Annotated in this window: 59 protein-coding genes (2 of these 59 cut by a window edge); 27 read left to right on the top strand and 32 right to left on the bottom strand. The window is 68.0% G+C overall.

Annotated elements, in window-relative coordinates:
* Nucleotides 1–357, bottom strand: partial view of a sulfate ABC transporter permease subunit CysT gene (gene cysT, locus ACQZ13_RS00560; protein ID WP_431049356.1) — the 5' portion only. It extends 525 nt beyond the left edge of the window; the window shows 357 of its 882 coding nt (coding positions 1–357); the start codon lies at nt 355–357; its stop codon lies off the left edge, out of view.
* A gap of 42 nt (nt 358–399) precedes the next feature.
* Nucleotides 400–1,392 (bottom strand): sulfate ABC transporter substrate-binding protein, encoded by a 993-nt coding sequence (locus ACQZ13_RS00555; RefSeq protein WP_431053426.1) that lies wholly within the window; start codon nt 1,390–1,392, stop codon nt 400–402.
* 625 nt (nt 1,393–2,017) lie between these two features.
* On the opposite strand from ACQZ13_RS00555, the gene ACQZ13_RS00550 reads away from it, so the two are divergent.
* Nucleotides 2,018–2,521: a GAF domain-containing protein gene (locus tag ACQZ13_RS00550; protein ID WP_431049355.1), complete on the top strand. Its 504-nt coding sequence runs from the start codon at nt 2,018–2,020 to the stop codon at nt 2,519–2,521.
* The gene (locus ACQZ13_RS00545) at nt 2,521–2,928 is read left to right on the top strand and encodes a response regulator (protein WP_431049354.1); all 408 of its coding nucleotides are present in this window, start codon (nt 2,521–2,523) and stop codon (nt 2,926–2,928) included. Before ACQZ13_RS00550 ends, ACQZ13_RS00545 begins: the two co-directional genes overlap by 1 nt.
* Before the next feature lie 148 nt (nt 2,929–3,076).
* Here the strand turns inward: ACQZ13_RS00545 and ACQZ13_RS00540 are convergent, their stop codons facing one another.
* On the bottom strand, nt 3,077–3,889 hold the full coding sequence (locus ACQZ13_RS00540) for a glycosyl transferase (protein ID WP_431049353.1): 813 nt from the start codon (nt 3,887–3,889) through the stop codon (nt 3,077–3,079).
* Between the two features lie 251 nt (nt 3,890–4,140).
* Between ACQZ13_RS00540 and ACQZ13_RS00535 the strand changes: the two genes are divergently transcribed.
* From ACQZ13_RS00535 to ACQZ13_RS00520, 4 genes are read left to right on the top strand one after another with little or no spacing between them, the layout of a single operon-like run.
* Complete coding sequence (locus ACQZ13_RS00535) at nt 4,141–5,076, top strand: TauD/TfdA dioxygenase family protein (protein WP_431049352.1); 936 nt, start codon at nt 4,141–4,143, stop codon at nt 5,074–5,076.
* Complete coding sequence (locus ACQZ13_RS00530; protein WP_431049351.1) at nt 5,073–6,095, top strand: ABC transporter substrate-binding protein; 1,023 nt, start codon at nt 5,073–5,075, stop codon at nt 6,093–6,095. Before ACQZ13_RS00535 ends, ACQZ13_RS00530 begins: the two co-directional genes overlap by 4 nt.
* 2 nt (nt 6,096–6,097) lie before the next feature.
* Nucleotides 6,098–7,030 carry an ABC transporter ATP-binding protein gene (locus ACQZ13_RS00525; protein ID WP_431049350.1) on the top strand — a complete coding sequence of 311 codons (933 nt, stop codon included), beginning with the start codon at nt 6,098–6,100 and terminating at the stop codon, nt 7,028–7,030.
* Nucleotides 7,031–7,040: 10 nt separating this feature from the next.
* Nucleotides 7,041–7,931, top strand: coding sequence for an ABC transporter permease (locus ACQZ13_RS00520; protein ID WP_431049349.1), 891 nt, complete (start codon nt 7,041–7,043; stop codon nt 7,929–7,931).
* A gap of 2 nt (nt 7,932–7,933) precedes the next feature.
* Here ACQZ13_RS00520 and ACQZ13_RS00515 read toward each other — a convergent pair whose 3' ends face one another.
* The 4 genes from ACQZ13_RS00515 to ACQZ13_RS00500 form a co-directional block, all read right to left on the bottom strand.
* Complete coding sequence (locus ACQZ13_RS00515) at nt 7,934–8,185, bottom strand: type II toxin-antitoxin system VapB family antitoxin (RefSeq protein ID WP_431049348.1); 252 nt, start codon at nt 8,183–8,185, stop codon at nt 7,934–7,936.
* Nucleotides 8,186–8,233: 48 nt separating this feature from the next.
* Complete coding sequence (locus tag ACQZ13_RS00510; protein WP_088408075.1) at nt 8,234–9,028, bottom strand: amino acid ABC transporter permease; 795 nt, start codon at nt 9,026–9,028, stop codon at nt 8,234–8,236.
* Between the two features lie 39 nt (nt 9,029–9,067).
* Nucleotides 9,068–9,769, bottom strand: coding sequence for an amino acid ABC transporter permease (locus ACQZ13_RS00505; protein ID WP_431049347.1), 702 nt, complete (start codon nt 9,767–9,769; stop codon nt 9,068–9,070).
* A 94-nt stretch (nt 9,770–9,863) separates the two neighbouring features.
* Nucleotides 9,864–10,700 (bottom strand): ABC transporter substrate-binding protein, encoded by an 837-nt coding sequence (locus tag ACQZ13_RS00500; protein ID WP_431049346.1) that lies wholly within the window; start codon nt 10,698–10,700, stop codon nt 9,864–9,866.
* 185 nt (nt 10,701–10,885) lie between these two features.
* Between ACQZ13_RS00500 and ACQZ13_RS00495 the strand changes: the two genes are divergently transcribed.
* The 6 genes from ACQZ13_RS00495 to ACQZ13_RS00470 all read left to right on the top strand — a co-directional run bounded on the left by ACQZ13_RS00495 (nt 10,886) and on the right by ACQZ13_RS00470 (nt 17,210).
* Nucleotides 10,886–11,908 carry an isopenicillin N synthase family dioxygenase gene (locus ACQZ13_RS00495; protein WP_431049345.1) on the top strand — a complete coding sequence of 341 codons (1,023 nt, stop codon included), beginning with the start codon at nt 10,886–10,888 and terminating at the stop codon, nt 11,906–11,908.
* A gap of 159 nt (nt 11,909–12,067) precedes the next feature.
* Nucleotides 12,068–13,486, top strand: a complete 1,419-nt coding sequence (locus tag ACQZ13_RS00490; protein ID WP_431049344.1) for a pyridoxal-phosphate dependent enzyme — start codon at nt 12,068–12,070, stop codon at nt 13,484–13,486.
* On the top strand, nt 13,483–14,694 hold the full coding sequence (locus tag ACQZ13_RS00485; RefSeq protein WP_431049343.1) for a trans-sulfuration enzyme family protein: 1,212 nt from the start codon (nt 13,483–13,485) through the stop codon (nt 14,692–14,694). The genes ACQZ13_RS00490 and ACQZ13_RS00485 overlap by 4 nt, the downstream gene beginning before the upstream one ends.
* A 302-nt stretch (nt 14,695–14,996) precedes the next feature.
* Complete coding sequence (locus tag ACQZ13_RS00480) at nt 14,997–15,935, top strand: LysR family transcriptional regulator (RefSeq protein WP_067280298.1); 939 nt, start codon at nt 14,997–14,999, stop codon at nt 15,933–15,935.
* A gap of 117 nt (nt 15,936–16,052) precedes the next feature.
* Nucleotides 16,053–16,766, top strand: a complete 714-nt coding sequence (locus ACQZ13_RS00475) for a Bax inhibitor-1/YccA family protein (protein WP_431049342.1) — start codon at nt 16,053–16,055, stop codon at nt 16,764–16,766.
* Nucleotides 16,767–16,802: 36 nt separating this feature from the next.
* Complete coding sequence (locus tag ACQZ13_RS00470; protein WP_431049340.1) at nt 16,803–17,210, top strand: hypothetical protein; 408 nt, start codon at nt 16,803–16,805, stop codon at nt 17,208–17,210.
* A 50-nt stretch (nt 17,211–17,260) separates the two neighbouring features.
* Here the strand turns inward: ACQZ13_RS00470 and ACQZ13_RS00465 are convergent, their stop codons facing one another.
* Together ACQZ13_RS00465 and ACQZ13_RS00460 are read right to left on the bottom strand one after the other, a co-directional pair.
* Entirely contained in the window at nt 17,261–17,821 is a 561-nt protein-coding gene (locus ACQZ13_RS00465; protein WP_431049338.1) for a GNAT family N-acetyltransferase, read from the bottom strand.
* Nucleotides 17,822–17,856: 35 nt separating this feature from the next.
* Nucleotides 17,857–18,900, bottom strand: a complete 1,044-nt coding sequence (locus ACQZ13_RS00460; protein ID WP_431049337.1) for a Gfo/Idh/MocA family protein — start codon at nt 18,898–18,900, stop codon at nt 17,857–17,859.
* A gap of 194 nt (nt 18,901–19,094) precedes the next feature.
* Between ACQZ13_RS00460 and ACQZ13_RS00455 the strand changes: the two genes are divergently transcribed.
* Nucleotides 19,095–21,326, top strand: a complete 2,232-nt coding sequence (locus tag ACQZ13_RS00455) for a M3 family metallopeptidase (RefSeq protein ID WP_431049336.1) — start codon at nt 19,095–19,097, stop codon at nt 21,324–21,326.
* A gap of 81 nt (nt 21,327–21,407) precedes the next feature.
* Here the strand turns inward: ACQZ13_RS00455 and ACQZ13_RS00450 are convergent, their stop codons facing one another.
* Nucleotides 21,408–22,397: a tripartite tricarboxylate transporter substrate-binding protein gene (locus tag ACQZ13_RS00450; protein ID WP_431049335.1), complete on the bottom strand. Its 990-nt coding sequence runs from the start codon at nt 22,395–22,397 to the stop codon at nt 21,408–21,410.
* Nucleotides 22,398–22,583: 186 nt separating this feature from the next.
* Complete coding sequence (locus tag ACQZ13_RS00445; RefSeq protein ID WP_431049334.1) at nt 22,584–23,510, bottom strand: LysR substrate-binding domain-containing protein; 927 nt, start codon at nt 23,508–23,510, stop codon at nt 22,584–22,586.
* Nucleotides 23,511–23,669: 159 nt separating this feature from the next.
* On the opposite strand from ACQZ13_RS00445, the gene ACQZ13_RS00440 reads away from it, so the two are divergent.
* The 3 genes from ACQZ13_RS00440 to ACQZ13_RS00430 all read left to right on the top strand — a co-directional run bounded on the left by ACQZ13_RS00440 (nt 23,670) and on the right by ACQZ13_RS00430 (nt 26,408).
* A complete protein-coding gene (locus ACQZ13_RS00440; RefSeq protein WP_088408086.1) occupies nt 23,670–24,833 on the top strand; it encodes a mandelate racemase/muconate lactonizing enzyme family protein in 1,164 nt (387 codons plus the stop codon).
* A 143-nt stretch (nt 24,834–24,976) separates the two neighbouring features.
* The gene (locus ACQZ13_RS00435) at nt 24,977–25,306 is read left to right on the top strand and encodes a type II toxin-antitoxin system RelE/ParE family toxin (RefSeq protein ID WP_431049333.1); all 330 of its coding nucleotides are present in this window, start codon (nt 24,977–24,979) and stop codon (nt 25,304–25,306) included.
* Nucleotides 25,299–26,408, top strand: a complete 1,110-nt coding sequence (locus ACQZ13_RS00430; protein ID WP_431049332.1) for an ImmA/IrrE family metallo-endopeptidase — start codon at nt 25,299–25,301, stop codon at nt 26,406–26,408. Before ACQZ13_RS00435 ends, ACQZ13_RS00430 begins: the two co-directional genes overlap by 8 nt.
* A 20-nt stretch (nt 26,409–26,428) precedes the next feature.
* Here ACQZ13_RS00430 and ilvB read toward each other — a convergent pair whose 3' ends face one another.
* Complete coding sequence (gene ilvB, locus ACQZ13_RS00425) at nt 26,429–28,165, bottom strand: biosynthetic-type acetolactate synthase large subunit (protein ID WP_431049331.1); 1,737 nt, start codon at nt 28,163–28,165, stop codon at nt 26,429–26,431.
* Between the two features lie 90 nt (nt 28,166–28,255).
* On the opposite strand from ilvB, the gene ACQZ13_RS00420 reads away from it, so the two are divergent.
* Nucleotides 28,256–28,723, top strand: a complete 468-nt coding sequence (locus ACQZ13_RS00420) for an Lrp/AsnC family transcriptional regulator (RefSeq protein ID WP_431049330.1) — start codon at nt 28,256–28,258, stop codon at nt 28,721–28,723.
* A gap of 36 nt (nt 28,724–28,759) precedes the next feature.
* Here ACQZ13_RS00420 and ACQZ13_RS00415 read toward each other — a convergent pair whose 3' ends face one another.
* The gene (locus ACQZ13_RS00415; protein WP_431049329.1) at nt 28,760–29,443 is read right to left on the bottom strand and encodes a GntR family transcriptional regulator; all 684 of its coding nucleotides are present in this window, start codon (nt 29,441–29,443) and stop codon (nt 28,760–28,762) included.
* 400 nt (nt 29,444–29,843) lie between these two features.
* On the opposite strand from ACQZ13_RS00415, the gene ACQZ13_RS00410 reads away from it, so the two are divergent.
* Nucleotides 29,844–30,215, top strand: a complete 372-nt coding sequence (locus ACQZ13_RS00410; protein WP_431049328.1) for an H-NS family nucleoid-associated regulatory protein — start codon at nt 29,844–29,846, stop codon at nt 30,213–30,215.
* A 13-nt stretch (nt 30,216–30,228) separates the two neighbouring features.
* Here ACQZ13_RS00410 and ACQZ13_RS00405 read toward each other — a convergent pair whose 3' ends face one another.
* The 7 genes from ACQZ13_RS00405 to ACQZ13_RS00375 all read right to left on the bottom strand — a co-directional run bounded on the left by ACQZ13_RS00405 (nt 30,229) and on the right by ACQZ13_RS00375 (nt 39,265).
* Nucleotides 30,229–30,975, bottom strand: a complete 747-nt coding sequence (locus ACQZ13_RS00405; RefSeq protein ID WP_431049327.1) for a hypothetical protein — start codon at nt 30,973–30,975, stop codon at nt 30,229–30,231.
* A gap of 105 nt (nt 30,976–31,080) precedes the next feature.
* Nucleotides 31,081–33,165, bottom strand: coding sequence for a M13 family metallopeptidase (locus tag ACQZ13_RS00400; RefSeq protein ID WP_431049326.1), 2,085 nt, complete (start codon nt 33,163–33,165; stop codon nt 31,081–31,083).
* A 184-nt stretch (nt 33,166–33,349) separates the two neighbouring features.
* Nucleotides 33,350–33,805 (bottom strand): universal stress protein, encoded by a 456-nt coding sequence (locus tag ACQZ13_RS00395; RefSeq protein WP_431049325.1) that lies wholly within the window; start codon nt 33,803–33,805, stop codon nt 33,350–33,352.
* Between the two features lie 62 nt (nt 33,806–33,867).
* Nucleotides 33,868–34,656, bottom strand: coding sequence for a hypothetical protein (locus ACQZ13_RS00390; protein WP_431049324.1), 789 nt, complete (start codon nt 34,654–34,656; stop codon nt 33,868–33,870).
* Nucleotides 34,657–34,753: 97 nt separating this feature from the next.
* The gene (locus tag ACQZ13_RS00385; protein ID WP_431049323.1) at nt 34,754–36,895 is read right to left on the bottom strand and encodes an esterase-like activity of phytase family protein; all 2,142 of its coding nucleotides are present in this window, start codon (nt 36,893–36,895) and stop codon (nt 34,754–34,756) included.
* A 225-nt stretch (nt 36,896–37,120) separates the two neighbouring features.
* Nucleotides 37,121–37,567 carry a BON domain-containing protein gene (locus tag ACQZ13_RS00380; protein ID WP_431049322.1) on the bottom strand — a complete coding sequence of 149 codons (447 nt, stop codon included), beginning with the start codon at nt 37,565–37,567 and terminating at the stop codon, nt 37,121–37,123.
* A gap of 177 nt (nt 37,568–37,744) precedes the next feature.
* Nucleotides 37,745–39,265, bottom strand: coding sequence for a CHASE3 domain-containing protein (locus ACQZ13_RS00375; protein ID WP_431049321.1), 1,521 nt, complete (start codon nt 39,263–39,265; stop codon nt 37,745–37,747).
* 45 nt (nt 39,266–39,310) lie between these two features.
* On the opposite strand from ACQZ13_RS00375, the gene ACQZ13_RS00370 reads away from it, so the two are divergent.
* On the top strand, nt 39,311–39,943 hold the full coding sequence (locus tag ACQZ13_RS00370; protein ID WP_067283393.1) for a response regulator: 633 nt from the start codon (nt 39,311–39,313) through the stop codon (nt 39,941–39,943).
* Here the strand turns inward: ACQZ13_RS00370 and ACQZ13_RS00365 are convergent.
* The 3 genes from ACQZ13_RS00365 to ACQZ13_RS00355 all read right to left on the bottom strand — a co-directional run bounded on the left by ACQZ13_RS00365 (nt 39,921) and on the right by ACQZ13_RS00355 (nt 41,055).
* Entirely contained in the window at nt 39,921–40,361 is a 441-nt protein-coding gene (locus ACQZ13_RS00365) for a response regulator transcription factor (RefSeq protein ID WP_431049320.1), read from the bottom strand. The genes ACQZ13_RS00370 and ACQZ13_RS00365 overlap by 23 nt on opposite strands.
* A gap of 147 nt (nt 40,362–40,508) precedes the next feature.
* Complete coding sequence (locus ACQZ13_RS00360; protein ID WP_231993337.1) at nt 40,509–40,823, bottom strand: BON domain-containing protein; 315 nt, start codon at nt 40,821–40,823, stop codon at nt 40,509–40,511.
* A gap of 37 nt (nt 40,824–40,860) precedes the next feature.
* Nucleotides 40,861–41,055, bottom strand: a complete 195-nt coding sequence (locus tag ACQZ13_RS00355; protein WP_088408102.1) for a hypothetical protein — start codon at nt 41,053–41,055, stop codon at nt 40,861–40,863.
* Between the two features lie 205 nt (nt 41,056–41,260).
* Here ACQZ13_RS00355 and ACQZ13_RS00350 point away from each other — a divergent pair, with 205 nt between their 5' ends.
* Nucleotides 41,261–41,632, top strand: a complete 372-nt coding sequence (locus ACQZ13_RS00350; protein WP_431049319.1) for a hypothetical protein — start codon at nt 41,261–41,263, stop codon at nt 41,630–41,632.
* A 115-nt stretch (nt 41,633–41,747) separates the two neighbouring features.
* Nucleotides 41,748–42,368, top strand: coding sequence for a DUF2242 domain-containing protein (locus ACQZ13_RS00345; protein ID WP_431049318.1), 621 nt, complete (start codon nt 41,748–41,750; stop codon nt 42,366–42,368).
* A gap of 42 nt (nt 42,369–42,410) precedes the next feature.
* Here ACQZ13_RS00345 and ACQZ13_RS00340 read toward each other — a convergent pair whose 3' ends face one another.
* A complete protein-coding gene (locus ACQZ13_RS00340) occupies nt 42,411–43,070 on the bottom strand; it encodes a GntR family transcriptional regulator (protein WP_431049317.1) in 660 nt (219 codons plus the stop codon).
* Between the two features lie 222 nt (nt 43,071–43,292).
* Here ACQZ13_RS00340 and pcaC point away from each other — a divergent pair, with 222 nt between their 5' ends.
* From pcaC to ACQZ13_RS00315, 5 genes are all read left to right on the top strand, one after another.
* Entirely contained in the window at nt 43,293–43,691 is a 399-nt protein-coding gene (pcaC, locus tag ACQZ13_RS00335; protein ID WP_067280375.1) for a 4-carboxymuconolactone decarboxylase, read from the top strand.
* A 12-nt stretch (nt 43,692–43,703) separates the two neighbouring features.
* Nucleotides 43,704–44,567: an NAD(P)-dependent oxidoreductase gene (locus ACQZ13_RS00330; protein ID WP_431049316.1), complete on the top strand. Its 864-nt coding sequence runs from the start codon at nt 43,704–43,706 to the stop codon at nt 44,565–44,567.
* Nucleotides 44,568–44,571: 4 nt separating this feature from the next.
* Nucleotides 44,572–45,963: an NAD-dependent succinate-semialdehyde dehydrogenase gene (locus ACQZ13_RS00325; protein WP_431049314.1), complete on the top strand. Its 1,392-nt coding sequence runs from the start codon at nt 44,572–44,574 to the stop codon at nt 45,961–45,963.
* Between the two features lie 97 nt (nt 45,964–46,060).
* The gene (locus ACQZ13_RS00320) at nt 46,061–47,044 is read left to right on the top strand and encodes a tripartite tricarboxylate transporter substrate-binding protein (RefSeq protein WP_431049313.1); all 984 of its coding nucleotides are present in this window, start codon (nt 46,061–46,063) and stop codon (nt 47,042–47,044) included.
* 112 nt (nt 47,045–47,156) lie between these two features.
* Nucleotides 47,157–47,954 (top strand): GNAT family N-acetyltransferase, encoded by a 798-nt coding sequence (locus tag ACQZ13_RS00315; protein WP_431049311.1) that lies wholly within the window; start codon nt 47,157–47,159, stop codon nt 47,952–47,954.
* Here ACQZ13_RS00315 and ACQZ13_RS00310 read toward each other — a convergent pair.
* The 3 genes from ACQZ13_RS00310 to ACQZ13_RS00300 form a co-directional block, all read right to left on the bottom strand.
* The gene (locus ACQZ13_RS00310) at nt 47,899–48,606 is read right to left on the bottom strand and encodes an SDR family oxidoreductase (RefSeq protein WP_088408110.1); all 708 of its coding nucleotides are present in this window, start codon (nt 48,604–48,606) and stop codon (nt 47,899–47,901) included. The genes ACQZ13_RS00315 and ACQZ13_RS00310 overlap by 56 nt on opposite strands.
* A 99-nt stretch (nt 48,607–48,705) precedes the next feature.
* Entirely contained in the window at nt 48,706–49,347 is a 642-nt protein-coding gene (locus ACQZ13_RS00305; RefSeq protein WP_431049309.1) for a TetR/AcrR family transcriptional regulator, read from the bottom strand.
* An 83-nt stretch (nt 49,348–49,430) separates the two neighbouring features.
* Nucleotides 49,431–50,009, bottom strand: a complete 579-nt coding sequence (locus tag ACQZ13_RS00300; RefSeq protein WP_431049308.1) for a DUF3617 domain-containing protein — start codon at nt 50,007–50,009, stop codon at nt 49,431–49,433.
* A gap of 1,159 nt (nt 50,010–51,168) precedes the next feature.
* Here ACQZ13_RS00300 and ACQZ13_RS00295 point away from each other — a divergent pair.
* Entirely contained in the window at nt 51,169–51,522 is a 354-nt protein-coding gene (locus tag ACQZ13_RS00295; protein ID WP_431049307.1) for an H-NS family nucleoid-associated regulatory protein, read from the top strand.
* 15 nt (nt 51,523–51,537) lie between these two features.
* Here the strand turns inward: ACQZ13_RS00295 and ACQZ13_RS00290 are convergent, their stop codons facing one another.
* From ACQZ13_RS00290 to ACQZ13_RS00270, 5 genes are all read right to left on the bottom strand, one after another.
* On the bottom strand, nt 51,538–51,738 hold the full coding sequence (locus tag ACQZ13_RS00290; RefSeq protein ID WP_431049305.1) for a hypothetical protein: 201 nt from the start codon (nt 51,736–51,738) through the stop codon (nt 51,538–51,540).
* Between the two features lie 100 nt (nt 51,739–51,838).
* Nucleotides 51,839–52,183, bottom strand: a complete 345-nt coding sequence (locus ACQZ13_RS00285; protein ID WP_431049304.1) for a hypothetical protein — start codon at nt 52,181–52,183, stop codon at nt 51,839–51,841.
* Nucleotides 52,184–52,310: 127 nt separating this feature from the next.
* Nucleotides 52,311–52,898 carry a cysteine hydrolase family protein gene (locus ACQZ13_RS00280; RefSeq protein WP_431049303.1) on the bottom strand — a complete coding sequence of 196 codons (588 nt, stop codon included), beginning with the start codon at nt 52,896–52,898 and terminating at the stop codon, nt 52,311–52,313.
* 13 nt (nt 52,899–52,911) lie between these two features.
* Nucleotides 52,912–53,157, bottom strand: coding sequence for a hypothetical protein (locus tag ACQZ13_RS00275; RefSeq protein ID WP_431049302.1), 246 nt, complete (start codon nt 53,155–53,157; stop codon nt 52,912–52,914).
* 83 nt (nt 53,158–53,240) lie between these two features.
* Nucleotides 53,241–53,776, bottom strand: the 3' portion of a protein-coding gene (locus ACQZ13_RS00270; protein ID WP_431049301.1) for a glycosyltransferase. The gene runs 118 nt beyond the window's last position; only the last 536 of its 654 coding nucleotides appear in the window; its start codon lies off the right edge, out of view — the gene reads right to left on this strand; the stop codon is at nt 53,241–53,243.

Genomic DNA, 53,776 nt, shown 5'->3' with positions numbered 1-53,776 from the left:
CAGCGCGAAGGGCAGGTCGATCAGCGCGTCCACCAGCTTCTTGCCGAAGAAGTCGTAGCGCACCAGCGACCAGGCCAGAATGAAGCCGAAGATCACGTTGATGAACGCGCCCAGCAGCGCCGCGCCGAAGCTCAGCCGGTACGAGGCCAGCACGCGCGGCGAGGTCGCCGCGGCCCAGAAGGCCTCGGCGCCGTGGCCGGCGGACTTCAGGAAGACCGCGCACAGCGGGATCAGCACCAGCAGCGAGAGATAGAAGAGCGTGAAGCCCAGCGTCGGTGCGAAGCCGGGCAGCACGCGGCGTCGCTTGCGGGCGGGCGCGGGGGCGGCCTGCGTCGCGGGGAGCACGGCGGTGTTCATCGTCGGGTCGGGAGCTCGGGGATCAGGAACGGGAGCGGACGATCAGCGGCGCGCGGCCATGATCTGGTCGTAGGTGCCGCCGTCGGCGAAGTGCGTCTTGCCGACCTTGGCCCAGCCGCCCAGCGTCTGGTCGACGGTGAACAGCTTGATCGGCGCATAGCGCTTCTCGTGCTTCTTGAAGATGGCGGCGTCGCGCGGACGGAAGTTGTTCTGCGCGATGATTTCCTGGCCTTCCGGCGTCCACAGGAAATCGAGGTAGGCCTTGGCCAGCGCGGCGGATCCGCGCTTGGCGGCGACCTTGTCGACCACCGCGACCGGCGCGTCGGCTTCGATCGAGATGCTGGGCGCGACGACTTCGAAGTTGCCCTTGCCGAACTCGTTCTCGATCAGCTCGGCTTCCGACTCGAAGGTCAGCAGCACGTCGCCGATGCCGCGTTGCGTGAAGGTGGTGGTCGCGCCGCGACCGCCGCCGTCCAGCACCGGCACGTTGGCCAGCACCTTGGAGACGAAGTCCCTGGCCTGCGCGTCCGTGCCGCCCTTGGCGATGACGCTGCCCCACGCGGCCAGGTAGCCGTAGCGGCCGTTGCCGGTCACCTTGGGGTTGGGGATGATCACCGAGATGCCGGGACGCGCCAGGTCGGCCCAGTCCTTGATGCCCTTCGGGTTGCCCTTGCGGACCAGGAACAGCATCGTCGAGCTGTAGGGCGCGGCGGCGTTCGGGAACTTGCTGCGCCAGTCGGCGCCGGTCAGGCCCTTCTCGGCCAGCGTGTCGACGTCGGTGGCCTGGTTCATCGTGACCACGTCGGCTTCCAGGCCGCCGATCACCGAACCGATCTGCTTGGACGAGCCGCCGTGCGACTGGTTCACCGTGATCGTCTGGCCGGTCTTGGCCTTGTACGAGGCGACGAAGGCCGGATTGATCTGCTTGTAGAGCTCGCGCGCCACGTCGTAGGAGACGTTGAGCAGCGTGGTCGGCTGGTCGGCCGCGGTCGCCAGCATCGACGAACCCAGCAGCGGCACCGCCGCGGCCAGCATCAGCGCCTGGCGGCGCGAAGCGGAGAACAGGGAGCGGGCGTTCTGGTGGGCGTGGTTCTGGGTCATGGCGGACAGGGCAAGCAGGCGTGGGCCGGCGACGTTGAAGGTCGGGCTGCGAAGCTTGCCAAACAGTCCTTATTCCAGGAACGATTGTTTGGGCATTTGCTTATCTCGCATAACGCATATGCAAGCAGCGCAGAAGGCCGGGACGGATGAAAAGCGCCAGGACCGCGATCGGACACCGCCGGAAGCGCCTCCCCCAAGACCCCGAGGGCGGCCCCCGGTCGCGACCTGGGCTCTCACCATGCCTTCCCGGCGGCCGTACTGCCGCCGCCGGCGGGGGCGACATGGGCGCGCCCCGTGGAACGGAGTCTGGGCGCGCGCGGCGAGTCTCGCCAATGCGCATTGGGCGCAAGCTGCTGCGGGACCGTCATATGCCGGAGGAGGCAAGGCCTGACGCTATCGGCCGCCGTGTCGTTCCCCTGGGGAACTGCGGTCGTTCCCCCTCAAGGGCGACCCGGGTGGCGTCCTGTGGACAACTCGGATAGTCTGGTGCCTCGAAGGCGCGGCGGCAGTGTGGCCGCGCAGGGAGAGAACAACATCGGAAGAGCGAGGAACCGCCTCCATGATGAATGCCCCGATTCCCGACAACGAAGCCGACCGGATCCAGGCGCTGCGCGAGTTGCTGATCCTGGACACGCCGCCCGAGGAACGCTTCGATCGCATCGTCGAGTTCGCCGCCGAGGAATTCGGCGTGCCGATCGCGTTGATCAGCCTGGTGGACGACAACCGCCAGTGGTTCAAGGCGCGCTTCGGCCTGGCGGTCTGCGAGACCGACCGCAAGAGCAGCTTCTGCGGCCACGCGATCCACGTCTCCGAAGTGATGGTGGTGGAGGACGCGACGCTGGATCCGCGCTTCGCGGACAACCCCATGGTGCTGGGCGATCCGAAGATCCGCTTCTATGCGGGCGCGCCGCTGGAGATCCGCCCGGGGGTGCGCATCGGCACCTTGTGCCTGATCGACCGGCGACGACGCACGCTGGACCCGACCGACCTGGCCATCCTGATGAGCCTGCGGGATCTCGCGGTCTCGGAGCTGCAGGGCCAGACCGTCGAGGAGGGTCAGTGATGCCGGGCACGCAACGACACCTGCTGCTGGTCGATCCGCATTCGCTGTTCCGGCGCACCGTCGCGATGGTGGCGCGTCAGCTGAACATCGCGGAGGTCCATGAAGCGAGCAGCCTGGAAGCCGCCCACAAGCTGCTCGAAAGCCAGCCGATGGACGGTCTGCTGCTGGACATCGGTCAGGGACTGGATGCGCTGGCGCTGCTGCAGAGCGTGCGCGCCGGCGCGCTGCGCTGCGCGGCGGGCACGCCGGTCGCGCTGACCGCGGAAGCCTGCGACCTGTCCACCGCGCAGCTCTACAAGGAGCTCGATGTGCGGCGGATCATGCTCAAGCCGTTCAAGGTGAAGACGGCGCTGGAAGTGATCCAGGACCTGGCGAAGCCGGCTGCGCCTCCCGGCGCGCCGCATTAGCAGTACTTCCGCCGCCGCTGGCCCTCACCCCTGCCCTCTCCCGCAAGCGGGAGAGGGAGCAAGACGGTCAGCTCGGTGCATTCTCACTCCCTCTCCCGCTTGCGGGAGAGGGCGGGGGTGAGGGCCAGCAGACTCGGCAGTCAGCGGCTCACTCCACCCAATGCTGGGCCACCCACGGCGGCGGCAGCACGAAGCTGCGCAGGTGGCGCCAGCGGTGCTTGACGCCGCCGGCAAACGCGGCGCGGAAGTGATCCCACGGCTTCTCGTGCGGCGGGTCCTGCGTGTTCCAGCGACCCAGCAGCACGTCGGCCGGATTCGGTCCGCCCGGGAAGGTCACGATGCGCGCGCCCGCGGGCAGGCGGGCCGGCTTGAAGTAGCGCAGCGGGAACGGCGGCAGGCAGTGCAGGCGGAAGTGCCGCGTCCACAGGTGCGGCCAGAACTTGATGCCGCCCGGCACCGATGCCGTCACCCAGTGCTGCTCGAAGCCGTGCTTGTCCGCGACCGCCTGCGGGTTGGCGCGGAAGTTCTCGATGATGTGCGGGTACTTGCCGACCGGGAAGCGGAACACCGAGGTCTGACCCAGGCGCTGCATCGGCTTGGCCCAGTTGCGGGCCAGGATCACGTCGTCCGGGTGGCCGTGGCTGAAGTAGCCGTCGATGTTGTCGACGATCACCGAGTCCAGGTCGACGAACAGCACCGGGCCCTTCAGGCCGGTCTTCTCGCCCATGTCGGCGCTCCACATCACCAGCTTGCGCCACTTGCCCAGCGACTTCTTGGGCCATTCGCAGCCCAGCTCGGGCAGGTCGTAGGCGTCGACCTCGGGGCGCAGGCCTTCCGCGTTGTCGGTCAGGCAGACCAGGCGGAACTCGCCGGTGATGTGCCGGCGCAGCATGCCGTACAGGCGGTTGACGTACTCAGGGCCGTAGGCGGTTCCCCACTTGACGCAGATGACTTGTTTCATGGGGTTCCCCACCTCTGGTTGTTATCCCTCTTGTTCGGGGAAGAACATCACTATACGCATGCAGTTGTAAACGAATTGCAAACGGGTTATTGCGCGTGGTGACGCCTGGCATCTAGGGATTGCCTCGTCCTCGCCCATTGGGGTGGTCCCCGGACCACGCGCGTCCCGGGCATCCGATATTCGGTTTCCGCGCTTGGACATGCCGTCAGCTTCGTTCCGGCGAGGAAGACGGATGCCTAGAGTCGGCGACCATGACAGCCCTCGCCCCGCCCCTTCCCGCTGCTGTTCCGGCGCCCGCGTCCGCCGCCGCGGCCTTCGCCGATGCGCCGTCACAGCACTTCGAGATCAACGCCTTCGATGAGCCGCTAGGCGCCGAAGTCGTGGGGCTGGACCTGACGCAGCCGCTGAACGACGCCGACTTCGCCCGCCTTCACCGCGCGCATCTGGACCACCACGTGCTGGTGTTCCGCGACCAGCGCATCACGCCGGCGCAGCACATCGCCTTCAGCCGCCGCTGGGGACCGCTGCAGATCCACGTGCTGCGCAACTTCCAGCTGGCCGGCCATCCGGAGATCCTGCAGGTGTCCAACGTGCGCGATGCGCAGGGGCAACCCGTCGGGCTGGGCGATGCCGGGCAGTACTGGCACTCGGACCTGTCGTACAAGGAGCGCCCCAGCCTGGGGTCGCTGCTGCACGCGCAGGAGCTGCCGGCCGAAGGCGGCGACACGCTGTTCGCCAACCAGCATCACGCGTATGACGGGCTGCCGCTGGCGCTGAAGACGGCGATCGCCGGCAAGCGCGCCGAGCACAGCTACCTCGCGAAGTACGAAGAGCTGCGCGCACGCAACCCGTGGCGGCCGAAGCTCACGCCCGAGCAGATCGCCGAAGTGAAGCCGGCCTCGCAGCCGATCGTGCGCACGCATCCGGAGACGGGTCGTCGCGCGCTCTTCGTGAGCGAGCACTTCACGACGCGCGTCCTCGACGTGTCTGAGGACGAAAGCCGCGACCTGCTCGACCAGCTCTTCGAGCACAGCAGCCGCAAGAGCATCGTGTATCGCCATCAGTGGCTGCCTCATGACCTCGTGTTCTGGGACAACCGTTCGCTGCTGCATCTGGCGACGGGCTGCCCCGACCACCTGCGTCGACATCTCTACCGCACCACCATCGAAGGCGACATCCCCGCATGACACTCCACCGCCCCGCTCTCCTGAAATCCCTGCTCACGGGCGCGCTGGCGGCCGGGTTGACGATGTCGTCGCTCTCCGCGCATGCGGAAGGCAAGATCCGCATCGCCGAGCAGTTCGGCATCGTCTACCTGCTGTTGAACGTCGCGCAGGACCAGCAGCTGATCGAGAAACACGGCAAGGCCGCGGGCGTCGACATCCAGGTCGAGCGCGTGCAGCTCTCCGGCGGCCCGGCCATCAACGAGGCGCTGCTGTCCGGCAGCATCGACATCGCCGGCGCGGGCGTCGGTCCGCTGCTGACGCTGTGGGACAAGACGCAGGGCAGGCAGAACGTGCGCGGCATCGCGTCGCTGGGCAACTTCCCGTACTACCTGACCAGCAGCAACCCCGCCGTCAAGACCATCGACGACTTCGGCGACAAGGACCGCATCGCGCTGCCGGCGGTGGGCGTGTCGGTGCAGTCGCGCATCCTGCAGCTGGCCTCGGCCAAGCGCTGGGGCGATGCGCAGTTCAACAAGCTGGACCGGCTGCAGGTCGCGTTGCCGCATCCGGAAGCGACGGCCGCGCTGATCAAGGGCGGCACCGAGATCAACGCGCACTTCGGCAACCCGCCGTTCCAGGAGCAGGGCCTGGCGGGGAACCCGAACGTCCACATCGTGCTGAACAGCTACGAGGTGCTGGGCGGCCCGGCGTCGGCGACGGTGCTGTACACGACGGAGAAGTTCCGGCGCGACAACCCGAAGACCTACAAGGCCTTCATCGGCGCGCTGGCCGAGGCGGCGGACTTCATCTCGAAGAACCCGGAGCGCTCGGCCGACATCTACATCAAGAACGAGAACTCGAAGGTGCCGAAGGAGCTGCTGCTCAAGGTGATCAAGAACCCGGAAGTGCAGTTCAAGATCACGCCGCAGAACACCTTCGCGCTGGCGACCTTCATGCATCGCATCGGGGCGATCAAGAACAAGCCGGCGTCGGCGAAGGATTACTTCTTCGACGACCCGCACAACGCGGCCGGCAGCTGAGCATGAGCGCGGTGCTGGAGCAGCTCGACGCGGTGCCTGCCTTCGGGGCGTGCGACGCTTGCGACGCGGGCAGAGGCGAGGCGGGCGCGCTCCCGCAGGAGCGGCAAGCGCGCTTGCGGGTCGACGGCGTCAGCCTCGACTACAAGAGCGATCGCGGGGTGGTCCGCGCGACGCATCGCGTCGGCTTCGACGTGCTGCCGTCGGAGCGCTTCGTGCTGCTGGGCGCCTCGGGTTGCGGGAAGTCCTCGCTGCTGAAGGCGGTCGGCGGTTTCGTCACGCCGGCGGAAGGACACATTCTTGTCGACGGCCAGCCGGTGAACGGACCGGGACCGGACCGCATCGCGGTGTTCCAGGAATTCGACCAGCTGCCGCCGTGGAAGACGGTGCTGGAGAACGTGGCGTTCCCGCTGGTCGCGTCGGGCACCGCGTCGCGCAAGCAGGCGCTGGAGCGGGCGCGCGACTGGCTGTCGCGCGTGGGGCTGAGCGACTTCGCATCGGCGTATCCGCATCAGCTGTCCGGCGGGATGAAGCAGCGCGTCGCGATCGCGCGCGCGCTGGCGATGAAGCCGCGCGTGCTGCTGATGGACGAGCCGTTCGCGGCGCTCGACGCGCTGACGCGCCGGCGCATGCAGGACGAGCTGCTCGCGCTGTGGGAGCAGGAGCGCTTCACGCTGCTCTTCGTGACCCATTCGATCGAGGAAGCGCTGATCGTGGGGCATCGGGTGCTGGTGCTGTCGCCGCATCCGGGACGGGTGCGGGCAGAGCTGAACGCGCAAGGCCTGACACCGGCGCAGCGCGCCGCGCAGGCGCAGCGCATCGAGCACCTGCTCTTCGGCGATGAGCCGATCGCGGAGTCGACGGCTTCGGCTGCGGCGACTGCCGCCGCCACTGCGGCCACCCCGACGGCTGCCTCTGCCGCTGTGGCCCTGAACTGAGGATTCGCCGATGACCGTCACCGTGCTGCCGACGCAGCGGCCGCTCGATCCGCCCCTGCGCGCCGAGCGCGAGGAAACGCTCGCCGACTACGTGCCCGTGCCGGTGGCATCGACGCCGCTCTGGCGTCGTGCGCTGGATTCGAGCGCGTGGCGTCAGGCCGCGTTGCTGGCGCTGCTGGCCACGCTCTGGGAAGTCGCTGCGCGCGCGGCGGACAACGATCTGCTGTTCCCCTCGTTCATCTCCGCGGCGCGGGCGCTGTGGGAAGGCTTGTACGGCGGCGAACTGCTGGTGCGGGCGGGGATCTCGCTGAAGCTGCTGCTGCAGGGCTATGCCTTGGGTGTGGTGCTCGCGCTCGGACTGACCGCGCTGGCGACCTCGTCGCGCTGGGGTCGGGACTTGCTGTCCAGCCTGACGGCGATGTTCAACCCGCTGCCGGCGATCGCCTTGCTGCCGCTGGCGCTGCTGTGGTTCGGATTGGGTTCGGGGAGTCTGATCTTCGTGCTCGTGCACGCGGTGCTGTGGCCGCTGGCCTTGGCGGCATCGGCGGGTTTCTCGTCCGTGCCGGAGACGCTGCGCATGGCGGGCCGAAACTACGGACTCACGGGACCGCGCTACGTCGCGCAGATCCTGCTGCCGGCGGCGCTGCCGTCGATCCTGTCAGGGCTGCGCGTCGGTTGGGCCTTCGCATGGCGGACGCTGATCGCCGCCGAGCTGTTCTTCGGCGCTTCCTCCGGCCAGGGCGGTCTGGGCTGGTACATCTTCCAGAACCGCAACGAACTGCAGACTGACCGGGTCTTCGCAGGCCTGGCCTTGGTCATCCTGATCGGATGGCTCGTCGAACGCCTCGTCTTCAGCACCATCGAGAAGGCGACGGTCACGCGCTGGGGCATGCAGCGGTGAGTTCACGCTGATTCGTCCGGGCGACGGCGAGGAACATCGGGGAGATCGGGAGCGGTTCCCCCCATGCCGGCAAGCCTGAACTGAGCTTGGCGGGCGATGAATGCGCGGAGTGCCGCATTGATGAGATCGCGCTCCTCGACGGGCTGGTCGGCGACGGCGAGGGCGCGTTGGTAGAGAGCTTGATCGATCACGGTCTTCCTTTGCGGGATTTGCTTCGAGGTGTTGTCACCGAAACCGTTCCAGTGACTCGACACACACCTCGAATCGCGAAGTTGCTAGGTTGATCCCATCGCCCTCTTCCGTCACTGACTGGTTCTTGTGTTCCTTGCCAGCGTGCTCACTGGATTCCGTAGTACCCATCGCATGAATGCGTAGAAGCGGTCGACCGTCGAGGGTACGGTGACGGGTGTAGCGCGCTGGCGGCTGCTTCTCCGCTCCACCGCGTGCGCGAGGCGCGACAGCCCGAAGCACATCACGAAGTAGCACCCGGCCAAGGTGCCGTAGACCGCGACCGGCTGCACCAGCACCTGCGCGTTCACCTGGCCGGCAATGAAGGACAGCTCCGACAGCCCGATGATCGTGCCCAGCGAGGTCTCCTTGATCGTCGAGGCGAACTGGTTGACCAGCGAGGGCAGCATGTGGCGCAGCGCCTGCGGCAGCAGCACCAGCCGCAAGGACTGACCCCGCGACATGCCCAGCGCCTCGGCGGCCAGGCGCTGTCCCGAGGGCAACGACTGCAGGCCGGCGCGCACGATCTCGGCCAGGTAGGCGGCGTCGAAGATCACCAGCGCCGCCAGCATCGTGTTGAACTGGTCCGTCTTGTGGCCGGTCACCGCCGGCAGGAAGAAGTAGGCCCAGAACACCACCATCAGCAGCGGCGTGCCGCGCACGACGTAAACCAGCGCGGTCACCGGCCAGCGCAGCCAGGCGCGCCGGCTCACGCGCGCGACACCGAGCAGCACGCCCAGCGGCAAGGCCAGCAGCAGCCCCAGCGCCGCCAGCACGACCGTCAGCGCCAGTCCGCCCAGCGGTCCGTTCGGGTACTGCCCCACCAGCACGTAGAGCCAGTAGGTGTCGATCATTTCGGCGATGCTCATCGCGATGCGCTCCTGGTGCTCCTGGTCATCACGACCGCCTCAATGGCCGGACGGCCGCACCGGATACCGCCGCTGGTACAGCACGCCCGCGCCGGTGATCAGCATCGACACGCCCAGGTAGGTCGCCGTCGCCATCGCGAAGGTCTCGAAGCCGCGGAAGGTCGCGGACTCCACGCGCTGCGCCTGGTACATCAGCTCCGCGGCGCCGACCACCGTCGCGATGCTGGTGTTCTTCCAGAGATTCAAGGTCTGCGAGATCAAGGGCGGAACCGTCGCCCGCAGCGCCTGCGGCAGCACGACCCATCGCACCGAGCCGGCGAAGCGCAGGCCCATCGACTTCGCCGCTTCCCATTGCCCCGGCGGCACCGACCGCAGCCCGGAGCGCACGTCCTCCGCCATGAACGCCGCCGTGTAGACCACCAGCGCGGCCAGCGCCGCCGCCGCCTCGACGTTGCCGGCGTAGAGCCAGGCCTTGACGCCATCGGGCAGCAGCTCCGGCACTGCGAAATACCAGAACAGCATGTGCGCCAGCAGCGGCACGTTGCGCACCGCTTCGACGTAGGTCCACGCCAGTGCGCGCAGCGGCGGGAACGGTGCCAGCCGCGCCAGTGCGATCAGCGCGCCCAGCGGCAGCGCGATCACCAGCGCGAGCACCGTCAGCGTCAGCGACAGCCGCACGCCGGCCAGCAGCCAGTCGAGGAACTGCCCTTGCAGCAGTACCGAGAAATCGAGATGAGGCATGGAATCGACGCTTCCCGCAATAAACAACGCCCCGGACTAAGCCGGGGCGTGCTCGCATCGGATGACAAGGTAGATCAGTTCATCTGGGTCGTGCTCAGCCCTCCACTTGGTCGCTATCGATCTTGAAACTGCGCGTCTGGAACTTCAGACGCGTAGACGGTCCGTACCACTTGTTGAAGAGCTGCTCGGCGGTGCCGTCGGCCTCGAGCTCGCGCAGCGCGCCGTCCACCTGCGCCTTCAATTTGGTCTCGCCCTTGCGCAGGCCCAGCGCCAGCGGTTCCACGCTGAGGTTGGCCGACAGGATCTCGTACTGCGACGCGGCCGGACCGAGCTTGGCGTACTGGTCGAGCAGCGACACCTCGTCGTTGACGAACGCCACGCCCTTGCCCTGCTGCAGCGCCTGGAAGGCCTGCGGACCGGTGTCGAAGGTGACCACGTCCACCGACGGCACGGCCTTGCGGACGTTGGGCTCCTGCGTGCCGCCCTTGATGGTCACGACCTTCTTGCCGGCCAGCTGGTTCAGCGCCTTGATGCCGCTGTCCTTCTTGACCAGCACCTTCTGGCCTGTGACGAAGGTGGTCAGCGAGAAGTCGATCACCGCCTCGCGTTCCTTGTTGTGCGTGAGGCTCGCGGCCAGCACGTCCACGTGGCCCTGCTGCAGCTCGGGGATGCGCGCGGCGACCGCCAGCTGCTTCAGGCGCAGCTTCACGCCGAGCTTCTGCGCCACCGCCTTCGCCAGGTCGACCTCGTAGCCGACGATCTCGCGCGTCTTCGGATCGATGAAGCTGTTGGGCTCGTCGGTGCCGAGCACGCCCACCACGAGCTCGCCCTTCTTCCTGATGTCGTCCAGCTGGTCCGCGTGGGCGATGCCCAGCATGGCGGCCGAGGTGGCGATCACGAGCACGGCGCGGCGGGTCACGTTCAAGGTCATGGCGTCGGAGTCCTTCTTTTGAAGTCGGTGGAGCGCTGGGAGCGCTGCTTCACGATGGACATCAGCTTAGGAACGCCGGCCTTCACGCGGAACGAACGGTTGGGCATATGCATGCGCGGCTTTCGCACGTCCCGTTCTGCGTCCCCTTCGTCGACGCGGTCTCGCGCTTGCGGCATGCTCAGGCCATGAGCCTCCTCCACGACCGCGTGCCCGTCATCGACATCTCGGGCCTGCACGATCCGGCGAGTGCCGATCCGGCCTCGCCCGGCGGTCATCGCGCGGCCCTCCAGATCGGCGAGGCCTGTCGCGAGCACGGCTTCTTCTATGTGAGCCACCACGGCGTCGACCCCGCGTTGATCGACAGGCTCGACCGGCTGGCGCGCGTGTTCTTCGCGCTGCCCGAGGAACAGAAGCAACGCTGGCCGATGACCGACGGCGGTCGCGCCTGGCGCGGCTACTTCAGCGCCGGCGGCGAGCTGACCTCGGGACGGCCGGACTGGAAGGAAGGGCTGTACCTCGGCGCGGAGCTCCCGCCGGAAGATCCGCGCGTGCTGGCCGGCATGCCGCTGCACGGCGCCAACCTCTGGCCGGACGTGCCGGGATTGAGGGACACGGTGCTGGACTACCTCGCCGCCGTGACCGCCGTCGGCCAGCGCGTGCTGGGCGGCATCGCGCTCAGCCTCGATCTGCCGCCGGCCTACTTCCTGACGCACGCCACCGCGGATCCGCTGGTGCTGCTGCGGCTTTTCAACTATCCCGTCGTGCCGGACGAGGCCGCCGTCGACGCGCCCTGGGGTGTCGGCGAGCACACCGACTACGGCCTGCTCACGCTGCTCTACCAGGACGACAGCGGCGGCCTCGAAGTCCACGGCCGTCGCGGCTGGATCGAGGCGCCGCCTATGCCCGGCACCTTCGTCAGCAACATCGGCGACATGCTGGACCGCATGACCGCCGGGCTCTACCGCAGCACGCCGCATCGCGTGAAGCTCAACCGCGGCACGCACGACCGGCTGTCGGTGCCGCTCTTCCTCGATCCGTCCTTCACCAGCCGCGTCCAGCCGATCCCCGGCCTGCCGCCGGCCGAGGACGACAGCGCGTCGCGCTGGGACGCCAGCAACCTCCACGTCTTCGCCGGCACCTACGGCGAGTACCTGATGGGCAAGGTCGGCAAGGTGTTCCCGGAACTCGGCGCGTCGGTGCTGCCGTGAGGACGGTGGTCGCTCATGCCATCCGCGGATAAGCTGCTGCGACAACCGCGCTTGGAGGCCATTGCTTCCAGCGGATAACCTACGCGGTTTGCCCGCGCCCGGTACCACCCCCGCCGGACGCGTCGCCCGACCATCCCACCAGGATCACAAGGAGCGCCCATGAGTGCCAAGGAGACCTCTTCCACCCCCGAGCAGCAACGCGCCGGACGTCCCGTCGAGCGCCCCGCCGTGCTGGACCTCATCGGCAACACGCCGCTGGTGCCCGTGCACCGGCTCGACACCGGCCCCTGCCAGCTCTTCCTGAAGCTTGAATCGCAGAACCCCGGCGGCTCGATCAAGGACCGCATCGGCCTGTCGATGATCGAGGCCGCCGAACGCGACGGCCTGCTGCCGCCCGGCGGCACGGTCGTCGAGGCGACCGCCGGCAACACCGGGCTGGGGCTCGCGCTGGTCGCGCGGGCCAAGGGCTACCGCGTCGTGCTGGTCGTGCCGGACAAGATGTCCGCCGAGAAGGTGCTGCAGCTGAAGGCGCTGGGCGCCGAGGTCCACATCACGCGCTCCGACGTGGGCAAGGGCCATCCCGACTACTATCAGGACCGCGCCGCGCGCCTGGTCCAGGACATCCCCGGCGCCTGGTACGCCGACCAGTTCAACAACCCCAACAACCCGCTGGCCCACGAGACCACCACCGGTCCGGAGATCTGGCAGCAGGTCGGCCACCGCATCGACGCGTTGGTCTGCGGCGTGGGCTCCGGCGGCACCATCACCGGCCTGTCGCGTTTCTTCGCCAAGGTGCGTCCGGGGCTGGACGTGGTGCTCGCCGATCCGGCGGGCTCCATCCTCAAGGACTTCATCGAGACCGGCAGCTTCGGCGAGGCCGGCTCCTGGGCCGTCGAAGGCATCGGCGAGGACTTCATCCCGCCCATCGCCGACCTGAGCGGCGTGCGCCACGCCTACTCGATCACCGACGAGGAAAGCTTCGCCACCGCGCGCGACCTGTACCGCGCCGAAGGCATCCTGGCCGGCTCCTCGACCGGCACGCTGCTGGCCGCGGCGCTGAAGTACTGCCGCGCGCAGACCACGCCCAAGCGCGTCGTCACGCTGGTCTGCGACACCGGCACCCGCTATCTGTCCAAGGTCTACAACGACCCGTGGATGTTCGACCAGGGCCTGCTCAAGCGCGCCACCAAGGGCGACCTGCGCGACCTGATCGCGCGCCTGCCCGAGGACGGCGCCGTCATCAGCGTCAGCCCCGAGGACACCCTCGCCACGGCCTTCTCGCGCATGCGCCAGGCCGAGGTCTCGCAGCTGCCGGTGCTCAAGGACGGCAAGCTCGTCGGCCTGCTCGACGAGTCCGACCTGCTCGCCCAGATGCACATGGACGCGCGCCACTTCAAGGACAGCGTGGACAGCGCGATGAGTCATGATGTGCAGACCCTGCCTCCCGGCGCGCCGCTGTCCGACCTGATCGCGCAGCTGCGCAAGGGCCTGGTGGCCGTGATCGCGGACGATCACGCCTTCCACGGCCTCGTCACCCGTTTCGATCTCTTGAACCACCTGCGAAAGGGCTTGTCATGAGCCACAACGACAAAGACAACCAGGGCCACGCGCCTTTGCACGGCGCCGACCTGCGCTTCGACACGCGCGCCATCCACGGCGGCCAGCATCCCGATCCGACGACCGGCGCGGTGATGCCGCCGATCTACGCCACCTCGACCTACCGCCAGCAGAGCCCCGGCGTGCACCAGGGCTACGAGTACGGCCGCACGCACAACCCGACCCGCCAGGCCTACGAGCGCGCGATCGCCAGCCTGGAAGGCGGCGTGCAGGGCTACGCCTTCTCGTCGGGCCTGGCCGCGATGGCCACGATCCTGGACACGCTGGACGCCGGCTCGCACATCGTCGCGGGCGACGACCTCTACGGCGGCAGCTACCGCCTGTTCGAGCGCGTGCGCAAGCGCAGCGCCGGCCTGCAGGTCACCTACGTCGACAGCAGCAAGCCGGAGAACGTCCGCGCCGCGCTGCGTCCCGAGACCAAGATGATCTGGATCGAGACGCCCAGCAACCCGCTGCTCACGCTGACCGACCTGGCCGCCGTCGCGAAGATCGCGCGCGAGCACGGCGCGCTGGCCATCGCGGACAACACCTTCGCCAGCCCCTGGTCGCAGCGTCCGCTGGAACTGGGCTTCGACGCGGTGATGCACTCCGCCACCAAGTACCTGAACGGCCACAGCGACGTGATCTCGGGCGTGGTGGTGGTCGGCGGCGAGCAGCGCCAGGCCGCGCTGCGCGAGCAGCTCGAGTTCCTGCACAACGCCGTCGGCTCGGTCGCCGGCCCGTTCGACAGCTTCCTCGCGTTGCGCGGGCTGAAGACGCTGGCGCTGCGCATGGCGCGCCACAACGAGAGCGCGCTGGAACTCGCCGGCTGGCTGGAAGCCCAGCCCAAGGTGCGCCGCGTCTACTACCCGGGCCTGGAGAGCCATCCGCAGCTCGCGCTGGCCAAGCGCCAGATGCGCGGCGGCGGCGGGATGATCAGCATCCAGCTCGACACCGACCTGGCCGGCGCCCGCCGCTTCCTGGAACGCGTCCAGATCTTCTCGCTGGCGGAAAGCCTGGGCGGCGTCGAGAGCCTGATCTCGCTGCCCGCGCTGATGACGCACGCGTCGATCCCGGTCGAGACGCGCAACCGGCTCGGCATCACCGATTCGCTGGTGCGGATCTCCGCCGGCATCGAGGACATCGAAGACCTGCGGGACGACCTGAAGGCGGGTCTCGCCGCCATCTGAGGACGCCGCTCCGACGCGTCGTCCGCGACGCCCCCCCGAGCGATGCCTTGAACGCGCCCAGGCCGGGAGGCCTGAGGCGCGTTCTGCTTTTCCGAACTGCAATCCGCACAAGAAACGAAGTGCGGCGTGAAGAATGCGTGAAGATATGCGCGTCAAACGCGCGCTGAACCGACCCGGCAGGGGCATGGACTCCACCTGACCGGATCGACACGCTGTCGGAAAAACCTTCGCTTAGATTGTCTTAACTTCCGTTTAAGCGAAGTTCGTTATCATCCCGGTTCGTCTTTTTCGGAGGCCCCGCCATGTCCACCCTCAACTACCGTCACCTCCACTACTTCTGGGTCGTCGCCAAGGAGGGCGGCTTCGCCCGGGCGGCCGACCGCCTGGGCATGGCGGTGCAGACGATCAGCGCGCAGGTGCGGGAGCTGGAACGTTCGCTGGGCCACCAGCTGCTCAAGCCCGAAGGCCGCGGCCTGGTGCTGACCGAGGCCGGCCAGGCCGCGTTCGCGCGGGCGGAGGAGATCTTCCAGATCGGCCAGATGGTGCCCAACGAGGTTCACGAGGCCGCCACGCAGCGCGTCCAGCGCCTGTCGGTGGGCCTGTCCGACGGGCTGTCGAAGCTGGCCGCGCACGCGCTGCTCGCCCCGGTGCTGGACACCCCGCAGCTGCGCCTGGTCTGCCATGAGGGCGAGGTCGACCAGCTGATCGGCGAACTCGCGCTGCATCACCTGGACCTGGTGCTCACCGACCAGCCCGCCCCGGTCAATCCGACGCTGCGCATCACCAGCCAGCTGCTGGCGAGCACCACCGTCGACTGGTACGGCCCGGCCGAGCTGATCGAGCGTGCCCGTCGCGCGCCGAACAAGGGCTTCCCGTACGTGCTGGAGACTTTGCCGGTGCTGCTGCCGACCCGCCACGCCTCGCTGCGCTCGGGCCTGGAGCGCTGGTTCGAACAGCACCACATCCGCCCGCAGATCGTCGGCGAGTTCGAGGACAGCGCGCTGATGAGCGTCTTCGCCGCCCGCGGCCTGGGCGTGTTCCCGGTCAGCCGCCTGGGCGCGGACGACCTGTCGCTGATGGCCGGGCTGCACCTGCTGGGCCAGACCGAAGTGGTCGAAGACGTGCACGCGATCTACTCGCGCCGCGGTCAGAACCACCCCCTGGTCGCCAAGCTGCTGGAGCGCCGCGGCACCCCGATCAACCTGAACGAACTGGAGACGGAAATTGCTTCAGCAAAATGAGTTTTAAGCAGGTTTATTCGATGTGATGGTGGCGTTAAGGTCAGCCCCTCATGCGCGCGCGAGCGCGTTCCCCGTCCAACGGGTTCCACGACTTCCCCAGCTCCAGGAGAACTTCTCATGAGCGACTTCCAACGACAACCGGCGTCCCCCCAGAGCTGGACGCCCGCCACCGCCCACGGCGGCGATTCGGTCTTCACCCAGCGCGCCGACGTGGCGCGCGTGCTGCGCAACACCTACGCGCTGCTGTCGATGACGCTGCTGTTCAGCGCCGCCGTCGCGGCCGCCGCGGTGGCGTACCGGCTGCCCGCGCCGGGCATGATCATCACGCTGATCGGCTACTTCGGCCTGCTGTTCGCGATCCACAAGACGCAGAACAGCGCCGCCTCGGTGCCGCTGGTGTTCGCGCTGACCGGCTTCATGGGCTACACGCTGGGCCCCTTGCTCGGCGCGATCCTGAAGATGGCCGGCGGCGCCAGCATCATCGCCATGGCGATGGGCACCACCGGCGCGACCTTCCTGGTGCTGTCGGCCTACGTGCTGGCGACCAAGAAGGACTTCAGCTTCATGGGTGGCTTCCTGTTCGCCGGCATGATCATCGCGATCCTGGCGTCCCTGGCCAACCTGTTCTTCCAGCTGCCGATGCTGTCGGTGGTGGTCTCGGGCGTGGTGGCGCTGCTGTCGGCCGGCATGATCCTGTTCCACACCAGCATGATCGTGAACGGCGGCGAGCGGAACTACGTGATGGCCACGGTCAGCCTGTTCGTGTCGCTGTTCAACCTGTTCACCAGCCTGCTGAGCATCTTCGGCTTCGCCGGCTCCAGCGACGACTGAACGGACAGGTCCTGAACGATTGAGGCGAGACACGCGATGAAGACCTTCCTGTGGTCCGTGACCGGGCTGTTCGCGCTGATCTGGAGCGGACTGGCCTGGGCCACGGCGGGCCTGGTGCGCTGGACGGTGGAGGCCCTCTCCACCGGCCGCGCGGCCGAGCTCGGCAAGAGCGCGGTGGAGTTCAAGTTCCCCGCCTGGGTCGAGCCCTTCCTCGACACCGGCCTGCTCGAGGCTGTCCAAGGCACCGTGCAATGGCTGCTGGAGATGGCCGGCACCGGCGCCCCGATGGCGGGCACGGCGATCGGCTGGCTCGTGCCAGTGGTCTGGGTGACCTGGGCGTTCGGGTTGACGGTGCTGCTCGTGATCGCGCTGGTGCTCAATCACCTGATCAAGCGGCTGCCGAGCGCCGGGACGACCGGACCTCGCGCGGCGGCATTGCGCTGAATCAGGCCTTCGACACGAATGAAGAGGCGCCCCAGGGCGCCTCTTCTGTTTCAGGCGCCTGCGGGCAGTGCAACGACGAAGCGGTAGAGGCAGCACTCGTCCTCGTGGAGGGTGCGCACCTCGCGGACGATCTCCCCGGCCGCCCGGCTGCGGATCACCCCCGGCCAGAACTGCGCCGCCGGCGTGTTCGCCATCAGGTGGTAGACCTCCCAGCGCCCGGGGAAACGGGCCAGCACTTCCCCCGCCGCGAGCGCCGCCAGGCCGTGGCCGCGGTAGCCCCGCGCAAGGAAGAAGTAGCCCATGTTGTGGTCGGAGTCGGGCTGCTCGCACTCCCTGTCGACCACCGCGAAACCGGCGAGCTCGTCGCCGACCCAGATCAGGAACGGATGCACGTCGTCCTGCGCCCAGTAGGGCGCCTTGGGCCGCAGCTGGTATCGGCCCTCGTGCGCGAACGCCACCGGCGTCCACTCGCTCAGGTCGTAGTTGTAGAACTGCATGAGGTTCTCGATGCGCGGCAGATCGTCGGGCGCGGCGCGTTCGATCCTCAGGGCCGGACTGTCCGGCAGCGGGACCGGGATCGAGTCGTCGAAGTCGGAAGGTCTTGTCTCCATCGTCGCTTTCTTCTGTCGCTGTCTTGCGGCGCTCTTCAGGCGCTTGGGGGGAACGCGTCGTCGAACGGCGATCTCACGCCGGCGAGCGCGCGGATGCGGTCCATCCAGCCCAGCACCGCCAGCGTCTCCGCATGCGGCACCACGGGGCTCTCGATCTCGCCGGCGCGCGCGCAGCGCATGGCTTCGCGGATCTCGTTCTCGAAGCCGTTGATCTCGAACGGACGCTCGATCGTCTCGGGCGTGCCGCGCGCCGGCAGCCACTGGGCGCGTCGCGCTTCCCAGAAGGTCTCCGGCAGCACGATCGCGCCCGCGTCGCCGAGGATGTGCATCGTGTTCGGCGCGAAGGTGTCGATGGCGCACTGGAACTGCGAGGTCAGTCCGTCGCCGAAGTCCAGCGTCACCGCGAGACCCGCATCCACGCCGGTCGGCGCGAGCCGCGCCTTCACCGCCAGGTCCACCAGCGGCGGCACCTCGCCGAGCGCGTGCTGCAGCACCCAGCGCGTCGAGGTCAGGTTGTAGATGCCGACGTCCAGCAGCGCGCCGCCCGCCAGCGCGGGGCTGAAGATGCGGCTGTCGGGGTCGTAGGGCGCGGGGAAGCAGAAGCTCGACTGCATGCCGCGCAGCGTGCCGAGACGGCCCTCGCGCAGCCAGGCCGCGAGGTCCTGGTAGAGCGGCAGGAAGCGCGTCCACACGGCCTCCATCAGGAAGCTGCGATGGGTGCGCGAGGCCTCGACCAGGCGGCGACCCATCTCCTGGTTGGGCACCAGCGATTTCTCGCACAGCACGGCCTTGCCGGCCTGGAGCGCGGCGAGCACGTACTCGTAATGCTGGCCGTGCGGCGTCGCGACGTAGACGCCGTCGACGGCTGGATCGTCCATCACCGCGGCGGGGTCGGTGTGCGCGCGCACGACGGGTTCTCCGGGCCGGGACCAACGTTCGGCGAACGCGGACGCGCGCTGCGCATCGCGGCCGCAGACCGCGTGCAGGCGGCAGCCGTCGAGTTGCGAGACGGCTTCGGCGAAACGGTGCGCGATCGAGCCGGGGCCGATCACGGCCCAGTGGAAGGTGCGTTCAGACATGTGCGGCGATGCTAATCCGGCGGACCGGTCGCGGACCGGCGTCGACGCCGGATCGCGGGGCTCTCAGGGTTGTCCCGGGGCGGGTTCTCCACGGGGCGGACGGCGCCCATGGCCTTCGGTTTCGACGGGGCCATCGGCTAAGGTGGCGGCCTCGCACAACACGAACGCCCGTCCACAAGACGGGCCCGTCCCCCATGAGGATTCCTTTCGTCCTGGCCGCCACCGTGGCCTTCACCGCTACCGCGATCGCTCCTGTGACCGCACCCGTGATGGCGCAGACAGCCGCGCCCGCCGCGGAAGCGACCGCGGCCAGCGCGGCCGCCGTGTCGAACCCGCTGCTCGCCCCGAGCACGCTGCCGCTGCAGTACCCGCCCTTCGACAAGATCCGCGACGCCGACATCGGTCCCGCGATCGACCAGGGCATGGCCGAGCAGCTGGCCGAGGTCGCCGCGATCGCCGACAACCCGTCCGCGCCGACCTTCGACAACACCATCGTCGCGCTCGAACGCGGCGGCCGCACGCTGGGCAGAGCGACCACGCTGCTGATGAGCCTGACCGGCGCGGATGCCAACCCCGCGCGCCTGAAGCTGCAGGCCGACTACGCGACGAAGCTGGCCGCGCACCGCGACGCGATCCAGCTGAACCCGGTGCTGTTCGCGCGCATCGAGTCGCTGTACCAGCGCCGTGCGTCGCTCGGCCTGGGCGCGCAGGAGCAGCGCCTGATCGAGCGCCAGTACAACCAGTTCCTGCGCGCCGGCGCGAAGCTGGACGAGGACGGCAAGGCCCGCATGAAGGCCATCAACGCCGAGATGGCGCAGCTGGGCGCGCGCTTCAACCAGAACGTGCTGGCGGAAGTGAACGACTCGGCGGTGACCGTCGACAGCGTCGACGAGCTGAAGGGCCTGAGCGAAGAACAGATCTCCGCCGCCGCGGCCTCCGCGAAGGAACGCGGCCTGGACGGCAAGTACCTGATCGCGCTGCTGAACACGACCGGCCAGCCGGTGCTGTCGCAGCTGGAGAACCGTGCGCTGCGTCAGCGCATCTATGAAGCCTCGGTGGTGCGCGGCTCGCGCGGCAACGCCTACGACAACACCGCGCTGGTGTCGCGCGTGGTCACGTTGCGCGCCGAGCGGGCGAAGCTGCTCGGCTTCGCGACGCATGCCGACTTCGTGCTGAAGGACGAGACCGCCCGCAACCAGCAGGCGGTCAACGGCATGCTGCGCCAGCTGGCGCCGGCGGCCGTCGGCGCCGCGCGCCGCGAAGGCGCGGAGCTGCAGGCCATCATCGACCGCGAGCAGAAGGCGAAGAAGGCCCCGACCTTCCAGCTGGCGGCCTGGGACTGGAGCTTCTACAGCGAGAAGCTGCGGGCCGAGAAGTACGGCTTCGACGAGTCGCAGCTCAAGCCCTACCTCGAGATGAAGAACGTGCTGGAGAACGGCGTGTTCTACGCGGCCGGGCAGCTGTACGGCCTGAAGTTCAAGCAGCGCCACGACCTGCCGGTCTACCACCCGGACGTGCTGGTCTACGACGTGTTCAACGCCGACGGCTCGCAGCTGGCCATCTTCATCGCCGACATGTACGCGCGGCCGTCCAAGCGCGGTGGCGCGTGGATGAACGCCTACGTCGACCAGAGCGGGCTGATGAACCAGAAGCCGGTGGTGGCGAATCACCTCAACATCCCCAAGCCGGCGGACGGCAAGCCGACGCTGCTGACCTGGGACGAGGTGACGACGATGTTCCACGAGTTCGGACATGCGCTGCACGGCATGTTCTCGAACGTGAAGTACCCCAGCATGGCCGGCACCAAGGTGCCGCGCGACTTCGTCGAGTACCCCTCGCAGGTCAACGAGATGTGGGCGGACTGGCCGAGCGTGCTGGCGAACTACGCGAAGCACTACAAGACGGGCGAGCCGATGCCGCGCGCGCTGCTGGACAAGGTGCTGGCGGCCAAGCAGTTCAACCAGGGCTTCGCGACGACGGAGTACCTCAGCGCGGCGAGCCTGGACCAGCGCTGGCACCAGCTGCCGCTGGACCAGGTGCCCGCGGCCGACGGCGTGATGGCCTTCGAGGCCAAGGCGCTGCGCGAGGAAGGCTACGACTACGACGCGGTGCCGCCGCGCTACCGCACGCCCTACTTCAGCCACATCATGGGCGGCTACGCGGCGGGCTACTACGCGTACATCTGGTCTGAGGTGCTGGACGCCAACACGGTGCAGTGGTTCAAGGCCAACGGCGGTCTGAAGCGCGAGCTGGGCGATGCGTTCCGCGCGAAGCTGCTGTCGCAGGGCGGCAGCCAGGACGCGCTGACGCTGTTCCGCGGCGTCGTCGGCCATGAGCCGCAGATCCAGCCGCTGCTGGAGCGCCGCGGCCTGGTCATCGAGAAGACCCGCACGGCCGGCAAGCCGCAGGCCTCGACGCCCCAGTGACCGGAAAGAGACGACCCACCGGGAGGTGGGTCGTCGCTCATCGCATCGATCGACGCCTCGGTTGAAGCGTCGGTTGGCGCCTCAATCGGCGTACTGCCCCGACGCCTCGATCACCTTCTTCCAGCGCGCGACTTCGGTCTCGACGAAGTGCTTGTGGCCGGCCGGCTCCAGGCGTCCGTCGTTGACGACGCTGATGCCCAGCGCTTCCGAGCGCTTGATCAGGTCCGGGTCCTTCAACGCCGCCTTGAGCGCGTCGTTGAGCTTCTTCAGCACCGGCGCGGGCGTGTCCTTGGGCGCGTAGAGCCCGTGCCAGACGGTCACGCTGAAGTCCTTCAGACCGGCTTCCGACAGCGTCGGCAGCGCCGCGAGCGCAGGCAGCGTCATGCGCTGCGTGCTGGTCACGGCATAGGCCTTGACCTTGCCGCCCTCGATCTGCGGCACGGCGTTGGTGGCCTGCTCGCACATGATGTCGACCTGGCCGCCCATCAGGTCGGTCATCGCCGGGCCGGTGCCCTTGTACGGGACCGAGGTCAGGTTGGTCTTCATCGCCGCCTGCAGCATCAGGCCGCACAGCTGGGACGCGGAGCCCACGCCGGCATGGGCGAGGTTGATCTTCGTCGGATCGGCGGAGATGAACTTGCGCAGCTCGTCGAAGGTCCTGGCCGGCATCGTCGGCTTGGCGATCAGCGTGGACGGCGCCTCGTTGATCAGGCCGAGGAAGGCGAAGTCGTTGATGCCCTGGTAGGGCAGCTTGCGGTAGAGCGACGGCGCGGTGGCGAAGCCGATGTGGTGCACCAGCAGCGTGTAGCCGTCGGGCGGCGCCTTGGCCACGCGCGAGGTGCCCAGCGTGCCGCCGGCGCCGCCGACGTTCTCGACGATCACAGTCTGGCCGAGCTTTTTGCGCAGCGCCTCGGCCAGGTCGCGGGCGATCTTGTCCGACGGCCCGCCGGCCGCGAACGGCACGATCAGCGTCACCGGCTTGTCCGGGAACTCGGCCCGCGCCAGCGTCGTCACGACGCCCAGCGCCACCGCGATGCCGGTCAACGCCAGCCGCCTGCGGATCTTCTCCATGCGTGTCTCCTCGATGTCCTCTGATGGGATCTGTGGCTCTGCCCGAGGCGACCGCCCCGGCCAGCACCCATCATCGAGACCCGCGCCGCTTCACACCAATGCCGGATTTGTTGGCTTTGATGCCGCGCCGGCACCGCGGGGGCGCTGCGCGACATCCGCGTTCATGGCAGGTTCATGCCGGATCCGTCACTGCCGGCTGCCGTTCCCGGCGACCGCGTTCCAGAACGTCTCCGCCGCCGCGCCCATCGCGCCGCGGTCGCGGTGCAGGCGGATGTCGAGGTCCAGGTGCCAGTCCTCGCCCCCCGCGACCACCAATCGCCCGGCGGCCAGGTCGTCGCCGATCAGGATCTTCGGCAGCCAGGCCACGCCGCGGCCGTCCAGCGCCATCGTCCGAAGCACCGACGCCAGGTGCGCCGTGAACACCGGCTGCACGTGGAGCCGGTCCAGCGCCGCGCCCTTGACCTCGCGCAGGACGCGCCCCAGCCCCGATTCCGAGCTGTACGCCAGCAGCGGCACAGAGGCGCCCTTGCCTCCCTTGCCGGCCGACAGCGGATGGGCCGGCTCGCCGGTCGCGTCGGGGGCACAGACCGGCAACAGCTGATCCCGGCCGACGACGACGCAGGCGAACGCCGCTTCGTCCAGTGGCCCCGGCACCTGCCGGTGGCCGTGCGCGAGCACGAACTGCACCTGACTCTGCAGCAGCAGCGCCTCGCACTTCTGCTGGGTGTCGGAAACGAGGTTCACCGGACCGACGTGGGTCCGCGCCTCCAACGCACGCAGCCAGCGCGGCATGAACGAGAACGACAGCGCATGCGTCGCCGCGAAACGCAGCGTCTGCGAGCTGGCTTCCGCGATGGCGCGGGCTTCGCCCGGCACGCGGGCGACCTGCGCCTGGAGCTCCTGCGCGGTCTTGCGGAACCACAGGCCGGCGTCGGTCAGCCGCGCGGGCTGCGAGCTGCGGTCGAAGAGGTCGGTGCCCAGCCACTCCTCCAGCGCGCGGATGCGCCGGCTGAAGGCGGGCTGGGTCATGTGGCGCTCTTCCGCGGCGCGCGAGAAGTTGCCGCTGGCGGCCAGCACCATGAAGTCATCGATCCAGCTCAGGTTCAGCGTCATGGCGAGGGTGCGGCGGTCGTGGCGGGGGATTGGCGGGAGAGCGGCGGCGCGGGGCGGTGCCCGCAAAGCATCAAAAGCTGCGAAAACTGAATTGGCCTGGCGAGGGGGCCCGGCGGGATCATGCGACCCGTTCGAAGCCAACCCGAAGTGGAGTTCCCCGTGAAGATCGTCGAGATCCGAGAAAAGACGCTGCCGATCAGCAGCCCCATCCGCAACGCCTACATCGACTTTAGCAAGATGACCCTGAGCCTCGTGGCGGTCATCACGGATGTGATCCGCGACGGCAAGCCGGTGGTGGGCTACGGCTTCAACTCCAACGGCCGCTACGGCCAGGGCACGCTGATGCGCGAGCGCTTCATCCCGCGCATCCTCGAGGCCGACCCCGATTCGCTGCTCGACAGCCGAGGCATCCTGGACGCGCACAAGGTCTGGGACGCGATGTTCACCAACGAGAAGCCGGGCGGCCACGGCGAGCGCTCGGTGGCCATCGGCACCATCGACATGGCGGTGTGGGACGCGGTCGCGAAGATCGAAGGCAAGCCGCTGTTCCAGCTGCTGGCCGAGCGCTACGGCACCGGCACGCCCGACCGCAAGGTCTTCGTCTACGCCGCGGGCGGCTATTACTACCCGGGCCAGGACCACGGCAAGCTCAAGGACGAGATGCGCAGCTACATCGACCGCGGCTACACGGTGGTGAAGAAGAAGATCGGCGGCGCGTCGCTGGACGAGGACCTGCGCCGCATCGACTCGATCCTGAGCGTGCTGGGCGACGGGCAGAAGCTGTGCGTGGACGCCAACGGCCGCTTCGACCTGGACACGGCGATCGCGTATGCGAAGGCGCTGTCGAAGTACGACCTGTTCTGGTACGAGGAGGCCGGCGATCCGCTGGACTTCGAGCTGCAGGCGACGCTGCGCAACTACTACGCCAACCCGATGGCGACGGGCGAGAACCTGTTCTCCATGCAGGATGCGCGCAATCTGATCCGCCACGGCGGCATGCGGCCGGACCGCGACTGGCTGCAGTTCGACTGCGCGCTGAGCTACGGGTTGGTGGAGTACCTGCGCACGCTGGACATGCTCAAGGAACACGGCTGGTCCGCGAGCCGCTGCGTGCCGCACGGCGGGCACCAGATGTCGCTGAACATCGCGGCCGGCCTGGGCCTGGGCGGCAACGAGTCGTACCCCGACCTGTTCCAGCCCTTCGGCGGCTTCCCGGACGGCGTGAAGGTGGAGAACTCCTACGTCACGCTGCCGGACCTGCCGGGCATCGGCTTCGAAGGCAAGTCGGATCTGTATGCGGTGATGCGGGCGTTGTCGGACTGAGTTCGTTCCCTTTGCCCGGGCCCCACTCGGCGCACTGTCGGGTGGGGCATTCTTGTTTGGTCAAACAATTCGGACCCTATTCACCTCACTTTTACCTATCTGGTAAAGTCATCTGTCTCTTGTTTGACGCGAGGAGCGTCCTCTTGGAGATCCGTTTTAAGGACAAACAGCTGCGCGAACTCTGCGAAAAAGCGCAGGTCGCGAAGAAGAAGCTGGGGGACATCGCGGCTCGGAAGCTTCGCACTCGCCTGTCGGACCTCGAAGGCGCAACCCATGTCGGCGACCTCGTTGCCGGCAACCCACATCCACTCAAGGGGAGCAGGACCGGTCAGTTCGCACTCGATCTGTTCGGCGGATGGCGCCTGGTGTTCGCTCCTGCCAACGATCCCATCCCTCGACGTGGCGACATGTCGATCGACTGGACCGCAGTCACCATCGTCTGTATCGAATTCATTGGGGACTACCATGACTGACACCGTCTTCGCGCCCGACTGGGTGTCGCCGCCCGGGGACACGATCCTGGATGTACTCGAAGAGCGCGGCTGGACGCAACAGCAGCTTGCCGATCGGCTTGGCTTTTCGCTCAAGCACGTGAATCAGTTGATCAAGGCCAAGGTTCCGCTCTCGGAAGATGCTGCTGTCCGGCTGCACAACGTGGTCGGAGGATCTATCGGCTTCTGGCTGACCCGTGAAGCACAGTACCGCGAGAGGGTTGCGCTGCAGGAAGCCGCGCAACGCAACGCGGACATGGCCCCATGGCTGGAAAAGTTCCCCATCAGGGAGCTCATGACTTTGGGGGCGCTGAGCAAGCGTCGGGTGGATGCCAAGTCAAAGCCGGCGATCGTCGGTGAGCTGCTGTCCTTCTTCGGCGTGGCAAGTCCTGCCCAGTGGGAGAGCCAATACGGTGAAATGCAACTGGCTTTTCGACGCAGCCGTGAGGATCAGGCAGACGTCGGTGCGATCTCGGCTTGGCTCCGAATGGGTGAGCGACTTGCAGAGCGGGCGGACGGTCCGCGCTTTGATGACGTCCGTTTCCGCGAGGCGCTGGCGCAGATCCGGGCGCTCACACTGCTCCCTCCGAAGAAGTTCGAACCTGAACTGACCCGCCTCCTGCATGAGGCCGGCGTTGTGTTTGTTCTGGTGCCGGCGCTGCCGAGGACACATGTCTCCGGCGTTGCCCGATGGCTCAACCCCCATCGCCCCTTGATTCAGCTGTCGCTCTACGGGAAGTCGAACGACAAGTTCTGGTTCAGCTTCTTCCATGAAGCCGCTCACATCCTCCTGCATGGGCAGCAGAAGTCCACGGTCTTCCTGGATGACCCCACCAAGGCGGGAAGCAACTCCCTTGAGGAACGCGAGGCGGATGCGTTCGCCTGCGATGCATTGATCCCGTCAGCCCTGGCGCGGGAGCTTCCCAATGTCGCGCCTTCTCGGGCCGCTGTGACGGCATTTGCAAAACGAGCCGGGATTCATGCCGGCATCGTGGTGGGTCGAATGCAGCACGAGGGGCTGCTGGATGTCGCCTGGCTGAACGACCTCAAAGTCAGCTTCCGTTTCGCCCCCGAGACGGCCTGATGTCGATCCAAGTCTGACGACTAGCCTCCCAGCATCACCTCCTGATGCCCCTTCCCTGCGGGAATCATCGGGAAGCAGTTCTCCGCCGGCGCGACGGCGACGTCGAGGAAGTACGGTCCGTCGCTCGCCAGGCATTCGGCGAGCGCGGCGTCGAGATCCGCGCGCCGCTCGACGCGGCTCGCCTTCCATCCGAATCCCTTCGCCACTGCGACGAAGTCCGGCATGCACGCGTTGTAGCTGTGGCTGTAGCGCTCGCCGTGATGCAACTCCTGCCACTGCCGCACCATGCCCATGTGGCCGTTGTTGCAGAGCACGACCTTCACGCCCGCGCGGTGCTGCCGCGCCGTCGCCATCTCCTGCAGGTTCATCAGGATGGACGCATCCCCGCTGACGCAGACGACCAGCCGGTCCGGATGCGCCACCTGCGCGCCGATCGCCGCAGGCAATCCGTAGCCCATCGTGCCGGCGCCGCCCGAGGTGAGCCACCGACGCGGCCGCTCGAAGGCCAGGTGTTGCGCCGCCCACATCTGATGCTGGCCGACATCGGTCGAGACGATCGCGTCGCGGCCGGCCAGTTGCGCCTGCAGCCGCGTCATCAGCGCCTGCGGCGCGATGACTTCCGGCGTGTCCTCGAAATCCAGCGAGCGCTGCGCCCGCCACGCGTCGATGCGCGTCCACCAGTCCGCGAGTCGCTCGGGCGGCATGGCGCGGCGCGCCAGCGCGTGGCGCAGCCGGGGCAGGAGCACCCGCGCATCGCCGCACAGCGCGAGGTCGGCCCGGCGGACCTTGTCGATGGACGCCGGATCGACGTCCAGGTGGATCACCCGTGCGCCCGGCGCAAAGCTGTCCAGCCGACCCGTCACCCGGTCGTCGAAGCGCGCGCCCGCGCACACGATGAGGTCGGCGTGATGCATCGCGAGATTGGCCTCCAGCGTGCCGTGCATGCCGAGCATGCCCAACCACTGGCGGGATGACGCCGGCAGCGCGCCCAGACCCATCAGGGTCAAGGTGCAGGGCGCACCGCTCAGCGCCACCGCGCTGGCGAACTCGGCGCAGGCAGTCTCGCCCGCGTTGATCAAACCGCCGCCGCCGTAAAACACGGGCCGATTCGCGCTCGCGATCCAGTCCGCAGCCTGGTCGATGGCGTGGGCGTCCACGGCCGGCATCTCCCTGAGCGTCTTGATCGGCAAGCCCGCGGTCGCTCGAACCGGCGCCAGCTGCACATCCTTCGGTACGTCCAGCAGCACGGGGCCCGGACGCCCGCCGCGCGCGATGTCCACGGCCTGGCGCACGCGCGCCGCCACGTCGTCCCCGGGACGCAGCTGCGCGTTCCACTTCGTCACCGGCCGCGAGATGCCCAGCGCATCGCATTCCTGGAAGGCGTCCGTCCCGATCACCGCGCTGTTCACCTGCCCGCTGATGCACAGCACCGGGATCGAATCGCACAGGGCATCCAGCAGCCCCGTCGTCGTGTTGCTCATCCCCGGCCCCGAGGTCACCAGCACCACGCCCAGCCGCCCGGTGCTGCGCGCATAGCCCTCGGCTGCGTGCACCGCCGCCTGCTCGTGGCGGACCAGGATGTGGCGCAGCCGCGGCTCGCCGTGCAGCGCGTCGTACAGCGGCAGCACGGCGCCGCCGGGATAACCGAAGACGGTGTCGACGCCGCAGGCCACCAGCGTGTCGAGCAGCGTCTGCGCGCCGTTGCGCGTCGTCGCTTCGGGGGCGCCCAGCACGGCGCGATCGATCAGTGCGTTCATGCGGGTCAGTATCCCGGGGCTCCCTCGGGAAGCGTTGCCGTTCTTGCCTCCTAGAATCGCCATCGCAGCAAATCCTTCTTCAGAATCGACATGGAACAGGAAATCAAGCTCGACAAGTTCGACCGCGCCATCCTGCGGGCCCTGCAGCGCAATGCGCGCGCCAGCCTCCAGGAAGTGAGCGAGGAGGTCGGCCTGACCACCTCCCCGTGCTGGACCCGCATCAAGCGGCTCGAGGAATCGGGCGTGATCGAGGGCTACACCGTCAAGGTCAACGCCGAGAAGGTCGGCCGCCCGGAGCAGCTGATCGTTCAGCTCACGCTGAACAAGCACACCGACGCCGCGATGGCGGAGTTCGCCCGTCACCTCGAAGCCATCCCCGAGGTGATCGACGCCTATCTGGTCTCCGGCGACTACGACTACGTCCTGCGCCTGTCCGTCCGCGACACGCGCGACTACGAACGGCTGCTGCGCGAGAAGCTCTACAAGATCCCGGGCGTCCGGCACAGCAAGTCCAGCTTCGTGCTGCGCTGCCTGAAGGCGAGCTCGCTGCCGCTCTGACTCGCGCTCCGGCGGCTGCACCGGCCCTGTCCGGGCTCAAGTCGGGATCGGCAGCTCGGGCACCTTCAGCAGCCGCATCATGTAGGTGCGCGAGGCCGCCACGTGGCGGCGCACCGCCTCGGCGGCGAGGGCGGGATCGGCGTGCGTCAGCGCCTGCAGCATCGCGCCGCCCTGGATGGCGAGCGTCTCGAGTTCCGGCGCCCAGACTTCCATCCGTGCGCGTCGGAGAGCCTCCAGCAGCCGGCCGCGCGAGGCCTGCATGCCCAGCGCCTGGTCGTTGCCGCCCAGCCGCGCCAGGTGATCCTGCAGGGCGTCGTCCGCCGCCATCAGGTCCTGCACACGGGCGAGGCGGGTGGCTTCCTCCAAGGGCTTCAGCAGCGCCCTCACGCCGGCCAGCGTGTGCGCCGACCCCGCCCAGGCCGAGCGGCAGGCCCGCGCCAGCAGCATGGACTGCAGCGCCTCGCGGACGTCGAAATACTCGTCGATGAAGCGCGCGTCGACCGCCAGCACCACCGCGCCCTTGTTCATCCGCATGTCCACCATGCCGTCGCCCTGCAGCTGCAGCAGCGCCTCCCGCACGGGCACGTTGCTGACGCTGTAATGCGCGCTGAGTTCGTGCAGGGTCAGATGCTGACCGAGCCGCCAGCAGCCGGCCTCGATGTCGGTGCGGATCTGGTCGCGCAGCCGCAGGTAGGTCGGCGTATTGATGGCCTGCGCCATTGCATGAGAGCCTGCATGAGAGCCCGCAGGGGAGAGGGCAGGCGGACCCGGGCGTGCGCCCGGCTGAGAGGAACGAACCATCGCGGCACTCCGTCCGGTGAATGGAGATGAATCACGGCTCACTCTACGGAGCGGCGACCGGCGCCGGCGGGGTCCTGACGCCCAGATGTCTGCGTTTTTGCTCAAGCGCAATGAATGCGCAATCGGAGGGCGAGTCGACTCCTCAAACGACGTATTTGTCGCGTCGCGCCCTACTGGAATCGGTCGAATCGATCCTGCATCGAGGGCAGACACTGTGTCGTTTCCGCATCGGCGCCCACCAAGCGCTACAGTCGCGGCCGGGAGGTCTGCGACGCAGAGGCGAATGCCCGATGTCAAACACCCGAATGGAGCCCGTTGAATGGCCAAGTCGTTGAAGCAAGTCCTGTCCCAGATCGAGAAGCTGAAGAAGGAAGCCGAGGGATTGCGCGCGAAGGAGATCTCCGGCGTCGTCGCCCGCATCCGCGAGGCCATCGATCATTACGGGCTGACGCCCGAGGAACTGTTCGGCGCCGGCGCGACGAAGTCGGCGGGCCGCGGCAGAGCGGCGAAGGCCGCCAAGCCCGGCAAGGCGGCCGCGGGACCGCGCAAGGCCAAGGCCCCGCGCAGCGCGGGTGCGCCGAAGTACCACGACGGCAGCGGCCGCACCTGGACCGGCGTGGGCAAGCGTCCGAACTGGTTCAAGGATGCGCTGGCCGCCGGGAAGACGGCCGAGGAGCTGTTGATCAGCTGAGCCGCGCCGCGCTTCAGACCTCGACGGCCAGCAGGCCCCGCGCCACCGCAGTGCGGGCCAGCATGCTGGCCGTCGATGCCATCAACGGCTCTGCCTCGTCCAACGCCCCCTTGACCGCCTCGCGTTTCTTGAGATGCCTGGCAAACACCTGCCGCTGGCCCTTGTTGAGGCCGGCGACGACCCCCTCCGCCAGTTCTTGCACGTTCGCTTCGAACTTTTCTTTCGCCTCCTTGGGCTCTCGTGGGTGATTGGCAGCCCAGGCGGCATACAGGCGCTCGGCACATTTGCCGAAATCGTCCGATCCCAGATCGCGCGCCAGCTTGGCACTCACCGCGCCGGAGCCATAGGTGCTCGGGTCTTTATGCCTACCAAAAAGTCCCTTGGCATTGGCAGTCGCGAACCCCGCCGCCAGTCCCTTGATGATCTGGACCATCTCGCCTTGCGCCTGGGTCAGTTCCTCCGCCTTCTTGGCTTGGATCTCCTTGGCAGCCTCCTTGGTCTCGTCCTCGGCCTGCGCCTGGGTCGCCGGATGGCCCACCTTTGCAAAAGTCGGATCGGGCGTCGCTTGGGGTGCCTTCGACTGAGCGCAACGCGCGTCGGTATGGGGCTTCGCGAATAAGCGGGTGGTGTAGTTCCGCGGGTCGGCTCGCCCGTCGTCGGACGCCGTCCGGGTGACGTCTTGATATCCGGCTTGGGCATCGGAAGACGCGTCGGCTGACGTTGCCGCTTGATAGGTACGGGGTGGAATGGGTGGGATCATGGTGGCAGGGATGAAGTTGAAGGCACAGGGGCCCGGCGCTCTCAGCGACCGGACCCCCGTGTCAGTGCCTCATCCCATTTCCCGAAGTTCAGCGGAGAACCCGTCTCACCACACCCGGCAGCGCTCCGCGTCGGGCTTCACCATCTTCTGTCCGGGCTTGCAGCGGAAGGCCTGCTCGAACTCCGGCATGTTCACCGCGACCCCGTTGATCCGGTAGCGCCCCGGCGAATGCGGGTCGGTCAGCGCATGCACCCGCGCGTATTCAGGTCGGGCGTGGCTGCAGTCCCATTGCGCGAAGCCGACGAAGAAGCGCTGCTCAGGCGTCAGCCCGTCGCGGTCCGCTGGCTTCGGGGACATGTCGGCGATCTGCGCCTTCCACGCCGCGTGGGCCAGTACCAGGCCGCCCAGGTCGGCGAGGTCCTCGCCCAGCGTGAGCTTGCTGTTGATGCGGATGTCGTCCACGACCACGTACTGCGCGTACTGCTTCGTCACGCAGGCGGCACGCTGTTCGAAGGCCTGGCCGTCCTTCTTCGTCCACCAGTCGCGCAGGTTGCCCTTGGCGTCGAACTGCCGGCCCTCGTCGTCGAAGCCGTGGATCAGCTCATGTCCGATCGTGCCACCGGTGTTGCCGTAGTTCGGCGCGTCGTCCAGCTTCGGATCGAACAACGGCGCCTGCAGGACGCCGGCCGGGAAGTTGATGTCGTTCATCTGCGCGTCGTAGTACGCATTGACCGTCTGCGGCGTCATGCCCCATTCGCCGCGATCCAGCGGCTTACCGATCTTGGCGAGCTGACGCTTCAGTTCGAAGCCGTTGCCGCGCATCACGTTGCCGGCGAAGTCGTCGCGCGCCACCGTCAGCGCGCCGTAGTCGCGCCAGCGGTCCGGGTAGCCGACCTTGTTGACGATCGCGTGCAGCTTCTCGACCGCGCGCTGCTTGGTCGTCTCGCTCATCCAGTCGAGCGACTGGATGCGTGCGGCCATCGCGTCCTCGATCTGCTTCGTCATCGTCAGCGTCTTGTCCTTCAGGTCCGGGCTGAAATTGCGCGCGACGAACTCCTGGCCCAGCGCCTCGCCGAGCTGCGCGTCGACCAGTTCGACGCAGCGCTTCCAGCGCGCCTTCAGCTGTGGCACGCCTTGCAGCGTCTGACCGAAGAACTCGAAGTTGGACTGCACCGCGGCGCCGGACAGCGTCGGTGCCTGGCTGCTGACCAGTTGCCAGCGCAGGTAGTTCCGCAGCTGCGCGAGATCGCGCTGGCGCAGTTCCTTCGACAACGCCTTGAAGAACGCCGGCTCGGTGACGTTGTAGGCCGCCTGCGGGTCCAGCCCCAGTCCGCGCTGGTACGCGGCCCAGTCGAAGCCGGGCGTCAACGCCTGCAGCCCCGCGGCCTTCATCGGATGGAAGCCCTTGTAGGGATCGCGCTTGTCGACGCGGCTCAGCGAGGCGCGCGCCAGCGCCGTCTCCATCGCCATCACCTGCTTCGCCTGGGCGCGCGCCGCATCGGGCGAATCGCCGAGCAGCTCGAAGCTGCGCGCGACATGGGCGATGAACTGTTCGCGCAGGGCGCGCGACTTGTCGTCGGTCTTGAAGTAGTACTCGCGGTCCGGCAGGCTCAGGCCGCCGGCGGAAGCGAAGGCGATCACCCGCGTCGAGTCGGCCATGTCCTGGCCCGACGTGAAGTGGAAGAACAGGCGCTCGTTGTTGGTCGCCAGGTGCAGCGAGGCCAGCAGCGAAGGCAGCTCACGGCGGTCCTTCAGCGCCTCGATGCGCGACAGCAGCGGACGCAGCGGCGCGAGCGCGTGGCGATCGGCGGCGGACTCGTCCATGCAGGCGGCGAAGTAGTCGCCCATGCGGGCCTGGTTGGCGCTGCGCTGCGGGTCGGCGGCCGAGAGCTTGTCCAGGATGCCCCAGAGGTAGCGCTGGTTCTCGTTGGCCATCTTGGCGTAGACCGACCAGCGCGCCTGGTCGGGCGGGATCGGATTGGCGGCCATCCAGCCGCCGCAGGCGTACTGGTAGAGGTCTTCGCACGGATCGGCGCTGCGATCCATCGCGGCGGTGTCCAGGCTCGGCGTGTAGGGCAACTGGTCGAGCGGCCCTTCGCGCGTGGCGCCGGCCGTCTGCGCGGCGGTGCCAAAGGAAACGGCCGCGACAAGCGCGGCCGCGGCGGTGCGGGCGAGGAGGTGAGAGGTCATGCTCGACAGCGGTGAGTGAATGCTGGCGGGCATTCTCCGCCAGGCCGCTGTCGCCGCAGGGTGCCGGACGACACGTCGGGTTGACCCGTCTTGGCGTCGGGTCGATCTGGCGGCGCCGGGTGCGCCGCCAATGCATCGTCAAAGCGTCGTCAATGCATTGTCAGTGGGTCGTCAATGCGTCGCGTCAGCTTTCCTTCGGACCGCGGACCAGCAGCACCGGCACTTCCGCGTAGCGGACGATCAGTTCGGCGTCGCTGCCGAGCAGCGCCCGCGACAGGCCGCGGCGACCGTGCGTGCCCAGCACGATGACCTCGCCGCCCCAGGTCTTGCACTCCTCGGCGACCAGGTCGCTGACGCGCGACGAGAGGCTCTCGCTGAGCTTGGTCGTGACGCGCAGGCCCGCGGCGCTCACCGTGGCCGACGCGTCGGCGAGCACCTTCTGCCCGCCGGCGCGGATCTGCTCGAAGTTGTCCGGCGTGATGCCGAGCCCCGCGCTGGACATCATCGCGAAGGCTTGCAGGTCCAGCGCGTGCAGCAGGCGGATCTCGCCGCCGCTCAGCTTGGCCAGCCGGACCGCTTCCGCCAGGCCGGCGTTGGAGGTGGGGCTGCCGTCGACAGGAACCAGGATCTTGGCGTACATGGTCGTCGCTCCATCGGATGGGATGAACCGATGCTAGCCCACGTCCCCAGCGCCTCGTGTCATCACCTCGCGCCGTCGGCGACCGACACGAGCCCCTTCAGGATGGCCGGGCCAGGATGGGAGGCACGGTATCGGCTCAGTTTCAAGGTGTCACTGCACGCCTGCGCATTCTCATTCGTCACCCGCTTCGTCCATTTGTCTTTCCTGTCCTGCGGCAGCCGCTGGAAGGCTTGGCTAAGGGCCTGGCTGAGCACTTCCTCCAGCGCACGTTCAGGCGCGATACCGAACAGCCGATTGGCCTCCGCGGCATCTCCCGCCAGGGTCTTCAGCATGTCCGGATACTTCTTGTGGTGGATGCACTGGACAGCCAGATGAAGCCCTTTGCCGGCACCATAGGAAAACTTGGGGGCCACCAGCCGCCCGAGGCCGGCCGGGTGCTCGTCGGTGATCGCCTTCGCCACGTCGCTCGCAAACTGCGTCATGGGCACGCCGCGCCTTCCGTCCAACGGGTTCAGCCAGGATTTGCAGACCGACGATGCGAGGAACTCTGAGCGCGCCTCAGCGATCACATCGATCGAGATCGAGGCAAAGTCCCCCTCGACGACATCCCCGCCGGAAAGCTGTAATCGCTCTTGGTCCGAACCGCGAACGCAAACCTGCTTGTAGTCCGAAGAGGGCGCGGCGATGGCGCTTGCCGAAGCCATACCGTAGACGTTCTGGTCCACGGGTCGAGAGGCATGCAGCCGGTCGTAGGGTGCGTCGACGTGGGCGTGGGCGCGGGGTTTGTCGACGTGGGCGTAGATGGACTCACCGACTTGATAGTGGGTCGGGGATGTGAGGCCAATGGTCATGGGATTCCTCCAAAGAAAATGCGCGCGACCCGTCAGGACCGCGCGCTTGTCAGTGGAGATGGGATCGGGAACGTTCCCGCCTTGACGGGTCAGCCGATCACTGCACGCTGAAGCTGTTGAGCGCCTTCGGGAACTTGAACAGCCACAGGTGCGTCAGGCGATCCACCTCGTTGCCGCGCGTCACGCGCGACAGGACCGCGCCGCTGGCGCAGGTGCCGTCCTGGACGATCACGCCGTTGACGTCGACCGTGCACTCGGTCGGATCGCCGGCGACGACCTTGCCCTTCGCGTCCACCAGCACCGACTTCAGGCCGAAGTCGTTGTCGTTGATCAGCGCCAGCGTGTTGCCGTCGACGATCGCCAGGCCTTCGGCCTTCTCGGCCTTCCAGCCGGCGGCGTTCAGGTCCAGCAGCACCGTCTTCTTCAGCTTCACGACGTTCGCCCAGCTCACCGCCGAGGCGGTCACGCCGTCGATGCTGTTCTTCTCCAGCTCGATGCCGATCGACGCGATGTCCGTTGCCGTCGCCGGCAGCTCGACGAGCATCAGGAAGTTGCGCACCGCGCCGGCCGAGTCCGCGCCCTGCTCGACGACGATGAACTTGCCGTTGCCCAGCGCCACCAGGTCGCCCAGCTTGGCGCTGCCGGTGCGGTTGCGGTCCCACTTCTCGCCCTTGGCGGCGAGCGGGTAGCTCAGCGGGTAGGCGTAGAGCTTCGAGGTCTCGGTCTTCGGGTCGAACTCGATCCAGCGCGCGAACTGCGCGAAGTCGCGGACCTTGACCTTGTCGTCCCTCTTGCCGTCCTGGTCCAGGTCGGCGCTGTCCACGGCCTCGATGCTCTTGCCGGCGTTGTCGACCGGATCGACCGGGCTCTGCAGGAAGCCGTGCAGCTTGCCGCTGCCGGTGTCCATCGCCAGGCCTTCCATGCCGCGGTTGGCGCGGCGGTTCTTCAGCACGTCGGGCAGGCTGCCGGCGGTCGTGCCCGGGGCGTAGCGCTTGACGATCTGGAAGGTCGCCGCATCGATCTTGACGATGAAGGGGCCGTATTCGTCCGAGGTCCAGAAGGCCTTGTTCGCGTCGTCGTAGACCAGCGTCTCGCTGTCCAGGCCGTTCGCGTCGAAGTTGCCCTTGGTCTGGTCGAACTTCAGCGTGTCGGCGAGCGGCACCTCGGCGCTGCTGCCCACGGCGCCGAAAGGCAGCGGGCGGCCCGTGACCTTGGAGCCGTTCGGGTTCTTCAGCGGATTCAGGCTGGAGATGACCGCGCCCTCGCTGCCCAGCGTGATCACGCCGATCGACGGCGCGAAGCTCGGCGCCGGGAACATCTTGGTCGTGACGACGGCGCCGTTGTCCGGACGCGGCGCGTTCGGGCTGTCGCCGTTGGGGCCGCGGTCGGTGATGCCCCAGAACTCCATCGCGCCCGCGGCGTTCTTGCCCTTGTAGACCAGACCCGACCCGACGGCCGGATAGAAGCCCTTGGGGAAGTCCTTCTTCGCGTCCGCGTTGCCGCCCTCGTAGGGCACGTACTGGCTGTCGGCCGCGCGGATCTGGAACTTGGTGATCGCGACCGCGCCGCCGGCCGTGTCCTGCGTGGCGCTGCTGGTCTCGGTCTTGCCGAGCAGCGTGGCCATCGTCGATTCGTAGTGTTCGACCGCCGCGGCGCGGCGGTTGGCGCTCATGGCGCGGCCCGAATACGGCTGACCGTAGACGTCATTCTGGCCGGCCGGCAGCAGCGCGGCGAAGGCCTTGTCGAAGTCGGCCGCGGCCAGGGTGAAGTCCAGCGTCTTGGTCAGCGTGTCGTGCACGGCCGCCGTGATCCTGATGCCGTTGGTGGGATCGTCGTCCTCGTCCAGCGCCTGCAGGAACACCAGGCGGTTCTGCAGCTTGGCGTCGGTCAGCACGGCGGTGCCGGCCAGGTCGGCGGCGGCGACCGTCGCCGTGCAGGACGCGCTGCCCACGACCACGCTGCCGACGCTGAAGGTCACCGTGTCACCGGTCTTGCAGGTGAACACGCCGTTCGCGCCGGTCTTGCCGGTGATGCCCGACGGCGCCGCGGCGTACGAGACGCCTTCCACCGGCGCGTCCACGAGCCGGGCCTGCAGCGCCTGGCTGTTCCCGGGGATCTCGTACGGATCGTTGTCCTTGGTGTTGCACGCGGTCAGCGCCGCGGCGGCGGTCAGCGTCATCAGGGTCAGGCCGATGCGGCGCGATGCGATGAGCGTGGAGCGTTCGTTCGTCTTCTTCATGTCGATCTTTCGTGGCTCGAGGACTGCCGCGTCCAGCCTCCCTCGACAGGGCCGTGACGCGACAGGGCGGCACGCTAGGGGCCGGCGATGACAGCCCCGTGAAGAAGGTTTACGAATCGACACGAATACGACAAGAAGCCGGGAATGCCCCGACCTCAAACAGAAAGCCCCGGGTCGCGGAAACGCGATCCGGGGCCCCGGTCAGACGGCTTGCAGAGGAGGGAATCAGCCGTTGACCTTGATCCGGTTGTTGACCGACTGGACGCCCTTGGCGGCCAGCGCCATCGAGCCCGCGCGGTCGCGCGAGGCGAGGTCAGGCGCCGTGCCGTCCAGCGTCACGTGGCCCTTCTCGGTCTCGACCTTGACGTCGATCGCGCTCAGCTTCGGATCGCCGGCCAGCGAGGTCTTGATGGACGTCGTGATCTGCGCGTCGTCGATGGCGGCGCCGGCCTTGTCGGCGGCGCGCTCCATCTTGGCGCCGGCGTTGTCCATGGCCTGCTGGGTCTCCTGCTTGGCAGCTTCGGACTTCTGCTCCATCTTGGAGATGCCGTCGTCCAGACGCTGGCCGGCGGTACGGCCGTCATCTTCACGACCGCAGGCGGTCAGGGCGACGGCGGCCACCACGGCGGGCAGCAGCAGGGACAGGGCGGAGGGGCGGGAAGAGTGCTTCATGGCGAGGTTCCTTTCGCGGGTGCGGAACTTCCGCAAACATTCCGCGGGTGGCCGCGGATCCATGACTCCACTCTAGGCAGACACCCGTCGCCCACGGGTCGGCTGCCGCCGGAAGCGCCGGTCGCCCGGCGTCCCGGCGCACCGTAGGAACGCGCCTACAGGCCGCTCATCGGCTGCTCACAGGCCGCCGCCGGCCGGCGGCTGGCCGCCCTCGCCCGCCGGGCCCGGTCCTTGGGTCGGGGCCGGAGCCGGGATGGGCGCCGGCATCGGCGCTGGCATCGGCGTCATGCCGGGAATCGGGAAATCGATCCGCGGGATGTCCGGCTCGTCGCGCGCATCGGGCTTGATCGGCAGCCAGGCGCACACCTCGGTGCCCTGCCCCGGCGCGCTGCGCAGCCGCAGCTGTCCGCGTTCGGCCTCGACGCGGAAACGCATGCCCAGCAGCCCGTGCGAACCCAGCGACAGGCGGCCCGGCTCGAAGCCCTGTCCGTTGTCGGTGACGGTGACCAGCGCCTGCGCGTACTCGCGCTTGAGCGAGACGGTGACCTCGGTCGCGTGCGCGTACTTCGCGGTGTTGGTCAGGGCCTCCTGCACGAGGCGGAAGGCGGTCAGCTGGGCGCTCGGTGCCAGGTCGACCGCGGTATCGAGTTCCACCGTGATCGGCACGCCCAGCCGCTCCGAGGTCTCGCGGCACAGGATCTCCAGGGCGGGCACCAGGCCGAGCTGGTCGAGCGTGGAGGGACGCAGGTCCTCGATGATCCGGCGCTTGAGCGCGATGCCGCTGTTGAGCGTCTCGGTCAGGTGGTTGAGGCGCTGCATCAGCTCGGGCGCCCCGGCCTGCAGCTTGGGCCGCAGCCGGGCGACGTCCAGCTTGGCGGCCGTCAGCAGCGCGCCGAGCTCGTCGTGGAGGTCGCGGGCCAGACGCGCGCGTTCGTCTTCGCGCGCGGTCTGCAGGTGGCGGGCCAGCTGCGTCAGCTCGGCGGTGCGGCGCGACACCTCGACCTCCAGCCGGTCTCGCTCGGCGCGGACCTCCTGCGCCTGCTCGGCGCGCTGGACGTCGAGCGCCCGGCTCTTGCGCACGAACAGCACGAACACGATCAGGCTCAGCAGCGTCATGCCGGCCACACCGATGCGGCTCAGCATCAGCGTGTCGTAGACCTGGCCGGTCCCGAGCGCGATGCGGCGGTTCTCGTCGGCCAGCAGCTCGGCGGACCGGCGCCGGATCTGCTCCATCTGGTCGCGTCCGATGTCGGTCATCATGAGCTCGCGGCCGGCCGATTCGCGGCCGGTCTCGTAGAGCTTGAGCACCTCCTGCAGCTCGCTCAGCTTGGCGCTGACGGCCCCGGCGATCTCCTTGCTGCGGCGCTCCGCGTCCTCGGCGCCGACCTGCGCGTACATGCGCTGCAGGGAGCTCAGGCCCTGCGAGGCGTCCTCGGCGGCGAAGCGGTAGGGGTCCAGGTATTCGGGCCGGCGGGTGATCAGGTATCCCCGTTGCCCTGACTCCGCGTCGGTCACGCGGGCCATCAGCCGGAGCAGTTCCATCCGGGCCCGGCCCAGCGTGTCCAGACGGTCCATCTGCGAGACGGCGCCGAAGTAGGCCAGCTCGCTGATCAGGATCATCAGCAGGGCCACGAACACGCCCAGCGGCATGGCCCAGGTCTTGCGACCCAGGTTCGTGACGGTGTCCTTCAGGCTCATCCTCTACACTCCCTGAGCGATTTCGCTCACTTGACCATCGCCACCATGATCCGAATCGCCATCGTCGACGACCACGCGATTGTCCGCGCCGGGCTGCGGCAATTCCTCTCCGAACAAGTCGACCTGCGCGTCACCGGCGAAGCCGGATCGGGCCGCGAGGCGCTGGACCTCGTGCGCGCCGGCGAGCTCGACGTGATGCTGATGGACCTCTCGCTGCCCGACCAGAGCGGCGTCGAGACCCTGGCCGCCATCAAGGCCCGCAAGCCGGAACTGCCGGTGCTGATCCTCAGCGGCTTCCCGGAGACGCACTACGCGACCACGCTGCTGCGCCAGGGCGCCAGCGGCTACCTCAACAAGGAATGCGACCCCGAGGAGATCGCCACGGCGATCCGCACCGTCTTCCGCGGCCGCAAGTACATCACGCCGGCCGTGGCCGAACTGCTGGCCGAGGGCCTCGGCTCGCCGGCCGACCAGGCCGCGCACGACACGCTGTCGGAACGCGAGCTGCAGGTCTTCCTGCGCCTGGCGCGCGGCGAAACCGTGGGCCACATCGCCGACGGCATGTCGCTGAGCGTGAAGACGGTGTCGACCTACCGCTCGCGCGTGCTGGAGAAGCTCTCCCTCAACACGAACAGCGAACTGACGTATTACGCCCTCAAGAACGGGCTGATCGAGTAGCGGCATCGCCGGCTTCGCGGTTGGCCGCGTCGACCAGGCCGCCGCAGTAGGCGAGCAGGTCTTCCAGCTCGGCCGATTTGTCGAACACCTTGTCGGCGCCCAGCGCGAAGCAGCGCTGGCGCATGTCGGGCGTGGCGTAGTTGCTGAGCACGACCCGGCGTGCACCGGGCATGCGTTCGCCGGCGGCGCGCAGCACGTTCAGGCCGGTGCCCTGGGCCAGGAAGATGTCGATGATCAGCAGGTCGCAGCCGGGATGGTCCTGCGACAGCCAGCTCAACGCGCCGTTCTCGTCGACCGCATGGCCGAGGACGCGCAGGTCCACCATCTCCTCGAGCGTCGCCACCAGGTTCTCCCGGATGACGGCGTTGTCCTCGACGAGGAAGCAGGTGAGGGCGGCGCTGGCGGGCTGGGCATCCATGGGAAGGCTCGTGAACGACTCGGAACCACAAGCGGGTACGCGCGAACGGACGGGATGCGCAAGCAGGCCGTCCATTCGCGCGGTGTCTCCGCTGGCGGTTGGTCAGGCCGCCGACGGACACACGATCAGGTCAATCGCATCAGCGCATCAGTTGCGGATCGCGATCTCGTTCTTGACGCGCTTCACGCCCTTGACTTCACGGGCCAGGCGTTCGGCGTCGGCCTTCTCGTTGGCGTTCTTGGCGAAGCCCGAGAGCATCACCTCGCCTTGCAGCGTCTCCACGTGGATGGAGGAGGCGTCGACCGACTTGGCCTCGACGAACTTGGACTTCACCGCGGTGGTGACCGCGGCGTCGTCGACGTATTCGCCGACGGAGGATTGACCGCGGGTCACGGCGCAACCGGGCAGCAGGGTCAGGGCGCCCACAGCGGTGGCCAGGGCGAGAACGGTGGCTCGAATCATCATGTTGATCTCCTTCGATTGATGAAAAGGCTCGGACTCACGCGGCGTGGCGGTCTGACGACACGACAGCAGGGGCCGGCTCGGCGAACGTCGCGGGGGCGTGGTCCAGCAGATAGGGAAGCGCCGCTTCCAGACCCAGCACCGGTTCGTGGTCGCTGACCGCGGTCCATTGGACCTGGCAGGCGAATTCATGAACGTGGAGGGCGAGGGAATGGTGGTCGGCGATGGCCATCTGTCAGCTCCTTGTGCACCCCGTGGTGCGCTGGAATTGACTCTACGTATCCCGAACAGCCGGCCCTGTCGTCCGCGTCCGCGATGTCTTGTAGGACAAGCGGAAACGGCAACGCCCACGGGTCGAATGGGGCGTTGTCCTACAAGCCGTCGCGCAGGGGCCCCACAGGGTTCGGAAGAGGTGCTTCATAGGATGCAGGCATCGAATGAAGACCCGAGACGAGAACAAGATGAACACCTTCTCCGCCGCCGTTGGAAGCGCCGCCCAGGCACCGGCCCCCGCCCATCCCGACTTCCGCCCTTCCCATTGCGTGAACGCCGAGCTGCTGCTCTCCACGCCGCTGACGGTGGTGGTCAAGGCGCAGCTGTCCTACATCGACGCCGACGGCCGGGCGGAAGTCCAGGAACTCGCCCTCGTGATCCCGCGCAGCCGCTGCGCCGGCGACCATCCGTACTGGCCGGCGCTGCTGTCGGCCGCGACCGAACACTGGCAACGTTGCCCGGGCGGTGCCCGTCATCTGTCGGCCTGCGTCGACGGCCAATGGCAGACGCTGCTGACGGCGCAGACCACGCATTGAGGTCGTGTGCGCCTCGCGCGCTGAAGGCGCGGCGCAGGCACCGGGCGGCTTCCTCAAGCTGCTCTAAGACAGGGCGCGGATAATCCGTCACTGGCCGATCACCGGCCCGACGACGATGATCCGACGCCCTGCTTCCTTTTTCTCCACTGCTTTCCACCCGCTGGCGACGGCCGCTCTGGCCCTGCTGGCCGCGGCGGCGATGACCGGCTGCGGCACCTTCGGCACCAGCACCGCCGAGCGCAAGAACGCCGTGTACCTGAACGAGCGCTTCGCGTCGGACGAGACCTTCTCGCGCCTGTTCGATTCGAGCGTGCAGGACACCTGCGAGGCGGCGCGTCGCGCGCTGCTGAGCCAGGGTTACGTGATCGGGCTGGCGCTGCCGGATTCGATCTCGGGCACCAAGCGCTTCCAGCCCGAGGGCGAGGTGCACGTCGAGATCAGCTTCACGGTGGTGTGCGTGCCGGAAGGCGGCAGCGGCAAGCTCGCGACCGCCTATGTCTCGGCGCTGCAGGACCGCTACAACGTCAAGCGCAGCGCGAACTCCACCAGCCTGGGCGTCAGCGCGATCGGCTCGATCTCGGTGCCGCTCTCGTCGTCGACGGAGTCGCTGGTGAAGGTCGCCTCCGAAACCATCCCTGCCGGGCAGTTCTACGACCGGTTCTTCGCGTTGATGCAGCGCCTGATCACGCAGCAGGGGACCGAGGACACCAGCGACCTGGACAAGACCGGCGGTTGATTCCGCGCCCGTCGCCGCTCCTCCGGGGCGCGGCGGCTGCCTTCAGCCCATGCTGCGGAGCACGTTCTCTGCCGCCTGCTTCACATGCTCGCCGCACAGCCGCGCGGCGAGTTCGCCGTCGCGTTGCTCGATCGCCGTGACGATCGCATCGAGCTCCCGCAGCGTCTCGGGCAGGCGTCCCGGCTGCGCCATCGAGATCCGGCGCAGCACCGTCACGCGGTTGTTCAGCTGCTTGAGCATCTGTCCCGCGACCGTGTTGCCGCAGCCTTCCACCAGCACGTCGTAGAACTGGTTCTTGATCGTCAGGATCCGGGCCCGGTCGCCGGCGGCGTGCGCCTGGGCCAGTTCGGTCAGCTTGGCGCGCAGCGCCGCGCGCTGCCCCTCCGAGGCGTTCACCGCGAAGCCGCGTCCGGCCAGGCTCTCCAGGCTGGCGCGCACCTCGTAGATCTCGCGCACCTCGTCGCGGGAGATGCTGGTCACCTCCGGCCCGCGGTGCGGAATGATGGTGATCAGCCCTTCCGCCTGCAGGTGCTGCAGCGACTCGCGCACGCAGGACCGGCTGACGTCCAGGCTCTCGCAGAGCTCCCGCTCGGACAGCTTCTGGCCCGGGGCCAGCACGCCGTCCAGGATGGCGGTGCGCAGCGCCTGCGTGGCGCGCTGGCGCAAGGACGTCTCTTCCCGGGCTACTTTCACGAGGCTCATGGGCCGGATCCTACCTGTGGGCGGGCGATGTCCGGACGTCCGGATCACCCGATGTTCATACAGACGGATTGTCATACAACACGACGCTGCCGCTTTCAATCCGCGTATTCCCAATGTCGGATTGTCAGACAATCCGACTACATTGGGCCATCGACGGATCGCCGCGGTTCGTCCCGTCCCACCCCCATTCCCATCCACGTCCCCATTCACCAGGAGTTTCCGATGACCCGTGCGTACGCCCCGAAGAACCAGGCCCTGTTCGACCAAGGGCTCTCGACCCGGCGCGAGGTGCTGGGCGCCGAGTACGTCGACAACTCGATCAAGAACGCGACCGACTTCAACATCGACATGCAGGAACTGGTCACGCAGTACTGCTGGGGCGACGTCTGGAACCGTCCGGGCCTGGACCGCCGCACGCGCTCCTTCCTGAATCTGGCCATGATCACCGCGCTGAACCGCCCGCACGAGCTGAAGCTCCATGTGCGCGGCGCCATCAACAACGGCCTGACGCGCGACGAGATCAAGGAAGTCTTCCTGCAGACGGCGATCTACTGCGGCGTCCCGGCGGCGATCGACTCGTTCCGGGTCGCCGCCGAGGTGTTCAAAGAGATGGACGCCTGAGGAGTCGCGGCCATGACGACCATCGGATTCATCGGCCTGGGCATGATGGGCACGCCCATGGCCCACCTGCTGCACGCCGCCGGCCATGCGCTGGTGGTGCAGGACGCCCGGCCTGAGATCACCGCCCGCTTCGCCGAGGCGCATCCCGGCGCCCGTGTCGCCAGCGGCGCCGGCGACTACGCGGCCTGCGATGTCCTCATCACCATGCTGCCGAACTCGGACATCGTCGACGCCGTCGTCGCGCCGCTGGCGTCGCAGCTCAAGCGCGGCGCGGTGGTCGTGGAGATGAGCTCTGCCGATCCCAACCGGACACGCGCCCTCGCCCAGCGCCTGGCCGAGTCCGGCATCACGCTGATCGACGCGCCGGTCTCGGGCGGCGTGAAGAAGGCCGTGGCGGGCACGCTCGCCATCATGGTGGGCGGCGACGTCCCCGCCTTCGAGCGCGTCCGTCCGGTGCTGGAGACGCTGGGCAAGGCCATCACGCACGTCGGGCCGGTCGGCGCCGGTCATGCGCTGAAGGCGCTCAACAACTACGTCTCGGCGGCGGCGCTGATCGCGACCGCGGAAGCGATCCACGTCGGCGAGGCCTTCGGCATCGATCCGGCCACCATCGTCGACGTGATCCAGGCCTCGACCGGTCGGAACAACACGACCGAGAACAAGGCCCACCAGTTCATGCTGAATGGCGCGTTCAACTCGGGCTTCTCGCTGGCGCTGCAGGCGAAGGACGTCGGCATCGCCGCGTCGCTGGGCCGGGCGATGGGGCTGCCGATGGCGCTCGCGCAGGACGTGTACGCGATGACCGCCGAGGCGTCGGAGTCGCTGGGCGTCGGCGCGGATCACACCGAGCTCTACCGCTTCGTGGGCAGGAGCTGACGCGATGAGCGCTTCCTTCGACGTCGTCAATCCAGCGACCGGCGAACGCGTCGGGCAGGTGCGCAAGGACTCGGCGCAGGACGCGCTGGCGGCGGTCGAGGCGGCGCGCATCGCGCAGGTCGACTGGCGCCGGCGTGGCGGCCACGCGCGGGCCGATGTGCTGCAGCGCTGGTTCGACCTCGTCATCGCCGAGACCGAGGACCTGGCGCGCATCATGGTCTCGGAGCAGGGCAAGCCGCTGGCGGAAGCGCGCGCCGAGATCGTCTACGCCGCGAGCTACATCCGCTTCTACGCCGAGGAGGCGCGGCGGCTGCACGGCGAGACGATCCCGGCGGCGTCGCCGGATCGACGCCAGCTCGTGGTGCGCGAGCCGGTCGGCGTCTGCGCCGCGATCACGCCCTGGAACTTCCCCGCGGCGATGGTCACGCGCAAGGTCGCGCCGGCGCTGGCCGCCGGCTGCACCATGGTGCTGAAGCCGTCCGAGCTGACGCCGCTGACCGCGCTGCGGCTCGCGGAACTGGCGCTCGAAGCGGGACTGCCGACGGGCGTGCTGAATGTCGTCGTCGGCGATGCGGTCGAGATCGGCGCGGTGCTCACGGCGTCGCCGACGGTGCGCATGCTCAGCTTCACCGGCTCCACGCCGGTCGGCCGTCTGCTGATGGCGCAATGCGCGCCGACGGTGAAGAAGCTGGGACTGGAGCTCGGCGGCAACGCGCCGTTCATCGTCTTCGACGATGCGGACCTGGACGCTGCGGTGGAGGGCGCCATCGCCTCCAAGTTCCGCAACGCGGGCCAGACCTGCGTCTGCGCCAACCGGCTGTTCGTGCAGCGCGGCGTCTACGAGGACTTCGCGGCGCGGCTGATCGAACGCGTCCGGACCCTGCGGACCGGCAACGGCCTGGATGACGGCGTCACGCAAGGCCCGCTGATCAACGAGGCGGCGCGGCGCAAGGCGCTGTCGCACGTCAAGGATGCGCTGGACCACGGCGCGCGCCTGGGCATAGGCGGCGACGCGGTCGACGGTCCCGGCTGGTTCATGCAGCCGACCGTGCTGCTCGACGTGAAGGCCGGCATGCGCTGCCTGGACGAGGAAACCTTCGGCCCGGTCGCACCGCTGGTGGCCTTCGACACCGAAGCGGAGGCGATCGCCTGGGCGAACGCCAGCGAGTTCGGCCTGGCGAGCTACTTCTACTCGCGCGACGTCGCGCGCTGCTTCCGCGTCGCGGAGGCGATCGAGTCCGGGATGGTCGGCATCAACACCGGTGCGATCTCGAGCGAGACGGTGCCCTTCGGCGGCATCAAGCAGTCCGGACTGGGGCGCGAAGGCTCCCGGCACGGCCTGGACGAATACACCGAACTGAAGCTGATGAGCTTCGGCGGTGTCGGCGCGGCCTGACGGGGCGCGTCGGGAGGCTTTTCTTTCCTGCAGCGACAGACATGCAGCAACCGGCGATGGACCGGCGGCGCACTTCCTTATCCCCTTGGAGCGAGACATGCGAAAGATTGCGAAGAAGGTCCTGGCCGTCACGGTGACGACGGCGGCGATGGCGTTGGCCACGGCGGCGTCCGCCGCGTATCCGGACAAGCCGATCACGATGGTGATCCCCTATGCGACGGGCGGTTCGACCGACGTGATCGGCCGGCTGATCGCGGAAGCGATGACGCGCGACCTCGGTCAGCAGGTGATCGTGGAAAACGCGGGCGGCGCCGGCGGCACGATCGGCACGGCGAAGGTGGCGCGCGCCGCGCCGGACGGCTACACGGTGCTGCTGCACAACATGGGCATCGCGACGGCGCCCGCGCTCTATCCGAAGCTGACCTTCGACGCCAACAAGGATCTGGTGCCGATCAGCCTGGCCGGCGACGTGCCGATGATCCTGGTGGGGAACAAGAACTTCGCGCCGGCGACGGTCGCCGAGGTCATCAAGCAGATGAAGGCCAAGCCGGGCGAGGTGCGCTTCGCACATGCGGGCGTCGGCGCGACCTCGCACCTGTGCGCGATGCTGTTCAGCCAGACCACGAACACGACGGTGACCATGGTGCCGTACCGCGGCACGGGTCCGGCGCTGCAGGACGTGATCGCCGGCAACGTCGATCTGATCTGCGACCAGCCGGTGGCCACGGGTCCGCACGTGGCGGCGGGAGCGCTGAAGGCCTACGCGATGGCGACCAAGGCCCGCGTGCCGCAGCTGCCGAACGTCCCCACCTTCGCCGAAAGCGGCCTGCCGGGCTTCGAGCTCGCCGTCTGGCACGGCGTGTACGCGCCCAAGGGCACGCCGGCGGCGGTGATCACGCGTCTGAACACGGCGCTTCGCAACGCCCTGGCGGATGCGAACGTCGCGAAGCGTTTCCAGGAGATGGGTGTCGTCCCGCCGCAGGGCGACCGGCTCAAGCCGGAAGCGCTCGGCGCGCAGACGGCGGCGGAGATCAAGAAGTGGGATCCCGTCATCAAGGCCGCGGGCGCGAAGGCGGAGTGATCGCGCGCGAGCGCGCCCTGAGCGAAGCGGCCGCCGGCGTGTCGCGAATGACCGCCGGCATGTCGCGGATGACCGTGGCGTCCGGCGCGCCGACCGCCTAGAGTCCAGGCGCATGAACATCGCGCCGACCTCTCCTGTCCCGACGCCGTCCGACGATTCACTGCTCGATCACGTGGTCTGGCATGCAGTCACGGGACGGCAAGCCGCGCTCGCCGCCGGGGAGGACAACGCCTGGCGCTTCGCGCCGGACGTCGGTCCCTTCGGTGCCGTGAAGCCCAGCACGACCGGCACCTCCGCGCAGCTCGTTGAACTGCTTCGCATCGGATCGCCCGTCGTGCTCGTGGTGGCGGAAGAGGAGCGTCCGTTCGGCGGGCTCGTGCCGTTCAAACGGGCGCCGGTCGATCAGATGGTGCTGGTGGATCCGTCGGCGATGGCGTCCGTACCTGACGTCGAGACGCTGACGATGGGCACGGCCGACGTGCCGGACATCCTCGAACTCGTGCGCGCAACGCAGCCCGGGCCTTTCGGGCAACGCACCCTCGAGCTGGGCCGCTACATCGGCGTCCGGCTGGAGGGGCGGCTCGTGGCGCTGTCGGGCGAGCGCATGAAGGTCCCCGGCTTCACGGAGGTCAGCGCGGTCTGCGTCGATCCGTCGTGCCGGGGACGCGGCTTCGCCGCATCGCTGATGAAGGCGGTCGCGCAGGGCATCCTCGCCCGCGGCGAGACGCCCTTCCTGCACGTGTTCACCGACAACGTCACGGCGATCGCGCTCTACGAGCGCCTGGGCTTCCGCCTGCGCCGCCGGTTCAGCGTGAACTTCTTCGACGAGCGCGCGCTCCGCGCCGTCGATGCGCTCAATGCGCCGCCATCGGATCCATCAGGTACACCCCGTCCGACAACGCCTTCTTGACCTGGCGCGTCGAGTCGTCGACGGTGATCTCGACGGCGCCCTGCTCGATCTCGTCGAGCGACTGACGGACCACGTCCTCGGGGCGGGCCTTGGGCACTTCGAAGTCGCGGATCATGTCCGTGTCGATGAAGCCGCCGTGGAAGCCGGCGACGAGCGTGCCCTGCGGCGCGAGTTCGGCGCGCAGGCTGTTGGTCAGCGCCCAGGCCGCGGCCTTGCTGACGCCATAGGCGCCGAGCATCGGCGTGTTCACCCAGCTGAGGATGGACAGCATGTTCAGGATGGCGCCGCCGCCGTTGCGGCCCAGCACCGGCGCGAAGGCGCGCGCGACGTGGAAGATGCCGTACAGGTTGGTCTCCAGCTGCTCGCGCAGGACGGTCTCGGCGTTGTCGCTGGCGATCCCGCCGACGCGGCCGATGCCGGCGTTGTTGATGAGCAGCGTCACGTCGCCGCAGGCGCGCGCGGCGGCGGCGGCCTGTTCGGGCTTGGTCACGTCCAGCTGCACCGGCACGACGCCGGGCAGCGTGATGGTCGAGACGTCGCGCGCGGCGGCGTAGACCTTCTTCGCGCCGCGGGCCAGAGCCTGCTTGGCGAATTCGAGCCCGAGGCCCCGGTTCGCGCCGGTGATGAAGACGACGGCATCCTTGATCTGCATGGAACTTCCTTCTGCGCCGTGGCGCGTTGGTTTCATATGACGCACGTCATATTGATGGGGAAAGAAAAGGGACCCGAAGGCCCCCGATGGAAAGCGGAATCAGCCGGCCGGACGGGCCTGTGCGGTCGAACGGGCCGGTTGGGCGGCGGCTTCAGCGTGTTGACTCAGCAGCGCGCGCTTGGTGCTGGCGAGGATGGCGATCGCCTGGTCGCGATCGCCGATCGCGCGGGCCATCTGGAGGGCGCCGACCAGCGTCGCGGCGATCGGCCAGGCGGATTCCGGCGAGGTGCCTTCGCCCAGCGCGTCCATGACGAGACCTTGCATGCCGAGCAGGAGTCCGTGGCCTTCGCCGCGCACGGCGGCCGACTGGCGGGGCAGCTCGGCGACCAGCGCCGCGACCGGGCAGCCGCAGTCGACGTTGTCGATGCCGCTCTCGTGCAGATAGGTCTCCACCAGGGCGCGGAACGGTGGCACGCCGGCGGCCACGAGCCGGTCGGCATGGCTGTGATGCAGTTGCCGGCTGTCCTGTCCGGCGCGCAGCGCGGCGGCGCACAGCAGGTCGTCGCGGGATGCGAAGTGGGCGTAGAAGCCGCCGTGCGTGAGTCCAGCCTGCTTCATCACGTCGGCGACGCCCACGCCGTCGAAGCCGGCGCGGCGGACGGTGCGGGAGGCCACATCGAGGATGCGGTCGCGGGATTCTTCCTTGCGCGTGGAGCGGGAAGAAGAGGACGAAGCGTTCATGGGATCGGAGCTTAATATGATGACCATCATACGTCAACGATCCAACGTCGATCCCACCCCGCCCCCCGGGGCCGTTGCGTGCCTTATCGCATCAATTCAGCGAGCGAGGGATCCACGCCCGGCGGCGGCGCGTCGCAATCGCTGCCGATCCACTTGTGAACGGATGAGGAGTCGTAGCTCAGCGGCTGGCCTTGCGCGGTCGAGCCCTTGAACGAGACCTTCACGGTAGCGGTCGACTTGTCCTTGACCTCGTAGGTGCCGACACCGGTGCCGCTGACCATGTCGCTCTTGCAGCTCATCGTGAAGGTGCCGCTGGCGGCGTCGGCGGGCTTGAGCTGCGTGGTGCATTGCTCGACGCTCTCGGGCTTCGGGAGCGCAAACTCGGCGGACTTCTGGCAGTCCAGGTGCGGACTGCCGCCCGCAGGCAGACCGAGCTGCGCCATCGCGGCCGACAGGCTGCTCTTCTGCTGCGCGGTGAGCGCGCCCTTGATGTCGAAGATCGTCGGCATCTTGCGGCCGTTGAGCGTGTTGACGCTCGCGCTGGCCCACAGGCCAGGCTTGACGCTGATCGACTGGGCCTGGACCGGCGGCGTCGCGGCCAGCAGGCCGAGCGACAGCACGATCAGGGAAAGGGACGCGGAACGGAAAGCGAGAGCGCACATGCAGAAGATCTCGTGGATGCCCGGGGAGGACGACGAGGTCAGTCTACGGAGCGGTCTCGTGCGCGCGCGGCACCGCTGAACCCTTCACAGGGGGCGCGTATGACGGAGGTCATGTCGGCCTCGGGCCATCTGGACAAAGAAGAAGGCCCATCAGTCTTCCAACTGATGGGCCTGATGGCCTGGTGAGATGGTCTGGCGAAACGGAGTCGCCTGACGCTGAGAGGCCATCGTTAAAGCTGGACTGACCGCACATGTAAATCAACTGCGTTCCAGCCATTTTATTGCGCCTCCGAGGTGACGTTCTACGACTTGTCTGGACGTTCTACGCCCGAGGTGCCCAGAAAGCTGGACGATCTTCGATGCGACGTCATGCCTCTTCGATTCGTGTGCATTAGAGCCTATGAAAGTCTGACGATCTCAGAACGTGACCTCCTCGCGAAGGCCGCGGGACCCGTCGTGGTGGGCCCTTGGTTCGGTTGCGGACCCTGCGGCGCTGAACTACGGTCGCCGTGTCGGCCCTGCGAGGGGTCCGTGCTCCGAGCTCCGGGCACCTGTCGCCTGAGCAACTCAAGTTTCCAATTGAAAACTTGGATTTTCTCGAGCGCCAGGGCTTAGCTCTAGTCATGCCCGCGCCATCGAAGTCTCAAAGTCACGCTCGCTACCCGCTGACGAGCATCCTTGGAAGTGGCGGAAACCTACGGGTGTTGCGCGTGTTGTTCGCCGATCAGTATCAGTCTCTGCACCCCGCACCCCAACTGGCCCGAGCCGCGGGCCTGTCACCGCAGGGCACCCGATTGGTGCTCGACGCGCTGTCCGCGCAACAGCTGATTGCCGTTCACGGCTCGGGTCGAGTACAGCTGTATGGATCCAGCATCCCGCGCTCGCTGAGGAACTCATGAACGACTTCCACCGCAAGCAAGCGGCACTTCGCGGGCCGACCGTCGGCGTCTGGCGGGGCACGCTCAACAGGCGCCCCTCAGTCAAGGAGGAGCCAAGTGACGAGCAGCTAAGAACCTGACCAGCGGGTTTGACACCATGCAGCATGGCGTTCCATGCGCAACCCTTTCGCTCCCGGGTATAGCGAAGTACCGACCCTTGACTGTGGGACCGAGCTCCGACGCGCAGTACGATGCTGCGACCTCAACCAGCCACGTAGCGAATGTCCCAGATCGATGTATCCCGCCTCTCGTACGCCGAGCTCGTTGCCTTGCGCAGCGAGCTGGAGCAGCAGATCGACGAGAAGCGCGGGGAAGAACTCAAGGTGCTCGTGGACGGTTTCGCAAAGAAGCTCGTGGCGGCCGGGTTTACGGTCGCGGAGGGCGTCGACGCCCTAGCGCCGTACGTAGCGGCCGGCGGCAAGGGTGCTCGAAAGTCTGGCTCTCAAGCTTCGGTCTTGTACCGCGACCCCGCCAACCCGTCCAACACTTGGAGTGGACGCGGCAGAGCCGCCAAATGGCTCGCGGACTACGAGGCCGGCGGTCGCAACCGCGACGAGTTCAAAGTCCAAGGCTGAAGGGCGCACACTATCTCACTTGAGACGGTGTCCACGCCAGAACGCCCATACTGCGGCGCCGCCAACGGCCAGGCCGCTGGCCAGCCCTAGCCATCCGAGCCGCCATCCCTCGTCGATGCGCACCTCAGGGTTCGAGAGCAAGATGAGCACCATGCCCCCGAAGGCGCAGGCAAGCGGGAACGCGATCGACAAGATGATCAGCAGGGCTCGCTTCACTTGAAGCGCTCCAAGGTTGGGCAGTTCAGATACACCCCTGCGCTGCTACCGCCAGCTCGCACAACCTCTTCGAAGAAGCTCGCGCAGCTGTTTGGAGCTATCAGCCAGAGCGCTTCTTGGACATCCGCTGGTCCAACTTGAACTGGGCCGCTTTTGGGTTTGTGATCTTCACCGGACGTTGCGACAGGACTCGTTTGCCGTTCTCGCGAAGGTATTCTCGAGAGATGGCGTGGCTTAAAGGGTGATCGCGTGGACGAATGGGACGCTGATGTCGATGTCGAGTTGCGGCCCAACGGTAGCTTCGCGCCAGTTCTCGTGCTTGTTCCGCCAACGCTCCTGGGAGCCGCCATTGCGCGTCGTCCTCGACGGCGAGTTCGAAGACGACGAGCTGGCACGCTTGGCTGTGCTCGACGCCATGGTTGCGATGACGCACGAACGGCTTCAAGACTGACCGGCCTCCCTTCAGCGATCTCGCAGGCCTCCGCCGATCCCAGACTGGAAGGCCATCAGCGTTGGTAACGAGATCTTCATCGCGACATCCGTGGAACATTGCCGGCAGTCCGCTTGGCCTGCTACGGTGTGATCCTCGCTTTTAGCGCCTGCTCCATCCATTCGAGGGCCGCGCGCTTACGCGGCTCCGATTCGGCGGCGGTGCAGTCGGCGGGCACGACGACGCGATAGCCCCTTACGTACGCATCCATCGCCGTGCACTTTACGCAGTAGTCGGTGGCCAGCCCCGTCACGACAACCTCCTTTGCGCTGAGCTGCTCAAGGAGAAGGTCGAGCGGCGTCGCGTAGAAGCCGGAGTGCCGCGGCTTGAGAATCATCAGGTCGGCCTTCGCGGGCGGCAGCAGGCGCGCCAGTTCGGCCGCGGCGCCGCCGGCACCGCGACACCTACGCAGCAACGTCGGCACGTCCGAGCGCCACTGGCCGAAGTTGTCGTTGACGTAGATAACGCAAGCCCCATCGGTGTGGAACTGCTTCTTCAAACGGGCGGTGGCGCGTGCCGCTTCCACCGCAGCGTCGGCGAGATCATCGGCGCCGGCGAAGTCCAGCGGGTTGATGAAATCCACCAGCAGCAGCACCTTGCGCGACCGCGGCATACCGGTGCCGCTGGCAACTTTATGGTTGATCGCGCGGGCGGCGGAAGAGCTTGCCATGATCAGCGGTTCCTCATAGAGCGCCGCGCCCGCCGGAGTCGCCGTATACCTGGGCCGTCGCGTAGCTGCATTCGGAGGCGGCCAGCGGCATGCACTCGGACGCCAGCTCCGCAGCGCGGCCGGGCAATCCCTTGGGGGTGTCGGTGCCGAACCTCTGCATGATTTTCTCTGCGTGGTCGGATCGCGGCGTAATGGCGCGCGCGAGGCCCGGCCAGGGCTGCGACTGCTTCGGAAAGGCGATCTTGTCGGAAGAGGACATGTCGAGCTCCTGGTTCGAGGTCGGTGTGCGGCATCCGCGTCAAACAGGCTGCGGCAACACGCATGCCCAGGCAGCACCGCGCCTCACGCGGACCGCAGCCGGCCGAGGTGGGTCGAAAAGCCGTCCGGGGCTCGACCGTCCTGTCTTGCACTCGTCACCACGCGCACGGTGTTAGTCCATGCGATGCGGACGCCGAGCGCGTGGAGACGCTCCACCAGCGCCACATCCTCGCGCGTGCATAGAGTCGGGAATCCACCGGCCTGCTGGTAGGCGCTCACGCTCACGCCGAGGTTTGCGCCGTGGATGTGCCGGTGGTCCTCGGCGTCGAGGTAGCCGGCTTCGTAGGCGCTGCGCTCTTCGGACGTGAAGCCCGTCCAGTCATCCACCTCGACGACGCCGCAGACGGCCTCGCTGCGCAGCGCCAACTGGCGCGAGAACCAGCAGGGCGCGACGACGGAATCCGCGTCCGTGAACGCCAGCCACCGCGCGCCTTGCTCGATCAGGGCCTGCGCGCCCGCCGCGCGAGCGAAGCCGACGTTGCGGGCGTCTACGGCCAGGCATTGCGCGCCGAAGGCGTGGGCGATGTCGCCGGTCCGGTCGCGGCACGCATCCAGCACCA

Source organism: Roseateles sp. L2-2, from assembly GCF_050613215.1.
In the GTDB taxonomy this organism is placed as follows: Bacteria; Pseudomonadota; Gammaproteobacteria; order Burkholderiales; family Burkholderiaceae_C; genus Roseateles; species Roseateles noduli.
Note: the sequence above shows the minus strand (reverse complement) of the source record. Positions and strands in the feature narration are given on the sequence as shown.

Coding starts and splice junctions, on each gene's coding strand:
- ACQZ13_RS00555 (WP_431053426.1), bottom strand. CDS start 1,392: ATGCTGGCCGCGGCGGTGCCGCTGCTGGGTTCGTCGATGCTGGCGACC.
- ACQZ13_RS00550 (WP_431049355.1), top strand. CDS start 2,018: ATGATGAATGCCCCGATTCCCGACAACGAAGCCGACCGGATCCAGGCG.
- ACQZ13_RS00545 (WP_431049354.1), top strand. CDS start 2,521: ATGCCGGGCACGCAACGACACCTGCTGCTGGTCGATCCGCATTCGCTG.
- ACQZ13_RS00540 (WP_431049353.1), bottom strand. CDS start 3,889: ATGAAACAAGTCATCTGCGTCAAGTGGGGAACCGCCTACGGCCCTGAG.
- ACQZ13_RS00535 (WP_431049352.1), top strand. CDS start 4,141: ATGACAGCCCTCGCCCCGCCCCTTCCCGCTGCTGTTCCGGCGCCCGCG.
- ACQZ13_RS00530 (WP_431049351.1), top strand. CDS start 5,073: ATGACACTCCACCGCCCCGCTCTCCTGAAATCCCTGCTCACGGGCGCG.
- ACQZ13_RS00525 (WP_431049350.1), top strand. CDS start 6,098: ATGAGCGCGGTGCTGGAGCAGCTCGACGCGGTGCCTGCCTTCGGGGCG.
- ACQZ13_RS00520 (WP_431049349.1), top strand. CDS start 7,041: ATGACCGTCACCGTGCTGCCGACGCAGCGGCCGCTCGATCCGCCCCTG.
- ACQZ13_RS00510 (WP_088408075.1), bottom strand. CDS start 9,028: ATGAGCATCGCCGAAATGATCGACACCTACTGGCTCTACGTGCTGGTG.
- ACQZ13_RS00505 (WP_431049347.1), bottom strand. CDS start 9,769: ATGCCTCATCTCGATTTCTCGGTACTGCTGCAAGGGCAGTTCCTCGAC.
- ACQZ13_RS00500 (WP_431049346.1), bottom strand. CDS start 10,700: ATGACCTTGAACGTGACCCGCCGCGCCGTGCTCGTGATCGCCACCTCG.
- ACQZ13_RS00495 (WP_431049345.1), top strand. CDS start 10,886: ATGAGCCTCCTCCACGACCGCGTGCCCGTCATCGACATCTCGGGCCTG.
- ACQZ13_RS00490 (WP_431049344.1), top strand. CDS start 12,068: ATGAGTGCCAAGGAGACCTCTTCCACCCCCGAGCAGCAACGCGCCGGA.
- ACQZ13_RS00485 (WP_431049343.1), top strand. CDS start 13,483: ATGAGCCACAACGACAAAGACAACCAGGGCCACGCGCCTTTGCACGGC.
- ACQZ13_RS00480 (WP_067280298.1), top strand. CDS start 14,997: ATGTCCACCCTCAACTACCGTCACCTCCACTACTTCTGGGTCGTCGCC.
- ACQZ13_RS00475 (WP_431049342.1), top strand. CDS start 16,053: ATGAGCGACTTCCAACGACAACCGGCGTCCCCCCAGAGCTGGACGCCC.
- ACQZ13_RS00470 (WP_431049340.1), top strand. CDS start 16,803: ATGAAGACCTTCCTGTGGTCCGTGACCGGGCTGTTCGCGCTGATCTGG.
- ACQZ13_RS00465 (WP_431049338.1), bottom strand. CDS start 17,821: ATGGAGACAAGACCTTCCGACTTCGACGACTCGATCCCGGTCCCGCTG.
- ACQZ13_RS00460 (WP_431049337.1), bottom strand. CDS start 18,900: ATGTCTGAACGCACCTTCCACTGGGCCGTGATCGGCCCCGGCTCGATC.
- ACQZ13_RS00455 (WP_431049336.1), top strand. CDS start 19,095: ATGAGGATTCCTTTCGTCCTGGCCGCCACCGTGGCCTTCACCGCTACC.
- ACQZ13_RS00450 (WP_431049335.1), bottom strand. CDS start 22,397: ATGGAGAAGATCCGCAGGCGGCTGGCGTTGACCGGCATCGCGGTGGCG.
- ACQZ13_RS00445 (WP_431049334.1), bottom strand. CDS start 23,510: ATGACGCTGAACCTGAGCTGGATCGATGACTTCATGGTGCTGGCCGCC.
- ACQZ13_RS00430 (WP_431049332.1), top strand. CDS start 25,299: ATGACTGACACCGTCTTCGCGCCCGACTGGGTGTCGCCGCCCGGGGAC.
- ilvB (WP_431049331.1), bottom strand. CDS start 28,165: ATGAACGCACTGATCGATCGCGCCGTGCTGGGCGCCCCCGAAGCGACG.
- ACQZ13_RS00420 (WP_431049330.1), top strand. CDS start 28,256: ATGGAACAGGAAATCAAGCTCGACAAGTTCGACCGCGCCATCCTGCGG.
- ACQZ13_RS00415 (WP_431049329.1), bottom strand. CDS start 29,443: ATGGCGCAGGCCATCAATACGCCGACCTACCTGCGGCTGCGCGACCAG.
- ACQZ13_RS00410 (WP_431049328.1), top strand. CDS start 29,844: ATGGCCAAGTCGTTGAAGCAAGTCCTGTCCCAGATCGAGAAGCTGAAG.
- ACQZ13_RS00405 (WP_431049327.1), bottom strand. CDS start 30,975: ATGATCCCACCCATTCCACCCCGTACCTATCAAGCGGCAACGTCAGCC.
- ACQZ13_RS00400 (WP_431049326.1), bottom strand. CDS start 33,165: ATGACCTCTCACCTCCTCGCCCGCACCGCCGCGGCCGCGCTTGTCGCG.
- ACQZ13_RS00395 (WP_431049325.1), bottom strand. CDS start 33,805: ATGTACGCCAAGATCCTGGTTCCTGTCGACGGCAGCCCCACCTCCAAC.
- ACQZ13_RS00390 (WP_431049324.1), bottom strand. CDS start 34,656: ATGACCATTGGCCTCACATCCCCGACCCACTATCAAGTCGGTGAGTCC.
- ACQZ13_RS00385 (WP_431049323.1), bottom strand. CDS start 36,895: ATGAAGAAGACGAACGAACGCTCCACGCTCATCGCATCGCGCCGCATC.
- ACQZ13_RS00380 (WP_431049322.1), bottom strand. CDS start 37,567: ATGAAGCACTCTTCCCGCCCCTCCGCCCTGTCCCTGCTGCTGCCCGCC.
- ACQZ13_RS00375 (WP_431049321.1), bottom strand. CDS start 39,265: ATGAGCCTGAAGGACACCGTCACGAACCTGGGTCGCAAGACCTGGGCC.
- ACQZ13_RS00370 (WP_067283393.1), top strand. CDS start 39,311: ATGATCCGAATCGCCATCGTCGACGACCACGCGATTGTCCGCGCCGGG.
- ACQZ13_RS00365 (WP_431049320.1), bottom strand. CDS start 40,361: ATGGATGCCCAGCCCGCCAGCGCCGCCCTCACCTGCTTCCTCGTCGAG.
- ACQZ13_RS00360 (WP_231993337.1), bottom strand. CDS start 40,823: ATGATTCGAGCCACCGTTCTCGCCCTGGCCACCGCTGTGGGCGCCCTG.
- ACQZ13_RS00355 (WP_088408102.1), bottom strand. CDS start 41,055: ATGGCCATCGCCGACCACCATTCCCTCGCCCTCCACGTTCATGAATTC.
- ACQZ13_RS00350 (WP_431049319.1), top strand. CDS start 41,261: ATGAAGACCCGAGACGAGAACAAGATGAACACCTTCTCCGCCGCCGTT.
- ACQZ13_RS00345 (WP_431049318.1), top strand. CDS start 41,748: ATGATCCGACGCCCTGCTTCCTTTTTCTCCACTGCTTTCCACCCGCTG.
- ACQZ13_RS00340 (WP_431049317.1), bottom strand. CDS start 43,070: ATGAGCCTCGTGAAAGTAGCCCGGGAAGAGACGTCCTTGCGCCAGCGC.
- pcaC (WP_067280375.1), top strand. CDS start 43,293: ATGACCCGTGCGTACGCCCCGAAGAACCAGGCCCTGTTCGACCAAGGG.
- ACQZ13_RS00330 (WP_431049316.1), top strand. CDS start 43,704: ATGACGACCATCGGATTCATCGGCCTGGGCATGATGGGCACGCCCATG.
- ACQZ13_RS00325 (WP_431049314.1), top strand. CDS start 44,572: ATGAGCGCTTCCTTCGACGTCGTCAATCCAGCGACCGGCGAACGCGTC.
- ACQZ13_RS00320 (WP_431049313.1), top strand. CDS start 46,061: ATGCGAAAGATTGCGAAGAAGGTCCTGGCCGTCACGGTGACGACGGCG.
- ACQZ13_RS00315 (WP_431049311.1), top strand. CDS start 47,157: ATGAACATCGCGCCGACCTCTCCTGTCCCGACGCCGTCCGACGATTCA.
- ACQZ13_RS00310 (WP_088408110.1), bottom strand. CDS start 48,606: ATGCAGATCAAGGATGCCGTCGTCTTCATCACCGGCGCGAACCGGGGC.
- ACQZ13_RS00305 (WP_431049309.1), bottom strand. CDS start 49,347: ATGAACGCTTCGTCCTCTTCTTCCCGCTCCACGCGCAAGGAAGAATCC.
- ACQZ13_RS00300 (WP_431049308.1), bottom strand. CDS start 50,009: ATGTGCGCTCTCGCTTTCCGTTCCGCGTCCCTTTCCCTGATCGTGCTG.
- ACQZ13_RS00295 (WP_431049307.1), top strand. CDS start 51,169: ATGTCCCAGATCGATGTATCCCGCCTCTCGTACGCCGAGCTCGTTGCC.
- ACQZ13_RS00280 (WP_431049303.1), bottom strand. CDS start 52,898: ATGGCAAGCTCTTCCGCCGCCCGCGCGATCAACCATAAAGTTGCCAGC.
- ACQZ13_RS00275 (WP_431049302.1), bottom strand. CDS start 53,157: ATGTCCTCTTCCGACAAGATCGCCTTTCCGAAGCAGTCGCAGCCCTGG.